The sequence below is a fragment of the Alteromonas sp. KUL106 genome (assembly GCF_009811415.1).
Classification (GTDB): domain Bacteria; phylum Pseudomonadota; class Gammaproteobacteria; order Enterobacterales; family Alteromonadaceae; genus Alteromonas.
The window spans coordinates 57,672-115,342 of the sequence record NZ_BLIG01000006.1 but is presented as its reverse complement, the minus strand read 5'-3'; the positions used below and the strand labels follow the sequence as shown (position 1 = coordinate 115,342).

Below are 57,671 nucleotides of genomic sequence, written 5' to 3'. Positions count from 1 at the left end.
CTTCAAAAATAAAATTCAGAAATGAGTAGTGACAGAGCATCAACCTATTTCTGGCAAAATGAATAGATTCAGCTTTAATGGGGTAGAGCCGTTTTATATCACTAACCTAAAGTGCATGGTATGCTAGCAAGTAGCACAGAGGTAGCACCAACCAAATCAGGTTAGTAATAACTATCGTCGAAGAGTAGGAAAAATGGTGGCCCCACCCTGACTTGAACAGGGGACCTGCCGATTATGAGTCGGATGCTCTAACCAACTGAGCTATAGGGCCATATTGAAGTGCGTTGTTATTGTTTTAGGTATCAATAACAAACGAGCGCAAGTATAAGCAGTTTTAATTACCTTGTCACGCCTAGGTTATAGGTTTGTGATTTGTTTGCTTTATTTTTGTTCACTCTGCGCCTCAAATTAAACAGTGAGTTCACTTTATTGCGAGTAATAATGGTATTCTGCAACAAAGTGCATGGCGTCGTTGTCGATACTCTATATGCGGTCACGCATCAAACGAATTGGCATGCACCACCTTAACCACTAGATTAAGCGGTCTTCTTTACCAATTACCAAACAATCACAGGAAGTATTTAATCAGATGAAAAAGTCTTGTCGCGCGCCTGGTATGTATTCTTTATTTATAGCTGCGCTTGTTATGCTAGCTGGATGCGATGTTATCAACTGGAAAGGAAGGGAGCCTGGTGAAATTCCCTTTAAATTAGTCGGTGTGGATACCGGCGCTTGTCCAATGATCATGAGTATAGGGCAACAGCGCTGGAATGTAGATTATTTTGGTTTTTACCTTAGCAAGCCTGAGCTTCGCATTGACGGGAGGTGGCAGCGGGTCAAGTTTAAGCAAACGCAGTGGCAGACGCCGAATGAAGCCTTGTTAAAGTTTCATAATAAATGCGTCAACCCCGATGATGCTAACAGCAAAATAGTTTTGGATGTGTCTGAGGAACTACTAATGTTGTCAACTAACCTCCGTTTTACTATGGGGCTACCTTTTGATGTCAATCACGCAAATCCATCCACTCAGCCATCGCCATTAAACGATAGTTCGATGGTCTTAAATCAGCGTGACGGCCACATGTTTCTGAAACTCGACGTTTCCAAAAGTGGAGACGCAACACATAAATGGTCTTATCATTTGGGAAGCGCTGGCTGTGACGCAGAAACGGAAAGTACCCCTCCAGAAAGCACGTGTGCATTTACAAATCGCGTGGAGTTCATACTGCCAATGACACAGCTTGATACCGATTTGGACCTAGAAGTTTCTGTGTCTAATATCGTCGCGCAGGTCGAAATCAACGAGGCGCCAAGTTGTGTTTCTGCGTCTTCTGAAATTACTCCATGTGACAAGCTAATCCAGAATTTGGTGCACAGACCATGGATAAAGTGGCAATAGGAATTTATGGTCATTGGATTTACTGGAAAACATGCGAAGGGCGACAAATAGCCGTTTATTGCTGCCTATGAGTAGTTTATACTCCGAAAATACATCTAAAAATGCCTATGTGTTGATTATTAACTTCGTGGTAGTCTTTAGCACTTACAAAATACGTTAATAATAAAAATTCAGGTACAAAGTCGCGGAGACGAAAATGACTGAAAAACCTTTTATTACAAGTGGTCGAAATACCATTATTCATAAAATCAGAAAGCTTGACCTATTGGTGACGAATGGAGACGATAACCCTCCAATTATAGTGACTTATAAAGGCATCAAGCAGTATGAAGGTAAGATTCCAGACAACAAGCGCGAAGCCAAAGCGATGGACATGGAATTGGTAGATGTTACCACTAGCGAAGTCTTCGGCGATGAAAAGACCTTGGTTTTTGTACAAACATTGAATGGCAAAGAATACAAGATAGACTACTCAAAGGTGGGCACGAGTATGTTTATCAAAATTCACCAAGACAGTATTTTTTAATATGAATGTTGCGTCACGCACACGTGTTGTTTGCGTGACAACGGGGGCGGGCTGCCCCCAGTTTATCTTCCCTCAAATAGCTCGTCACTATTCGATATATCCATTCAATTAAGTCCTAGTTTTATATTCTTATAAATATTGAATGAAATTGCGTTCGTACTAAGAACCTGTACAGCCCATTCCCCCCAATATCTCAATCACGCCTTAATGCTTTTCGATCCCATATTGCAGAGAATGTTGCAAAGTGTGTGTTAAGTTCGACTAATAGCTGTTTAGACCGTTAGTTAAACCTTCACTTTTGTGCGCTTGTCGCAACGTCTCAAATAGCGGTACTTTACCGCTTTTATCGCGTGATACGCATAAAGTTTCACTAGGGTAATAATGCGGAGGCAAAAAGAGGTCGTCACCGCGTTACCGAATATTATCAGAGGAACTTGTTATGTTTATGTCACGCCGTGTTACCCAACTTGCTTTACTTGGAATGACTTTGTCATTAGCTGCTACTACAGCCAGCGCTGCTTCTATCCCTAAAGAGCTAGAGAAAGACCTAATTTCGGTTTGCGAAGCAGTGAAAAGTGATAAACGTTTGAAGCTGCGCCGCGCTGTGAAAGCCACCGGTCTTGATATTAAAACCCTGCACGCGGGGCTGGTGTGTAATGGGCAAGATATGCTTTCTTTTGCAGTTACGCATGGTGCTGCTGTCAACGCGCAGCACATTGCTCGCAGAGTCAATGCAAGCCCAGGTGTTTTAACAGCAAAACGTTAATTGATGATAGTTAACCCTGACCATTGGGCTGCGTAAAGCGTAGCCCTTTTTTAGAGGTTTAGTTGCGTTCACTTTTCATTTTATGACGTTTGTGATCGTTGAGAATATAAGCAATCACCACGAGTACTGTTCGCACCGAAAGGGACCGCACATGATCGCACTGGTATTTTTACAATCTCTTTCTCTGCAAAGCGCGCTTTGTGAAATATTGGAAAAACAGGCCGTGTTTAGCCATGTTTATCGCGCAGATTCAGCAGGTCATTGTCTTGCGTTAGCTGAAAAGCATCCGCATTCCATCGGGTTTTACTCGGTTTCACCATCAAGTAGAAATCTGGCATCAAGATATTGGTTAGCCGTAGGCAGTCGCGACGAAGAGGCTTTGTTAGCCTTTTTTCATAATGCGTCGGGCTTCGTGAAAACGCCATTAGAAGAGACACAGGTTTTACGCGCAATTGAGTGCGTAAAAACGAAGTACTATTTTGACAAGCGAGATTTTCAATTCTCTACGCTTATACAGGGCTTATGTAAACAGTATGGTGTATCTGAACTCGCACTGTTGGCAAATTTACGACGGCAACTTTACAAAAATGCACCGCCATGTGTAATTGGGCTCCGCACTGATAACGGGTGGTTGTGCTTAAATCCAGATGATATTAAATGGATTGAAGCTGCGGGTGATTACATGTGTGTTCACACCTTGTCGGAACGCTATATTGTTCGTACCACGCTTTGTGATTTGCTGAAACGATTAGAAGGGCGGTATTTCAAGCGATGTAGTCGGTCTGTAGCCGTTAATGCTAAGCATGTGGCCCATATTGAACAAAAGTTAAGCCAGCAGCAGGTTGTTATGCAAAGTGGAGAAGCGTTTAAAATTACTGACAAATATTATTATCAGCTTTGGCATGAAGAAAGAGGAGAATATGAGTTGCCTTAATTGTCTGCCCGTTGATATACGACCATGGTACTGCTAGCGATTAAATACGCTTCTGGCTAAACTAAAACGCTGAATGCTGCAGGAAAGTCATGATAGGGAGAATGTGTGCAAAATGTGAAAGATGTCTTCATAGGAGCAGCGTCCGTTTTTGCGGCGTATTACCTCGGCCTTCTCATTGTTTCCGCCACATCCCTTTTTATTCCTGGCCCCCTGCTAGGGCTTTTTATTCTGCTAGGCGCCTTATTTTGTTTACCTCAGCTTGAATCTTGTGTGGCACGGGCAGTCACCGTTCCTTTGAAGCATATGTCCTTACTCTTTGTTCCTGCTGTATTAGGCGTAAGCGCATATTGGGGAGATATAAAGAGTAACGCATTGGCGATCATAATTGCTATTGTCATTACTACTTCATTTAGCTTGGGCATCACAGCGTGGTTCTCTCAGCGACTTTTTAATTCTAAAAAGACCAAAGCTATCGCTAATACTAAAAGCAACGGCCATTTAGATGATTGAAGCATTTAACCGCGCAATGAGCCTATCAGGTGTGTTTTGGCTGAGTATTTCTCTAATCAGCTACCTGATAGCACTGTGGGCAAATAAAAAGTGCAAGGGTCATCCGGCGGCACACCCAATAATTGTCACCGCGCTACTTATTTCTCTTGGGCTTTACTTGTCTAATACGCAAGTATCGGAATATCAACGCGCTGCGTCATTACTACATTGGTTACTAGGGCCAATAACGGTTGCGCTCGCATTGCCTATTTATCGTCAATGGCAAAAATTAAGGCACTTCGGGTGGCGTTTGTTTGCAAGTATTCTTTTAGGTGGAGTGCTTGCACCTGTTTCGGCGTGGTTAACGCTTTTTGTATTTGATACGCCCAGCGCTATACAATTTACTATGCTTGCCAAATCGATTACCACGCCCTTAGCGATGGAGTCTAGCGCGCAGATAGGTGGCATTCCTGCGTTAGCTGCGGTCTTTGTTATAGTGACAGGGATCGTGGGCGCCGTAATGGCTTCAGTAACGTTTTCCTTGTTCAATGTTGAAAGCCGCCAAGCACAAGGAATTGCGCTAGGAACCGTAGCGCATGCTGTTGGCACTGCAAAGGCTATCCAAATGGGTGAAGATGTCGCTGCGATGGCAACTTTGGGCCTATGTGTGAACGGCATTTTTACCGCGTTAGCGCTACCTGTCGTGTTTGGCTTATTCATTTAAAAGAAAACAGGTGCAAGTGTCTGAAGCTTTCAATGAATCGAGCAAGGCGCATCTTGCAGGTAAACATGCTCTAGATGTTGTAAAACTGGCTGGCAATATTCTCCAAAAGTGCTATTTCTTAGTGAGGTGTTTCGTATCACTATATGCATTGGGCTAATCGTATAAACATAGCGACGATCATGTCGGACGAACTAAGCGTCAATTCGATACTTTAGTTCAAGGCTATATTGCCGATATAGTGTGAATTGCGACAAAATGCCGGCGTCTGCTGGCTTCAAAAGCTAGGTGGTAAAAGAACTTAATGTTTTCTGTACTGGTTTGTGATGACTCGTTAGTTGCGCGAAAGCAAGTGGCAAAATGCCTTCCTCAAGATTGGGATGTTGCCGTGCATTTTGCGAAGAATGGGGATGAAGCCCTAAAGGCGCTCGCTGATGGGAAGGGCGATCTTTTGTTGCTCGACCTCAATATGCCTGTTCTTGACGGTTATGGCACGCTCGAAGGCATAAGGAAGCAAGGGTTAAAAACAAAAGTAATCGTGGTATCAGGCGATATTCAGCCAGAAGCTCACGAGCGTGTTACATCCCTTGGCGCGTTGGACTTTATTAGAAAGCCAGTCGACCCCAAAACATTAGCAGAAGTTTTAAACAAATATAATATTCTTCACAATGAGCAAGAACCGCAGTTAGAAGTATCTCCCTTAGATCCTGATATAAGAGATTGCTATCAAGAAATTACCAATATAGCCATGGGGCAGGCTGGTGATCATCTCGCTCGCACCATGAATGTATTTGTTGAACTCCCCATTCCCAATGTAAATCTCATTGAGGTTTCAGAGCTCCATATGATGCTCTCAGATATTGAAAGCCATGAGCAGGTGACCGCTGTTTGCCAAGGCTTTTTGGGGCCAGGGGTTAGTGGTGAAGCCTTGTGCATTCTGAGCGATTCGAGTTTTGATGATGTAGCAAAGATACTCAACGTTGAGGGCGAAGTTGATGATCAGCTTCAGCTAGAGCTGTTGATGGATGCCGCAAGCATACTTATTGGAACTTGTTTAACGGGCTTGGCAAACCAAATGGATATTAATTTTAGCCAAGGCCACCCCATCGTGTTGGGACAACACCGGGCTATTACCGAAATTATTGCCATGAACCAAATTAAGTGGAAGCGTACGCTTGCAATAGAATTAAGTTATGGCTTGGAAGGATACAATGTGCAGTGTGATTTAATACTGCTGTTTACTGAAGAATCGATGAAAATGATGAATTCTAAACTTGCCCACTTGTTGGAGGATTTCTGATGAGCCAACATTTAGATGAGTTGCTAGAGTTTCATTGGATGATGGATATGCTTCAGACTGTTGATGTAGGTATCGTCGTTCTGGATAGGGACTTTACTGTTAAGGTGTGGAATGGCTTTATGGAAAGTCACAGCGGCCTTCTACCCAGCGAAGTAAGAGATAAATCCTTATTTTCGTTATTCCCCTCTATTAAGCAAGATTGGTTTGTTAAAAAAGCTAAGCCGGTCTTCGACTTAAAAACGCGCGCTTTCATGACATGGGAGCAACGCCCCTATTTATTCAAGTTTCCAAATTATCGGCCGATTACAGGTAGCGAGTCGTTCATGTATCAAAATCTCACGCTTTCTCCTCTGACCTCCGCGACGGGCAAAGTAGATTATATCAGCATGATGATTTACGACATGACGGATGTAGCGGTCGGTAAGAAGCAGCTCGAGGCATTACAAGTGACAATGTCAGAGGCGCAAGAGGCGAAAAAAAGCTTCTCATAACCGCGGCAAACTGTTCGCTTTAGCGACAAACGGCTAATCAGCGATACAACCTACATCAAGTTTTTACCAGACACTGTGTTTTTCTCATCCTACGGTGCTATGGGAGTATGTATGCAATTTAACGTGTTTTCAGTTTCAGATAAGTGTTTTCGCGCTTTCGGTCGAGGGCTAATTTGTCTCGCGGGAATATTTATTCTGGCTGCTTGCGGCGGTGGCGGTGACGGCGATAATGCTAATGGCGGCAGCGGCAACCTTGTTGTTAACGCTGGTCCAGACGCTACAGTGACCGAGGGCGCTACGTATGCATTAAGCGCGCAAGTTAGCGGCGGTGACGGAACATACACTTATAATTGGACCGCTTCTCCTTCTCTTTCGATTACGCACGACGATACCAGTTCTTCCTCGGCGAGCTTTGTTGCACCTCGAGTAAATAGCGCAACGCAATACACGGTGACTGTTTCTGTGAATGACCAAAGCGGTAATACGGCAAGTGACTTTACCGTAATAACGGTGGCGCCTGTAAATATTCCGCCGCAAGCGAATATTACTACTCCCCATCAAAACGGCCTGCCTGCGGGAACGTTTCCAGGCGGCGTTGAGGTTATCTTAGATGGCACTGAGAGCCGAGATCCAGATGGCACAGATGAGGCGGTAGCAGAATATAGATGGTCTCAAACGGCAGGCGTTAATGTTATTACAGGTGTTGAAACAAATCTTCCAACCCTCACTATCGTGACGCCAATAGCAAACGAAGAGCAGTTGCTCTCTTTCCAGCTTGAGGTGACAGATTCTGAAGGCGCAGTCGATTCCCAAACGGTAACTATCAATGTGCAGTCTGAAACGGATACGCTACCCGTGGTGAGCGCTGGCGTTTCTCAAGGGGTGTTTAGCGGTGAAATAGTCATACTTGAAGGGGAAGCAAGCACGACTATACCAAGCGCTATGCCTCTTACTTATTTGTGGGAAAGAAGTAGCAACGTGACTGCTGGCAACGACGGTACAGCAAATCGTCCTATTGACGACAGCGATGCGCTTTCTACGTTTGCCATAGCACCTGCTGTGACAAGTTCTACAGTGGTTGCCTATACGTTGACGGTAACTGACGCCAATGGAAACAGTGTAGAAGATACAATAAACGTCCAAGTTCGACCCCTTCCAACGCCATTGATTAATGATACCGGTTTTTTACAGCAAGCGACGAACAATGCATTAACACAAGCACAGCAAAATGATTTTCCTGGCCAGGATGGACAAAGAGGCGCTGATGTTATTGAGCAAAATGGCCTTATTGAAAAAGCCGGGCGCGGCAAAGCGGGCTTTGATTTTACTCGCTTAAACGCCAATGGTGATGAGCAGGATGCTGACGCTGATTCTTGGTCATGTGTCCGTGACAATGTGACGGGATTAGTATGGGAAGTGAAGACTGATGACGGTACGTTTCAAGACAAAGATTTTACTTACTCGTGGTTTAGCGAAGAGGTAAATGGCGGGTTCGAAGGTGATGAAGCAGGCGCTAATGGCACATGCTTACTGACGAACTGTAATACATCAGCCTATGTTCAAGCAGTAAATGCTCAAGGATTGTGTGGCTTTTATGATTGGCGCTTACCTACTCACCATGAACTTTTCTCATTAATGCATTTAGGTATCGCTGCTGATGTTGCGATAGATGAAGACTACTTCCCTAATACAGGTGAAGTATCTACGGTACCTTTGTGGTACTGGACATCAGTACCTAGTGCTGATGGTGTAAATAGTGACGATGCACAAAATGCGTGGGCCTTAGACTTCGATTCAGGCGTTGACAACTTTCTCAATAAATCAACAGCTGGCCGGGTGCGTCTAGTCAGGGCAGGGAGATAGTGATGAATACACAAATGAAAGATAAAACGCGTATAAATAAAGTATTGTCGTCGATGCAAACGCTATTGATTGCAACACTGCTAACTTCAACATCAATGGCAACCTTTGCGCAAGAGTGCTTATCTGACGGTCTGGAAACAACGCCTAACGACAACTTTGAGGCAGTCACTACAAGTAGTTTACTGGATACCACTACCGATTTGGTGTGGAGACGCTGTGCAGAAGGGCAGACCTGGAATGGCTCGACGTGCAGTGGAGAAGCGGTGAAGTATACGTGGCAGCAAGCGCTCAAGTTAGCCCATGAAGCCAGTAATGAGGATTTACTTGGGTGGCGATTGCCTAATGTAAAGGAATTAGCAACACTCACAGAGCGAGACTGTGTCCGCCCAGCAATTAATAGCTCCTTGTTCCCCTCCACGCCTCCAGATGATTTTTGGACATCGACGCCATCGGCAGATGATCCTGACCGCGCGTGGGTTGTGGCATTTTTTAACGCGAGTCATTCTATAAAAGAAAAAAACCGATTTATTTATGTACGTTTGGTTCGAACCTTCACCAACGAATAAATTCAGCACATTGTTAACTATCTCAACTTAGTCTTTCGTCTAGTATCTAGGGTCAAGACTTTCTATCAATGAAGCACGCTTTATAATGCGTGCTTTTTGGTTTTAGGCTACACACTTTTTGAGTGTCAAATGACGGCTGTGTTAGTTGTGAAGCCTATATGGTCCTTCAAGGTTGATGTTCTCGACATGTTCAACCTGATTTTTAGCACGTTAGACTCATGATGGCTTTTTATTTCTGAGGAAGCTAGCCACAATGTTGTTATGAAAATGATATCGCGCCTAAAGGCTATTCTATTCACAATTTGTTTATTCGCTGGACACAGCTCATCGGCGCAAGCCGAATATACCTGCAATATCGATTTTGCGTATGGTATTGCTGTCAATGACGAGCAACTTCGCGTTATGGATAAGACCCGTACTGTGGTCCAAATTAACGATCGGAATCAGTTGTTTATAGGCGGGCGTTGGCAAACATTGAATGAACAAGAGCGTCAATGGCTCGAAGAATACGCATCGGGACTGCATTACGTAGTACCGAAAATGATTATTTTGGCGACTGAAGGCGTTGATCTTGCCATTGACACGATTGAACATGTGTATTTGGGGCTGGTTGGCAGTGACCACGATAGCTATGAACGTTTAAACGCTGCTATGAAGCGCGTTCAGAACCGCGTAAAAGATAAATTCAGGCACGCCAGTAATCACTATTTCATCGGCCCCGGATCCCTTGAGAGTGTTGATGAGTTTGTTGACAGTGAAATAGAAGCCCAACTTGAAGAGGCGATTTCAACGTCAGTGGGCGGCATACTTTCAGCCATCAGCGGTATTAATACCGGAAGTGGCGAGGTCAATCAGGAAAAGGTGGCCGAAATTACACGTCAACTCAATAATGTGGGCGAAGGGCTAGATGTGGGCGATAAGGCCACAACCTTGCGTAAAAAGGCAGAGTGGTTTTGTGAAAAGCTTAAACGTTTAGACATAGCAGAAGAAAATCTTCGTGCAAGTGTTCCTGCTTTTAAACCTTACAATATCATAACTCTGCATGAAAAAAGTGATAACTAAATATCGATCAAGTTAGCGTTACTTGACCGGTTGTTTGACGGACGTAATTAAAAGCCTGCGAGAGCAGGCTTTTTTGATTTGGGTTGGAATTATACCAATCCGCATAGATAATTGCCCACTCAGAAGGTGCTGGCAAGTTTCCTAGCGAAGCGTGGGAATGCAGGAATGGCTGTTCCCTTTCAAATTCCCAGAATGAAGCTAGGAAGCTTGCCAGACCTTCCCGAAGGGCGAGTTTAAAATGTCCGTACTCTTTGTTGCGTCACCTTGATGTAGAACCATTATACCTGCGGTAACACGCCGCGATTACGAACATTTAACTCTCGCTGAGTGGGTAATTATCTATGCGGACTGGTATTAGATGAGCTTCTTTAAACGAAACACGACAGTAGTGAGTTAAGGTATCGACGTCCTTTCTCGGTAACTTGCCAGTGGGTGTCTGAAATAGACAGTAGCCCCTTGTCGTGAGCATCAGATAGCGAACGCTTAACATCATCCGTTAACTCAGTTCCTGTGAAGTCACTAAAATCACTTATCGGGCAAGGCTCGACTAAACGGAATCGGTTCATAAAGAATTCAAACGGCAGGTCATCGTTACTGACTAACGTTTGAGTATCTAAATACGGGCGGCTTATTTCCATATAGCCCCTTGGATGCTTCACTTTTACGGTGCGATGAATAGTACCGTTAGGGGCATCAGTAATCTTTCCATGAGCTCCACAGCCAATGCCCAAGTAGTCGCCAAAGCGCCAATAATTGAGATTATGACGGCACTGGTGGCCTGCTTTTGCATAGCCTGAAATCTCGTACTGATGATAGCCTGCACGCTCTAATAAGCTATGGCCTTGTTCCTGTATTTCCCACAGAATATCGTCGTCTGGCAGCTCTGGTGGTTTTGAGTAAAAAGGCGTGTTTGGCTCGATAGTAAGCTGGTACCACGACAGGTGATAGGGATCGAGCTCAATACCTTGCTTCAAATCTGCTATGGCATTCTCTACGCTTTGTTCAGGTAGGCCATGCATGAGATCTAAATTAAACGTGGGTAGCCCAGCACTGTGTGCCTGCTTAACCGCATTTTCAGCTTGGCTCCCATTATGAATACGACCCAGTACTTTTAAATGCTTAGGCTGAAAGCTTTGAATGCCCACCGATATTCGGTTTACGCCTGCCTGATAAAAGCCTGCAAACTTACCTGCCTCAACGGTACCTGGGTTGGCTTCCATGGTTATTTCAGCAGTGTCACTAACGTTAACCCGCTGTTTAACGCCGTTTAAGATGTCTGCCATGGCCTCGCTTGAAAACAAACTTGGCGTGCCACCGCCTATAAAGATTGTCTCAACAGGGCGGTCGCCAATACGTTTGGCATCAATGGCTAAATCGTCCAGCAGGTGCGCCACATATTCTTTCTCGGGTAAATCAGATTTGAGCCCGTGAGAGTTAAAATCACAGTACGGACACTTTTGAACACACCAAGGAATGTGGATATAAAGGCTAAGCGGTGGATTACGCAAAAGTCGCTCTCATATTATCAAGCAAAATCGCTAAGGCGTTGCCGCGATGGCTAATGCGGTTCTTTTCGGCTTTGTCTAATTCTGCAGCAGTGCAGCCGTGAGTTGGCACGTGAAATACGGGGTCGTAACCAAAACCGTCGTTACCAGAACGAGCGGTTAAAATTTCACCTTGCCACTTACCTTGGCTAACTAACGGTACTGGGTCGTCGGCATGACGCATAAATACTAAAGTACAGAAGAAATGCGCTTTGCGCTGCGTCTCGCCGTTAAGGGCGGCTAGTAGCTTGTCGATATTGGTATCGTCTGTTGCATCAGCGCCAGCATAGCGGGCTGAATAAATACCGGGCGCACCGCCAAGGGCATCAACCACTAAGCCTGAGTCGTCAGCAATAGCGGGCAGGCCTGTTACTTGTGCCGCATGACGGGCTTTAATAATGGCATTTTCAACGAACGTCGTACCGGTTTCTGGTACATCAGATACACCTAATTCTTTTTGCGCCACAACATCTACACCGTAATCTGCAAACAAGGATGCAAACTCGCGCACTTTGCCCTGGTTACCTGTGGCTAAAACAATTTTTTCTGGGAATTTCAATGTGCCAGACTCCTCGTTTTTTCTTTGCTCCTGAAATAAACTCGAATACATTCATTGGGTTACTTTAGGTTATTCAGGCCGAAGGTTGGGAGTGGTTTGAGCAAACCCTCTGCCGCAGGAATGCGGCAGCGGAGCGCACATGGATGTGTTTACCGCGTGTTTGCGAAAGCCACTCCCAACCTTCGGCCATCGCATCACTCACCCTCTACGTGCTCGAGTTTTACTTTTTCTTCTTAGGCTTAGCTTTTGCCTTGGCTTTGTCTTTGGCCTTCACTTTTTTCTTTTTGGGGCCAATCTTAGGCGTTTTGTTTTTAGGGCGTAGCTCGTCAATAACGCGAGCCTTGAGTGCCTCGCCCATGTAACGTGCAACTTTGGCCACCATGTCAAAATCGTGGGCCTCTACCAACGATATTGCGGTACCTTTAGCGCCAGCACGACCGGTTCTGCCAATGCGGTGTACATACACGTCGGCTTTGCGCGGCATATCAAAGTTAATTACATGGCTTACGTTTGGTACGTCAATACCACGTGCAGCAACGTCAGTGGCAAGTAAGATAGGTACTTCACCACTTTTGAAACGGGCTAGCGCTGCAATGCGTTTGTCTTGTGGCATTTCGCCCTGCAACCAGCATACTGGAATATCTTTCGAGGCTAAGAAGTCTTTTAGCATTTGTAGGCGTTCGCGGGTTTTCACAAACACAACCGCTGACGTCGTCGTTTCTTGCTTCAAAATATTCACTAGCAGAGCTTGCTTGTGGTTCATGTCGTCAGCTAGGTGATACCACTGATGAATTTTGTTTTTCTCTTTGCGCGAAGGGTTCGCTTCAATTACTTCAGGATTGTTAAGAATGTCATGAGCAAAGGTTTTCACGCCTTTGCCTTCTAATGTGGCAGAGAACAGTAGGTTCTGTTTGCGCCAGCGCGCTTCAGCTGCAATTTGGTTAACTACCGTTGAGAAACCCATATCCAACATGCGGTCAGCTTCATCAAGGATCAAGCACTCAATGTCGCGGCAATCTGCGGCTTCTTTTTCGATGTGCTCAAGCAAACGGCCTGGTGTAGCTACAAGAATATCGAGATTCTTGCTTAACGTTTCTTTATCGGTACCGTAGTTAATGCCGCCGGTTATTACGCCGCAGACAATTTGCGTATGTTTAGTAATGGCAACGGCTTGCTCGTGAACCTGTAACGCGAGCTCACGGGTAGGTGTTAATATTAGAATACGTGTTGCACCGGGTTGTCTGCGCGGATAGTCGAGCAAAAACTGACATGCAGATAACAAAAACGCCGCTGTTTTGCCTGTGCCCGTTGGTGCAGATGCTAAGATATCTCGCCCATCCAACGCATGCGGGATAACGAGTTCTTGTATGCTAGTTGGGGTTTCAAACCCCATATCAGCAACTGCATGACACAGTGCTTCGTCTAATTCGAGTTCTTCGAAAGTCATAGTATAAAAAACGCTCTAAATGAATGGGGCATATTGTAGCATTGCTGCATCAAAACATAGAGAAAAACTGGCGTTAAATTAGCACACCGCAGATAAATGGGTGTTATGACGCCAACGGGGCGGTGCTGTTAGCGATTAGACTCCCTTAGTTTGCGTTAAGCGAGTCAATTGCGGCAAGTTTTGCTTGGTTTAACGCGTCTTTTATTTCGGGGCCTTTAACCCCTGTGGCAATGATGTCTTGTACGTTGACCTGATTGGCAGCTGCCAATGCATCTTGGATGCGCTTCTGTTGAGGCGACCACTTTACGCCCTTGTTGTGAGCATAAGGCGCAAAAGCGCTAAGCAATAATGTGAAACGTTCCTCTCTTCGCCATGCATCACAGCCATTGAATAAGGAGAGTAAGTCGGTGGGCGAGTTCTGCGTGTTTAACAGAAAATCCTTAAACTTGCAGGCAAGAATAACAATCTCACTGAGTTGATTCTGCACTTTGAGACGGCCGCATAGGCGTTTCGCTTCCTCCTCACCAAGATGAGAGAGTAGGGCAGTGAATCGTGTTATCAGTCTAGCGGTTTCTGAATCAGTATTTTTAACGAGGTGTTTACTTGCAGCCTTTTCTAGCTCTACCGCCGTTTTTAGCGTGGCCAAAGCAGTATCTAAATTATCTTCAAGCTCAGCAAACCAGTCATTCAGGCCATGGGCTTGGTTTAAGACAGTGAAAAACACATGCGGTGTTTTTTCCAAAAGGCTACGCTTCGTTTCTTGCCATACGCGCTCTGCGCTTAGCGAGCTTAATTCACCGCTTTCGGCCATGGATTGCATAAGCGCCATGGTTTCATTGGCGATAGTAAACCCTAAATAAGCGTAGCGGGTGGCGAAGCGAGCAACGCGAAATACCCGTAAAGGGTCCTCACTAAAGGCTTCAGATACGTGGCGAAGAAGGCGGTTTTCTAAGTCGTTTTTGCCACCATAGGGATCGATAAGATTTCCACGATTGTCTTGCGCTATGGCGTTAACGGTGAGGTCCCTGCGTAACAAATCTTCTTCTAGCGTGACAGAGCTTGAGGCATCGCACACAAAACCTGTGTAACCTTTTCCTGACTTACGCTCTGTGCGTGCAAGTGCGTATTCTTCTTGTGTCTTGGGGTGTAAAAAAACAGGGAAGTCTTTACCTACTTGAGTAAAACCTTGGTTAAGCATTTCTTTTGGTGTTGCGCCCACCACCACATAGTCGCGTTCTACAACTTTTCTGTTTAATAGTGCGTCACGTACTGCGCCACCAACGAGATATACCTGCATGCTATTCCAATAAGTTTTTAGTCAATTTTTTAGTCAATAATGGTAAGGGCGTATTGGCCTCAGATGTATTAAAACGGTCCACACGTCCTAGCTAGTGAACGCGCAGTATACCAATGTTACAAATAAAAATCGTAGCCACATCGTTATACGCTTTCACTTCAAGGTTGCGTCTGGTAGTTTAATCGCTGTCAAAAATCAAAACAGATAGGCGCTTCAGCAACCATGTATTTGAACTACTTTGGGTTAAACGACAATCCTTTTTCGATTGCGCCCAATCCCGACTATTTGTATATGAGTCCAAGACACAAAGAGGCATTAGCCCATTTGACCTTTGGCCTCAGGGAAAGTGGCGGTTTTGTGATGCTCACAGGCGAAGTGGGCACAGGTAAAACAACCGTTTCACGAAAGCTATTGCAGCAACTGCCCGATAATACCCAAGTAGCCATGATCTTGAACCCAACATTGTCTGCGCTTGAACTACTGGCAACGGTTTGTGACGAACTCGGACTGTCGTACACGCCAGAGAAAGCAAGTCTAAAATATTTTACCGATCTTATTCTGTCAAAGCTGGCAGAGAATCATCAGTCTGGTATTAATACGGTTTTGATGGTCGACGAAGCACAGCATTTGATGCCAGAAGTCTTAGAACAGCTTCGCTTGTTAACCAACCTTGAGACGAATAGAGAAAAACTGTTGAAGGTGGTGTTGATTGGTCAGCCTGAATTGCAGCAGTTGTTAAAGCGAAACGAATTACGCCAACTTGCCCAGCGCATAACCGCTCGTTATCACCTGCTGCCCTTAACGGCACCGGAAGTCAGTGCATACATTGCCCATCGCCTGAGCGTGGCTGAAGGCGACATCAGTATTTTCAGTAAGTCTACGTTACGGGCAGTACATCAAATTACTGGTGGCATTCCCAGAGTGATTAATTTGCTGTGCGATCGGGCATTAACCTTATCTTTTACTAAGCAACATGCGGTTGTGCAAAAGCCTATCTTCTTAGCCGCGGCGGAGCAAATTCTGGGGGAAGATGTTGTCAGTCAGCGGGTGCAAAGCCAGCGAAAATGGTATTTGGCATCAGCATTTGTGCTGGCTATTCTTTTGGGCTACGGGTTAGGGAGTTTGTATGTCTAATATCGTTGCCATTGAACATTTAATGCCTGGCATGGTGATTGTTCAAATCACGAAGCAGAATGGGCCGGTAAAAATTAGAAAGTCCGGTTTAGTGACAAGCGATGCTATGGTGCAGGGCCTGTCTGAAATGGGCGTGCAGGAGGTAGAAATAGACCCTGAGCAAACCGTGGAAATCGCACCTGCTGTCACGCACCACAGAACGCAAACCCAAGCGTTACTTCGCGGAGAGCACGACACGACCGCTAAGTTTGATAAGTCGCTCAACGAACAATTCAATCGAAGTTTATTTTTACCCACGGTCGAAGGGCTACCATCGGCATGGATGCTTTATGCAAAACAGTTCGCTGCATATGCTGTTGTTGTCCTAGGCGGTTTGTGTATTGGCTTTTCTGCTGCGACGACTGAGCGTTGGTGGCCATTATTAGCATCAAAGCACGTTACGTTTACTGATAACACGAGTAAAAATACTGATAAGAGCGACACAATTACACCGGCCACTGACCGCGCTGCGGCACAAGAAGGGGAAAGCGAGAAAGCGTTGTCGGGTAATGCAAGTAATGCCGGTGACGCAGACCGTCTAGCCAGTCAGAATACAGGACAAGAAAATAGCGGGAAAGAAGTGGTGGGCGCACAAACGGAAGGCCTGCAAAACAACAAGTCAGCGAGCGCTAATCAACAATATACCGCGAGCGCGGGCTATGGTGCGGTGAACAACCAAACGAGTAATCAGAACACCGAGGCTCAGGCCACAGGCAATGCCTTAAACAGCGGCAACGGTAAAACCGAACAGACGGCTGAACAACAAGTCACGCCTCAGAATTATGAAGGGAGGGTGCTTAATGAAAGCGCTTCTCAATCAGATGTTTCTGTTTCTCCAGAGCTAATGGCTCGCTTTAACGCGGCTGTTGAAGCTTTGGATACCAAAGCGCAGGATAACGCACAACCAAGAGAAAACACCGTAACAGTAAGAGACGATATTCCTCGTGTCGATCAGCTACCAGTCCGCTTATTGACTAGGCTTCCATCGATGAACTTTAGTGCACATATGTATGCGTCTCGCCCCGCTGATAGGTGGGTGAGGGTCAATGGGCGTCAGCTAGGCGAAGGTGATTGGATTGCCGATAGGGTGCAAATTGTAAATATTGAAGCACAGCGTGTGGTGCTTGCGTTCGAAGATGAACTATTTACTATGGCTGCATTAACAGATTGGTAGCTGCAAATAGCTAACAGCTAAACCATATAAGAAAGGCCCTTAATGCAGGGCCTTTTTTTGTGATATTCGTCTGCCTAAAGCGGCATTTGATTGATAAACACATCTTTAAAAAACTTAGGTAAATTCAAATTGAATTCTTCGGGGCGAACACCCGATACAATCTCGTCGTCGTATAAGCTCAAATCAATGCGCTTAACTTCATTGAAGTGTTGAGATGTAACACTGTAAAACGTCATTACATGAGGGCTTACCGGATCTTTAGGATTTATCTTGCTTACAATACCTAGCTTGCCGCTTTTAAGTCTTACCAACGAGCCAACCGGATGTACACCAATACACTGAATGAATTGTTTGACCAATTCTTGATCTAAATTTTCGGTTGCGGTTAAACGTTTAAGCGCTTGGGTTGGGGTAATACTTTCTTTATGAGAACGGTTAGACGTCATTGCGTCGTAGGCATCGACAATAGCGACAATACGGGCGTATTCAGAAATTTCATCGCCGACTAGGCCTCTTGGGTAGCCGCTTCCATCGATGCGCTCATGATGTTCTTCAATGATCCGTAGCGACAAGTCAGAAATGTCACCACATTGTTCAACTAAGTCAGCACCAATTTGCACGTGCGTCTTCATCACTTCCCAGTCGCTTTGTGAGAACTCACCCTTATTATTGCGGATTTCATCAGGAAGCGATGACATGCCAATATCCATTAACAAGGCACCTAAACTCACTTGTTCTGTGGTCTCTCTATCATAGCCAAGAAATTCACAGAATATACCGCTTAGGACACTACAGTTGATGCTGTGTTCAAGAAGATATTGGTCCGTGTTTTTAATCATCGTTAGACAGCTAAGCGCATCTTTGTTGTCAAAAACACTCTCGATGAGGCTATGCGAAAGCGACTCCATCGGAGACAAATCTTTTACTGCGCCATTTTTCAAAGACTTTAAAAAGCTACTTTGTATTGCAAGCGCGTTGTCATAAAGATCGTTAGCTTCATTGATAGCATCGCGCCCCATTGGTTTAGGCGCAGGTTTAGGCACTTCCGTGTTAGCCGTTTCTTCTGGAACGTTTTCTATTTTTTTGTGCTTGGATTTAGAGAGGTCGACCTCTACCTTTAAAATGCCTTTGGCTTTTAAACTGTCGATGATGGCTTGCGTTTTGACAATGCCTTTAGAGCGCATTTTAAGCGAGCCAGTCTGTTCAAGTACTTGATTGACGTACATTCCCGGCTGCAATTCATCAATAGGCACCTGTTCTAGCATTATCTCTCCTGTGAGGCTTATTACTGCCAAAGCTAACAACTACAATCGGTTTAAATAGTACGTTATTTCGATAAAAAAAGTGAGAGCTTTCCATATCTTCAATGTAAATAATAGTGAATGTGAGCTTTTGTTCCACAGTAAATTGATTTAGCAATCAAAATCTAAAGGTTTAAAACCAAAGAGAGCGCTGATGCAGCGCTCTCTCATTATGTTGCTTTATAAAAAACTGAAATTTGCTTCTATAACCATGCAGGTTGTTTGTCTTCAAACGCCTCTATGGCACTCGTCAATTCCAATGTTTGGCCAATGGCATCTAACCCTTTAATCAAGTTATTTTTGTGATGCTCTGCAATATCAAAGCTAAAGCTAGTTTCGTCAAAGCTTACAGTTTGAGCGGGTAAGTCTACGGTTATGTTAACCGTAGGATTAGCTTTTACCGCAGCAAACAGTGCATCCATTTGCGCGCTAGATAACGCCACTGGTACTAACTGGTTGTTAATGCAGTTTCCGTAAAAAATGTCGGCAAAGCTGGTGGCAATAACCGTTTTAAAACCAAAGTCGGCAAGTGCCCACGGCGCGTGTTCACGGCTTGAACCACAACCAAAGTTTTCGCGAGCCAGTAGGATACTTGCGCCTTTATGTTCAGGCTTATTCAGCGCGAACGCTGGGTTTGGCTCTTTCTCTTCTAAATCCAAATAACGCCAGTCGTGAAACAAATGCTTGCCGTAGCCCGCGCGCGTTACACCCGTAAGAAATTGCTTTGGAATGATTTGGTCAGTATCGACATTGGCCTGATCGAGCGGCGCAGCAATGCCTGTGTGTTGTGTAAAACCTTGTTCAGACATACCTTACTCCTGATAATCTCTAACGTCAGCAAAGCGACCAGTAATCGCTGCAGCGGCGGCCATTGCAGGGCTTACTAAGTGAGTACGCGCTCCGCGGCCTTGACGGCCCTCAAAGTTACGGTTACTGGTAGAAGCACATCTATCGCCTGCTACTAGTTTATCGTCATTCATACCTAGGCACATTGAGCAGCCCGGCAAACGCCACTCAAAGCCAGCATCAATAAAGATTTTATCGAGGCCTTCTTCCTCAGCTTGACGTTTGACCGCACCTGAGCCGGGTACGACGATGGCAGTCACAGAATCAGCGACTTTACCTCGTTTGGCAATTTGCGCAGCTGCGCGCATATCTTCAATACGTCCGTTGGTACATGAGCCGATAAATACGTGGTTAACTGCAACGTCGGCAAGTTTTTCGCCTGGTTTCAAGCCCATATAAGCTAATGCTTTTACTGCACTTTCTTTTTCAATTGGATCGCTGAAATCTTCTGGCGCTGGAACTGGCGTATTCACACCGATAACCTGACCTGGGTTTGTGCCCCATGTAACTTGAGGCGCGATATCTGCGGCTTCAAGTTCAACCACAGTGTCAAAGGTGGCACCTTCTTCGGTATAAAGGGTTTTCCAGTATGCGACAGCATCGTCCCAGTTTTGACCTTTAGGCGCGTATTCGCGGCCTTCAAGATAAGCAAACGTTTTCTCATCTGGTGCAACAAGGCCCGCTTTCGCACCGGCTTCGATGCTCATATTACATACGGTCATGCGCTCTTCCATGCTTAAACCGCGGATAGCTTCTCCAGCGTACTCGATAACGTGACCAGTAGCGCCCGCATGGCCAATTTTACCAATGATGGCAAGAATGATGTCTTTCGCGGTAATACCCACAGGAAGCTTGCCATTGACTTTTATTAGCATGCTCTTTGCGCGACTTTGTTTCAACGTTTGCGTTGCCAGTACGTGCTCAACCTGAGACGTACCAATTCCAAACGCTAACGCACCGAATGCACCATGTGTGGCCGTATGTGAATCACCGCACACTACAGTCATGCCAGGTTGAATAAGCCCCAGTTCAGGGCCCATTACATGAACAATGCCTTGCTTTTGGTGACCCACTGGAAACAATTGAATGCCGTGTTCTTCACAGTTTGTTGCCAACGTTTGTAGCTGTAAAGCGTTATCTGGACCACACGCATCAATGGCCAGCGAGCGTGTTGATATGCTGTGATCCATGGTGCCAACAGTGCGGTCAGGACGACGTACTTTACGGCCTTTCTCATTAAGGCCAGCGAACGCCTGCGGCGACGTCACTTCATGAATGAGGTGGCGATCGATATAAATTAAGCTGTCTTCACCGATTTGGTCAATAATGTGGGCCTGCCACACTTTGTCATATAAGGTCTTGGCCATGGGGTCTTTTTACTCCTGCGCCATTAATTGTTTAACGATTTCATCGCCTACTTGGGATGTGCTTGCCGCTTGGCTACGTTTGTCAGATGGAAGCAATTCGCCTGTAAGTACACCTGCTTCTAATGTTGCTACCACGGCTTTTTCAATTGCGTCAGCAGCATCGTTCAAGTTCATACTAAAACGCAGCATCATGGCGGCTGATAAAACCTGTGCGATCGGATTAGCAACGCCTTGGCCAGCGATATCAGGGGCCGAGCCGCCTGCTGGCTCATAAAGACCAAAGCCTTCTTCGTTCATACTTGCCGACGGCAACAAGCCCATAGAGCCCGTCATCATGGCACACTCATCAGATACGATATCGCCGAACAGGTTTGAACACAGCATAACGTCGAACTGTGCCGGGTTTTTCATGATTTGCATGGTGGCATTGTCGATATAGATGTGATCGAGCTCTACATCTGGATAGTCTTTTGCTACTTCTTCTGCAATTTCACGCCATAAACGGCTGGTTACCAAGACGTTGGCTTTGTCGACTGAGGTAACTTTACCGCGACGCTTTTGCGCTGCCTCGAACGCTGCAATAGCAATGCGGCGAATTTCGCGTTTGCTATAGCGCATAGTGTCGTAAGCGAATTCTTCTTCACCTTCACCTTCACGGCCTTTTGGCTGACCAAAATAAATGCCGCTAGTAAGTTCGCGCACTACTAAAACGTCAACGCCGGACTTGGCAATATCTTCTCGAAGGGGAGACAAGCTTTCAAGGCCAGGATAAATGCGAGCTGGGCGTAAGTTGCTGAACAGATCAAAATGGCTGCGAAGTGTCAGCAGTGCGGCGCGCTCGGGGCGCTGCTCTAGTGGCAAGGTGTCCCACTTTGGGCCGCCGATGCTGCCAAATAAAATCGCGTCGGCTTGTTCGCAACCCAACAAGGTTTTTGAGGGCAGGGCTTCACCTTCAGTATCAATGGCGTAGCCACCTACAGGGTATGCAGTGCGGTTTAGGGTGACGTTAAACTTTTTTTCAACAGCATCTAAAACCTTATTGGCTTCCTGCATAACTTCTGGGCCGATACCGTCTCCGGCTAATACGGCAATTGAATACTGGCTCATTTATACTCCTGCAACGCGTTCTTGTTGATTTTTCTGCTGATCAATTTGATCGGCCAAATAAGTGTTGTTTAATACGAAGATCAGTGCTTTAACACCGGCTTCGACAATGTCGGTAGCGAGGCCAATTCCGTGGAAACGGCGGCCTTTGTAGGTTGCGATAACGCTAACTTGCGCCAAGGCGTCGGCACCTTCACCTTTTGAATCTAGCTTGAAGTCCACAACTTCTAAATCTTCGTGACCTAGTATAGACATAATCGCCTTATAAGCTGCATCTACCGGCCCATTTCCGATGCTTGATTGAGTAATTTCTTCAGTACCCACCTTCATTTTAACGGTAGCACTTGGAATAATTTCTCGTCCTGAATTCGCTTGAAGATAAAGTAGCTGGAAATGAGCTTGATCATGCTTCTGTTTGTCGAAGAACAACAAGGCTTCAAGGTCATAGTCGTATACTTGGCCTTTCTTATCCGCTAACTTCAAGAAGGCGTCATACACCGCTTCTAAATCATAATCTTCTGTTTTATAGCCAAGTTCGGTTAGGCGATGCTTTATTACATGACGACCAGAGCGTGATGTTAGATTAAGGTTGTTTTTGTTAATACCCACGCTTTCTGGGGTCATGATTTCATAGGTATTTTGTGCTTTTAATACACCGTCTTGGTGAATACCTGATGAGTGGCTGAATGCATTTGCGCCCACAATCGCTTTGTTGGCCTGCACAGGCATATTGCAAAGCTGACTGACAAGCTTTGATGTGCGTGAAATTTCCGTAGAATTGATGTTTGTTTCGAAACCCAACATGTTCTTGCGGGTTTGTAATATCATGGCAATTTCTTCTAGTGACGCATTACCGGCACGTTCTCCGATACCGTTAATGGTACACTCGACCTGTCTTGCACCTTGCTCAACCGCCGCTAATGAATTTGCTACGGCTAACCCTAAGTCGTTATGACAATGTACGGAGATTGTCGCTTTGTCTATGTTGGGAACACGGTTAAACAATTGTTGGATAATACCGCCGAACTCAGTCGGTGTGGTATAGCCTACGGTATCGGGGATGTTAACGGTCGTCGCACCAGCACTGATTGCTGCTTCTACCATACGGCATAAATAATCTATGTGGGTGCGACCTGCGTCTTCACATGAAAACTCCACGTCATCTGTATATTGTCTTGCGTGTTTTACCGCTTTGACTGCCATCTCAACAATTTCGTCTTGTGACTTGCGAAGTTTGGCGCCCACGTGAATTTCAGACGTTGCAATAAAGGTGTGAATTCTAAACTGCTCTGCAACGCTCAAAGCTTGTCCGCATGCGTCAATGTCTCCAGGTAATGCGCGAGACAGCCCACAAACAGTGGCGTTTTTAACTTCTTTCGCGATCATTTGTACAGAGCGAAAGTCACCCGGCGACGATACAGGAAAGCCCGCTTCGATAATGTCTACGCCTAACCGTTCGAGCGCCAGCGCGATCTGTAATTTCTCTTTGGCACTTAGGCTTGCAGGTAAGGCCTGCTCACCGTCTCGCAATGTGGTATCAAAGATCTTCACTTGATTTGTCATGACGCTCTCTCAGTTGAATAGTTAAAAAAAAACCCGTGCTCGGCACGGGTTTTTGTAAATTTAAATCGCTGGTCGCAATCTACCCGTGCAGTCTGGCTGCCATAAGGAGTAGAGATAGAAGAAAACGAGTACGCATTTGCTATTGTTTCTTTGCTGACCAAGTTGATAGCGACAATGTACCCATGTGGCATGAAGAGGTCAACCATTGATTACAATAATGACTATATTTTTCGTGTATAAATGCTTTCTTTTGATTATTTAGGATGCTCATCCTAACAGTCTTAGTGTGAGGTCAACGTAGTCAGTAATATCACTCATTCAGAAGGGGGCTTAGTTTGAATGTCTGATGTTGATTAGGATGTTTGTACTAAATTTGACTATAAAGACGGAAGGGAGTTTGTGGCTTTTTATGCGTTTTTATTAGCTTTTTATTCTTGTGGCGACATTGTTACCTACTAAGCAGCGTAAAGTTTTTCCAGTTAATTTGAGTAGATAAGCGCATTTCACGAAGGGACAAAGCGCGTGGAGTACGCTTGGATTTATAGCTCCATGCGTGTCCACTGCATGCAGCGGTCATTATCGCCTTTGAAGGACGCAATAGTATTTTGTTTTGAACTGACAGTGCCGCGCTCGCTTCGAAATCATCGCGTAGTGTCGTTGAGTGAATGCATTCCCCCGAGTTGGCAAACCACCCGTTTTTGTTCAGATGAAGCTGGGTGTTGTCTTGATTTACCATATCAATTGAATCAAGCTCAATGTGTGAGCCTTCCATATTTAAAATCAAAACAGGTACAACTAGGCCATACCTAGCGTTTTTCCTATACCACTGTTCTCGCTTTTCTACATCGTCCAAATGATTAATACCGGGGCACTTTGCAGATTGCTTGGCATACCAACTTCCATTATGGGTATCCGTTTTTAGGGGGGATGGATTATTTGAGCTGCTGTTATTTATCATGTATCGAGCAATAGCTTTCACGTGATAGGGAAGCCCGCCCATTCGACGCTTAAGTAATGAAAGGTTCTTGATGTTACTGTGCGCAAGAGAAATAACCTCCCTTTCATACAAGGCGGTGCATATTTCATTGAACAGCGGATGGCTTCCGCCGAGTTCACCTGCTTCACCGAAAAAGCCAGCTTGAGAATGGGAGAGTTTGTCGCCTACAGCCATTGGGGGTGTCGAATACTTATCTGTCGTTCTTTAACCCTAGCAAGATTAATCGTTTGATGCTACTCAGATCGAAAAGTAGACACAAAAAAGCCGCTTCATAAAGCGGCTTTTCATCATTTTAACAGGCGCTAATTATTGACCTTTGATTTCGCTACGGCCTTTGTAAACTGCAGCGTCACCTAGTGCTTCTTCAATACGAAGTAACTGGTTGTACTTAGCAACGCGGTCTGAACGGCATAGTGAACCCGTCTTGATTTGACCGGCCGCTGTACCTACTGCAAGGTCAGCAATAGTGGCATCTTCAGTCTCACCAGAACGGTGAGAGATAACCGCTGTAAAGCCCGCATCTTTCGCCATCTTAATAGCGTTAAGGGTTTCAGTCAGTGAACCGATTTGGTTGAACTTGATAAGGATTGAGTTACCAATGCCGTTATCAATACCGCGCTTAAGAATCTTAGTGTTAGTTACAAACAAGTCGTCACCAACAAGCTGTACTTTGTCACCGATTTTCTTAGTTAGGCTTGCCCAGCCGTCCCAGTCGCTCTCATCTAGGCCGTCTTCAATAGACACAATTGGGTACTGTGAAGAAAGGTCAGCAAGATAGTCGCCAAACGCTTCTGAATCGAAGCTCTTGTCTTCGCCAGAAAGTACGTATTTACCTTCTTTGTAGAATTCAGACGCCGCGCAGTCTAGTGCAAGGGTAATGTCTTCATTCATTTTATAACCCGCGTTTTCAACGGCTTCTACGATAACCGCTAGTGCTTCAGCGTTAGAGCTTAAGTTAGGGGCGAAACCACCTTCGTCGCCAACTGCCGTGTTAAGACCTTTAGCAGAAAGTACTTTCTTAAGTGCGTGGAAGATTTCTGCACCCATACGTAGTGCTTCTTTAAAGCTCTTCGCGCCAACTGGCTGTACCATGAACTCTTGAATGTCTACGTTGTTGTCAGCGTGCTCACCACCGTTGATGATGTTCATCATAGGTACCGGCATTGAGTATTGACCAGACGTGCCGTTTAGGTCTGCAATGTGCTCGTAAAGTGCTACGCCTTTCTCTGCTGCCGCTGCTTTCGCTACTGCAAGTGAAACCGCTAGAATTGCGTTCGCGCCAAGGGTTTCTTTATTTTCTGTGCCATCAAGGTCAATCATGATGCCGTCAACATCAGCTTGCGCTAGTGCGTCTTTGCCAATAAGTGCTGGCGCGATAGTATCGTTAACTGCTGCAACCGCCTTTGTTACGCCTTTACCTAGATAACGAGACTTGTCGCCGTCGCGCAGTTCTAGTGCTTCGCGGCTACCAGTAGAGGCACCAGAGGGTGCTGCAGCACGGCCCATAACGCCAGACTCTAGATATACATCTGCTTCTACTGTTGGATTACCACGAGAATCTAAGATCTCGCGTCCGATAATGCGACTAATTTTCGCCATGTTTTTTCCTCAACAATTGAATGGGGCGCAACGGGAGAGAGCGCCCCTTTTATTAGAAATTAGTGATTTTCTTTCTGGTATTTTCCTGCCGCAGCAACGAAACCAGTGAATAATGGGTGTCCATCCCGAGGAGTTGATGTGAACTCAGGGTGGAATTGGCCCGCAATGAACCAAGGATGATCAGGGATTTCCACCACTTCTACAAGTCGCTTGTCAGTGGACAAACCACTTACCTTCAACCCTGCCGCTTCAATTTGATCACGCAAGTTGTTGTTTACTTCGTAACGGTGACGGTGACGCTCGTATATTTCAACATCGCCGTACATCTCGTGAACTTTTGTACCTTCGATAAGGTGACATAGCTGGCTGCCAAGGCGCATTGTGCCGCCAAGGTCTGAGTTTTCAGTACGGGTTTCGGTGGTACCCGCTGCGTCTAACCATTCAGTGATAAGGCCAACGACTGGGTAAGGTGTTTCGGGGTCGAACTCAGTACTGTTTGCGTTTTCCATACCAGCAACGTTACGCGCATATTCAATAAGCGCTACCTGCATACCCAAACAAATACCGAGGTAAGGAACCTTGTTTTCACGCGCATAACGTGCGGCGGCAATTTTCCCTTCAATGCCGCGCTCTCCAAAACCGCCAGGTACTAAGATAGCATCTAACTGCTCTAGAATTTGGGTTCCTTTGCTTTCCACATCTTGGGAATCAATGTGGTGGATATTGACCGTTAGACGGTTTTTGAGCCCTGCGTGCTTAAGTGCTTCATTTACCGACTTATAAGCGTCAGGTAGCTCAACATACTTGCCTACCATGCCGATGTTAACTTCAGCGGTAGGGTTCGACTCGGCGTAAAGTACTTGTTCCCACTCAGATAAGTCGGCTTCTTCACACTCAAGACCAAAGCGGTCAACTACAAGCTGATCCATACCTTGTGCTTTAAGTGCAGCAGGAATGCGGTAAATGCTGTCTACGTCTTTCAAAGAAATAACGGCTTTGTCGGCAACGTTTGTGAATAGAGCGATTTTAGAGCGCTCACTGGCCGGCAGTGCACCTACCGAACGACAAACAAGGATGTCTGGTTGAATACCAATAGAGCGAAGCTCTTTTACTGAGTGCTGCGTAGGCTTAGTTTTTACTTCACCTGACGCTGGCATGTAAGGCACCAACGTTAAGTGCATGAACATCGCGCGTTCACGACCTACTTCTGTACCAAGCTGACGAATAGCTTCTAGGAAAGGTTGTGACTCGATGTCACCTACCGTTCCGCCCACTTCAACAATAGCCACATCATGACCTTCAGCACCTTCAATTACACGACGCTTAATTTCATTCGTAATATGAGGAATAACCTGTATGGTTGCGCCAAGGTAATCTCCGCGACGCTCGCGCTTAAGCACTTCTTCATATACACGACCGGTAGTGAAGTTGTTGCGCTTAGTCATGCGGGTGCGAATAAAACGCTCGTAATGACCTAAATCAAGGTCGGTCTCAGCGCCGTCATCGGTAACAAATACTTCACCATGCTGAATAGGGCTCATTGTGCCAGGATCGACGTTGATATAAGGGTCGAGCTTTAACATGGTAACGGTGAGACCGCGAGCTTCCAGAATTGCGGCTAACGATGCTGCAGCAATACCTTTACCTAGCGATGAAACTACACCACCGGTGACGAAAATATAATTTGTCATGCGAAACCTAGAACGTTTGGGTTGTATGATAAATATAGGCTGAGTTTAGAACAAAACCAGCTACACTTTGGACGGGGCGATAGTATACGCAAAATCATGTGGGCAGACAATCAATTTGCCCACATGATGCACAATTTTAAGATTGGCTTAAACGCTTGAGCGTGTAAATAAGGTCAAGAGCTTGACGCGGTGACAACTCATCCGGTGATAAGTTTTCAAGAGCCTCTATCACAGGATGTGGTTTATCAGGGAATAGCATTTCGGCTTGGCCTTGGGATTTAGACGCTAAACGTGTCGACGCACTAGCTTGGTTAGCGTTCCCTAGCGGGCTGTTTGGGGTACTTGGTTTACCGCTAGATTCCCCAATCTCGCCTTCATCGCTGATCATAATATGTGACGATTCTAATACCGCGAGTTTCTGTTGCGCTGCTTTGATGACGGCTTTTGGTACGCCAGCAAGCTGGGCTACCTGTAAACCAAAGCTTTTGCTTGCTGCGCCCTCCGATACGGTGTGCATAAAACGTATGGTATCTTCAAATTCCATTGCATCTAGATGGACGTTAACGACCCCAGTTTGCGTTTCTGGTAGCTCAGTCAGTTCGAAGTAATGTGTAGCAAAAAGCGTATAAGCATTCAGCTGCTTTGCCAAGTAACTCGCACAGGCCCATGCGAGTGACAAGCCGTCGTATGTGCTGGTGCCACGACCAATTTCATCCATTAACACCAATGAATTCTCAGTGGCATTATTGAGAATGTTTGCTGTTTCTGTCATCTCTACCATGAAGGTAGAGCGACCAGATGCCAAATCGTCTGATGCACCAATTCGCGTGAAGATACGATCAAGTTTTCCGATGTGGGCATTTTCCGCAGGGACAAAACTACCAATGCAGGCCAACAAAGCAATAAGGGCAGTTTGACGCATGTAGGTCGACTTACCCCCCATGTTTGGACCGGTAATAATCAGCATGCGACGCTCAGTGTCTAGCTGAAGTGGGTTAGCAATGAAAGGGTCTTTCATTACGTTCTCAACCACAGGGTGGCGACCGGCATCATAAGTCAGCGCACATTCTTGGCTCAAGTGAGGTCGATACCAATCAAGGGACACAGCACGCTCAGCAAAGCAGCACAGCACGTCAAGCTTGGCAAGCGCCGCTGCGGTTTCTATTAAATTGTTTAGGTGTGGTGCAAAGTTGTCGAACAAGGCTTCATAGAGCTGCTTTTCAAGGGCGAGCGCAGCGCCTTGGCTGCTCAATACTTTATCCTCATGCTCTTTAAGTTCTGGTGTTATGTAACGTTCAGTGTTTTTAAGGGTTTGTCTTCGAATATATTCTGCAGGTGCTAAGGCACTGTTCGCTCGGCTAATTTCAATAAAGAACCCGTGAACTCTGTTATAACCCACTTTAAGCGTAGAAATTCCCGTGCGTTCGCGCTCACGTTGCTCCATGGCATCTAAATAGTCGGTGGCACCTTGTGATAGTTTGCGAAGCTCATCAAGCTCGGCGTTGTAGCCTTCGGCAATTACGCCGCCATCCCGTATTACCACGGGCGGATTATCGATAATGGCATTGTTTAGCAGGGCTTGAAGTTCAGGGTAAGTGCCAATAGTTTCGCTGATACTTCTGATTTGCCCTGTATCGAACCGAGCGAGGGCATTTTGTAAGTCAGGCAGTGCATTAAACGCATTTTTTAGGCGAGCAAAGTCGCGAGGGCGCGCAGAGCGAAGGGCTAAGCGGGCCATAATACGTTCAATATCACCAATGTGCTTTAGCCCAGTGCGAATATCTTCAGGGTCATCGTTAATAAAGGTTTCAACAGCATCTAAGCGGCTGTGCAGTTCATGTTGATCGGTCAAAGGCGAGTGAATAACCCGCTGTAGCATACGACTGCCCATGGCCGTAGTGGTGGTATCCATCACGCTAAACAGCGTATTTTCCTGCCCGCCCGACAAATTATGGGTAAGTTCTAGGTTCCTGCGGGTGGCGGCATCAAGCTGCACGCGGCTGTCTTGCTGTTCCGTCTGGATGCGGCGGATGTGCGGCAGAGCCGTGCGCTGGGTATCTTTTACATATTGTAAAACGCAACCCGCCGCGCCTAAACCTTTCGTGATGCCTTGTATACCAAAGCCGTCTAATGTTTTCGTTTCAAACTGAGCGTTTAACTGCTCTGTGGCGGTATCAATGTCGAATTCCCATTCAGGACGGCGTCTAAGACCTTTGCGTTTCTCAACCAGCGTTAAGCTTTCAAACCCTTCTGGGTAAAGCAGTTCAGCTGGGTTAATGCGCTGAATTTCAGCGAGCAAGCTTTCATCGCTGTCGCATTCAAACACAACAAAGCGACCGCTTGTAACATCTAAGGTTGCCAGTCCATAGTGCATACTGTGACCGCAAACAGCAGCGAGAATATTGTCGCGACGTTCTTCTAACAGCGCTTCGTCAGTGACCGTACCGGGTGTAACAATGCGCTGTACTGCCCGGTCTACAGGCCCTTTACTAGTGGCTGGGTCGCCTACCTGTTCGCAAATGGCCACTGACTCGCCCATTTTTACTAAGCGCGATAGGTAGCTTTCAACCGCATGATAAGGCACGCCTGCCATAGGAATAGGCTCACCGCCGGATTTACCCCTTGCCGTTAATGAAATATCCAATAGTTCTGCAGCTTTTTTGGCATCGTCGTAAAACAACTCATAAAAGTCGCCCATGCGATAAAACAGTAGAATATTCGGATGCTGCGCCTTAATAGTCAGGTATTGGCGCATCATAGGAGTATGTGATTCCAAAAAATGCCTCTGCGAATTTGTTGCTGGGTTTAATGCCTGTTGAGGAGAATAAATGATAAACTCACGCCCACTAAGATCAAGCGAAGATCTGACAAAGCACAACAGGTGTATTTAGGTATTTCCAAATGAGCACAACATTTTCAACTGATTCGACAGCAAACGCCACCCCTTTAATACTTGATAGCGCATTATCTGCCCAAGTTCAGGTATTGGGCGACGCACTAAGGGAAAAAGGCTGGACTGTGTCGAGCGCTGAGTCGTGTACAGGTGGTGGAATAGCGTTTGCCTTTACCAGTGTAGCTGGCAGTTCTGATTGGTTTAACCAGTCTTGGGTGACGTACTCTAATGACGCAAAGCAAAGCATACTGGGCGTAACAGAGCAGACGCTAAACGAGTACGGCGCGGTGTCGAAACAAACAGTAAAGGAAATGGCGGATGGCGTGCGCGGCAACAGTGGTGCGCAACTTGTCGTCACGGTCAGTGGTATTGCAGGTCCCGGTGGTGGCAGCGAAGAAAAGCCGGTGGGCACTGTGTGGTTTGGTTTTCTTTGTGGCGAGGCGTCAGAACAAATCAAGCAAGTGTTTAGTGGTAATAGGGATGAAGTGCGCCAGCATGCTATCACCTTCGCCATCACCCACTTGATTAAAATGTTGAGTGAAAATTAAAAACACGGGTTGAAACTGTATGCTTGTACAGTATAGAATGTGATCATTATTTGATACCTTCATGCCCAGAAAGCAAAGTTGGCAATGAAAGCATCGAAAGAAAATTTAACCGCAAATCCTAGAGGATATATACGTGGACGATAACAAATCAAAAGCTTTAACCGCCGCAGTTGGCCAAATTGAAAAGCAATTTGGTAAAGGCGCTATCATGCGTTTAGGCGACAACCAAGCAATGGATATTGAAGCGATTTCTACTGGCTCACTCACCATTGATATCGCTCTAGGAATAGGCGGTCTTCCGTGTGGACGTGTAGTAGAAATTTATGGTCCTGAATCATCAGGTAAAACCACATTAACACTTCAAGTTATCGCTGAAGCTCAGAAGAAAGGTAAAACCTGTGCGTTCGTTGATGCTGAGCATGCGCTCGACCCAGTATACGCAGAGAAGCTTGGCGTTAATATCGATGAATTGTTGGTATCTCAGCCGGACACAGGTGAACAAGCGCTAGAAATTTGCGACATGCTAGTACGCTCAGGTGCGGTAGATGTGGTTATTGTTGACTCGGTTGCTGCACTTACACCTAAAGCTGAAATTGAAGGTGACATGGGAGATTCTCACGTAGGTCTTCAGGCACGTCTAATGTCACAAGCGTTGCGTAAGCTTACTGGTAATATTAAACGCTCGAATACACTGTGCATCTTCATTAACCAGATTCGTATGAAGATTGGTGTAATGTTTGGTAACCCAGAAACTACAACTGGTGGTAACGCACTTAAGTTCTACTCTTCTGTTCGTCTAGACATTCGCCGCATTGGTGCGGTTAAAGAAGGCGATGAGGTAGTTGGTAACGAAACTCGCGTGAAAGTTGTTAAGAACAAAGTTGCACCTCCGTTTAAACAAGCTGAATTTATGATCCGCTACGGCGAAGGTATCAGCAAAGAAGCTGAGCTTATTGACCTTGGTGTTAAGCAAAAGCTAGTTGATAAAGCGGGTGCTTGGTACAGCTACAAGGGCGACCGCATTGGTCAAGGTAAAGCGAACGTCATGAAGTTCTTGAAAGAGAACCCAGAGATAGCTAACGAGATTGAAACAAAGATCCGCCAAGAGCTACTGCTGTCTAAGACAGTGAAAGCAGAAGAGCCGGTATCTCAGCATGAAGACGATGTGCTTCCTGAGTAAATCGAACGCTTAATCGTAGATTGAAAACCCACCGCTAGGTGGGTTTTTTTATGGCTTCGCTGCAGAGTAAATTGAGAAATATTTACTAACACTTAATGTACGGTTGAAACTTGTACAACAAATAAAAACAAGGAATGCTGTAATAAATATCTGCATGTAAAGACTACTAGGATGTGTTGGTTAACGCTGTATATTAAAAAACCACACGCGCAAAAATGAATAAGGCAAAATTGTCAGCGATAGCAAGCCTACAACAATAATGAACAGTATTGACTGTCCACACGTGAGAAGAGGGAAGGGAAATGATTGAAATATCAGGCCTTGCTAAGCGTTTTGAGGTGGAAAACCCAAAAAAGCTTAGTGAACAAGAAAAAAAGGACCCGCGATTAAAAGGGCGCTATTTCCAATCGGTAAGGGATGTGTCGTTTACTTGCGAAAAAGGGCAAGTGCTTGGTTTACTGGGTCCAAACGGAGCTGGAAAAACAACCACACTTCGCATGCTTTCAACCGCGCTTAAACCTGATAGCGGGAAAGTCATTATTGGTGGTGAGGATGTGCTTTCCAACCCCAATATTGCCCGTAAGAAAATTGGCTTTTTATCTAGCTCAACGGGCCTTTATGGCCGTTTAAGTGGCCGGGAAAATATTAGCTACTTCGGTGAGTTACACGGTATTCCGAAAAATGTGATAAACGCGCGTATTGAAGAATTAGCTGACTTACTCGATATGCAAACCTTCCTTGATAGACGGGCCGAAAACTTCTCGTCAGGAATGAAGCAAAAAGTCTCTATTGCCCGCGCTGTTATACACGAGCCTGAACTCGTGGTACTTGATGAACCGACTACCGGCCTTGATATTATGGCAACGAGTACTGTGATGGAATTCATTCAACGCCTTAAAGATAAAGGTACCCCGGTTATTTTCTCTACTCACCATCTTGATGAGGTGCAAACCCTTTGCGACAAGGTGACCGTGATTAACCAAGGTGAAACGGTATTTAACGACTCGCTTGCTGCCTTTAGTGCTTTGTCTGGTAATGACGAAGCTGGCGGGCAAATGCACAAGAGCTTCCTAAAAACACTATCAATGGATCCTGAGGAGATGAGTAATGTGGTTAATCTTTAAAAAGGAATTCAAAGAGCTTTTACGGGATAAGAAAACCATCATATTTATGATTGGTTTACCGCTTTTGTTATTCCCAGCTATTTTCGGTGTTGCGTTCTTTTTCATGAGTTCAGCGGCGGATAAAGCTGAAAATAAAGTACTGAAATACGCGATAGTTGGTGAAGCTTATGCACCTGCAATTGTACAGTCTTTTAACGACGCACCAGACAAGTTCGAATCGGTTGCTATTGGTGATGAGACTGACTATGCCAAACTCATCAAGAATGAAACGTTAGATTTTGTCTTGGTTATTCCCAAAACCTTTGATAGCGACGTTTTGCGTTCAGGTCAGCATAAAATTGAGCTTTATCTAAACGATGCGGGTCTTAATAAGGTGATGGGGCGTGTATCCGACATCATTGATGAATATACCGATGCTTTTCAACAGACCGCTTTTGCGCAGCTTAATCTAGATGAAACTCAGCAAGAGGCTCTGTTAAAGCCAATCAAAATAGAAAAGCAAAATGTCGCCGATGAACGTGAAGTGTGGGGTGAACGCTTAGGCGGTATGCTGCCATACTTTATTTTTATCTTGTGCCTTCAAGGTGCCATGGCCCCAGCGGCTGACTTAGGTGCCGGTGAGAAGGAGCGTGGTACATTAGAAACGCTACTTATATCGCCGATGGACCGTCATAAGCTGGTACTGGGTAAATTCTTTACTATCGCTACTGCGGGCATAATAACTGCGCTTATTACCGTTTCTTCCATGGCCATATGGGGGCTGGTGTTGTCACAAGGCATGGCCGTTGAGTTCGTGGTTAAGATCATGTCGATGATTGGTCTTGTAGACTTCTTGCTGATCTTCTTGATGTTGGTGCCGGTGGTGGCAGTGTTCGCCGCTATTCTGCTGTCACTATCAATTTATGCTCGCTCGTTTAAAGAAGCGCAAAGCTATATGGGGTCACTAATTATGGTGGTTATTTTCCCTGTAATTATCGCCATGATGCCTGGTGTAGAGCTTAAAGGCGGCTGGGTTTGGGTACCGCTGACTAACGTTGCTTTGGCGATGAAAGAGCTGTTCAAAGGTACCATGGACTATTTTGCGCTCTTTGGCATATTTACGTCTACTGCAGTGATTGCAACCGGACTGATTTTCTTCTGTATCCACTGGTTTAACAAAGAAAAGGTGCTGTTTAGATAGGAATAATCCTCATCACGCTACACTTCAAAGTCGATACGCTTGATAATTCCCTCCCAACCGGGAGGGATTTTTCCTTGAAGTACATAAGAATAGGCGAGCAACTCGGCAATCACATAATAAAGCGATTCAGGGATATCTTGCCCCACATCAAGGGTAGCGAGAACTTCGCTTAAATAAGGGTCTTCGTGGATCAATATGCCGGTCTCTTCCGCCATAGCAATGATGGCTTCCGCTAAATCTCCATAGCCTTTCGCCACCACTTTCGGCGTGTTCTTCTTATCGCCCCCGTCATATTTGAGGCCAATAGCGCGCTTTGTTTTTTGTGAATCAGTCATAAATTCCTCATCTACACCCTGGTTTCAAAGATCTGATGAGGGCGTGAGCTTAATGACTCCGGTATGTGTCCCCGTTGGTAACTGGTATTTTCAACAACGAGTCCGAGGGAAGTAAGACGTTTATGTAGATACGGTAGGGTATCGCCAATACGCCTAAGTACTTCATCGTTCGATGCATATAAGTCTAAAGTAATGGTGGTCTTATCAATTTTAGATTTTGCCAACACTTGTCCGCTGTCACCAATGTCTAGCTTCATCGTAATATTCCAAAGAGAACGCTGGCCTGCTTGTGTGTGCTTATTGTTCTGCCCACCTTGCTCTCGTTTAATCAAGAGCTCTGGCGGACTGTGGTGCTGTGAAAGCGATGGCAAAATGTAATAGAAACTATCTTGTCCTTGAATACGGCTTTCCACATTAGCAATTTTGTTTTGCTGGTGGCTACTTAACAGTGTTTTAAGTTGAGAAAGCAGCTGTTGTCGGCTGTCTAGCTGGTGCATGTCTTGGCTAACGCGACTTGGTTGAGCCGTTACCCCCATGTTCGCTAACGTTTTTGACACGATAGAGTCGGGCGCGTCTATTTGCGCTTTTAAGCTAGGCTGACGCTGTATAGCGCGACCTGCTAGCGCCAATTGAACCAAGGCGACCAGCCCTTGAACAAAACTAGAAGGGTTCACGGGCGAGGTTAAGTTTATTGGTGTAGTGACCAGCGCTTGTGTGGATATAAGCTGCTGCAAGCGCTGTGACAATCCTTGTTCATTCATATCGAACGCTAGTTTCTTCGTTCCACTTTTTAAATCGTCGATAGCGCCTAAACTCTCGCCAGCTACGCTCTCATTTGTTTTTGAGCCTGCTGTATTGGCATGACTATCTGAAACCACTGGTGGTGTCTCTGCGCTTTTACCTTGTGTAGCCGCGAGTTGCGCAGCGATGTTGCTCAGTAAGCTATTTGATAAGCCTTTGGCTTGTGTGCTTAACGCCTGTGCGAGAGAGGCAAGGGACACAAGAGAGGGCTTACTCCCACTGTCTTTTCTTGCCATGCCATCAATGTCTGCTGAAACAGCGTCTTTCCCTTCAGTCAACATAGCTTTTGCCGATGCTATCAGTTGTTCATTGGATGGCTTGGGAGGGCCAATAAATTCCCTGCTGGATACCTTGGTTTGAGAAGGCTTCGCGTTGAGTGCATCAAGGCCTTTTAGGTGCTGCAAAATTTTATCAAAATGCTGGGATTCATTTGCCTTAAAAGCTGCGCTGCCGAGAGGTGATTTTTCATTCTCCACAATAGCTACGAGTTGATTTAATGCTTGGTTTGTACTGCCTGTTTGGCTCAGTAATACGCGAGAAAGTGCAGTGATTGCATTGTGAACATCGGTGCCTTTAAGCGATGTGGGAATGTCAGTTTTAACGTTTGATAAAGAAGACGAGGGTAAGCTAGCGCTATTGCCAGCGATTGCTTCGGGCCCTTTCGCTGCCGCCTTTGGTAATTGTGAAAGGTTAAGTTTACTAACCTGCTCCTGCGTCAAAGTTGGAGCTGAAAGGGAAGGAGTCTTACTCTGAGGTACATCAATTTGTAACACTGCGCTTTGTTGTGATGTGCGAATCGAGAGCTTGTTGTCGGTGAGGGTCAACGCAGAAAGCACTTTTAACGCGTTAGTGTCGGCACCAGAAGCTTTTAGCAACGCATTAAGTTGTGGCGGGTTACTCAAGTTATGCTCAACAGCTACGCCGCCTTGCTTAAGTGCGCTGGAAATGAGCTGTTGTTGTAAGTTGGTACTTACATTTTTATGGGTGATGATGGCAACGTTTTGGTTGTAGGTGCCTGGGCCAGCGCCTCTGTTGGACAAACCTTGAGAGATTTGCAGCGCGATTCCACCGTTGCTAGCTCGGCTTAGTCCTATAACGACCTGCTGACCGACCAGCTTTTGAAGCGCTGCTTTAGCCGTGCTATCCAGCTTTTCAGTGTTTATGTCCGTAAGGGGAACAGCCTCGTTTTTAGCCGTGGTGAGCAAGAGTTGCCCAAAGTTTTCACTCTTTGTAGAAATAGAAAGTTGGCCTTTAAGCGTAACGGCGGCGTTATTTGCAGCCAGAGCTTGTGCCACGGCTTTCAGTAATTCAGCTTTATCGGGCGCTGACAATGACACGCCTTGTTGAGACAAGCGTGTAGAAAGCAGCACTGCAGAGTGAGCGCTAATCTGACTTTGAGAAGCATTTTGAACATTTTTTGCTTCTGGGCCTGAGAATTGGCCGGGGGAGGTAGGTAAAAGTGCAAGCTGTGCATTATTAATTGCTTGGTTAGAAAGCTTAGCGCTAACTTCTGCGGGTAAGACAACGTTAAGTACTTGAGCTGCTGACGATACCTTATTTGGTGCAACCGTTATTGATAGCACTCGTTCAGGCAAGCGTTCAACTATGACTTTCGCGGCATTATCTAAGGTGGCAGCCTGCGACAGCGCAGCGTTGGCAATAGCAGGAGAAGTACTTCTGCTCGTCCCTTGAGTAGCGGTATCAACGTTTCCTGGTGACGATAAAGATGTTGGCGAAGTCGAGCCCGTTGACTGATTCAGAGCCGCTGCCAATAGTGATGATAATGGTGTTGTCATAATTGAGATATCGGCACAGTCGCGCTTTTCCTTACTTATTTGAGTATAGCAAATTTGACTATAGCAAAGTGCTTTGAGGCTGTTTCATCATTTATAAGTGCTCATCGATAACGTACAGCGAAACCATTCGTTCTTAAGGCAGATGAACAATTCATCTTTGCGCTGAAAGACAACCCAACCTTGCTCTACGGGCTCTTTGGAAAAATGCCTTTGTCTTTGAAGTAAATCATATTTAATTGGAATTCGCGACTGCGAAAAAGCGTTCATGTGGTAGACTAGCGCCATTTTTTAAAACCTCTTTTTTAGGTTGGAGTAGCCAAGTAGTGTTAGAGGCGTGCGGATTAACGTGCAGCAAACGAGATAGAACCCTTTTTGAGGGGCTTTCACTGGTTGTTAATACTGGTGAGTTGCTGTACTTGCGCGGCCCTAACGGTGCAGGAAAAACCAGCTTACTTCGCATATTAACTGGGCTGAGTGCACCTGATTCGGGCGCCGTTTTATATAACGGTGTAAACATTTCCGAAGACAAGACCGGCTATTATCGCGATCTTTTTTATTTAGGCCATAAGAGTGGTACAAACGGCAGCCTTTCAGCCTTGGATAACTTATCGTTTTGGTTAGCCCAACACAGTATATCGGTACAAGAAAATACGCTGTATGACGTCTTGGCAAAAGTAGGGTTAGTTGGGCTTGAAGATGTGCCTGTTAGGTATTTGTCGGCAGGTCAACAGCGTCGTGTGGCGCTATCAAGACTATGGCTTAAGCCAGCAAAGGTGTGGATATTAGACGAACCGTTTACAGCGCTTGATGTAAAAGGGGTTCACTTACTTGAAACAAGTATGAAAGAGCACGTTAGTCGCGGTGGTCTTATTATTACCACTTCGCATCAACCACTGTCAGAAACCGCAGGGGAACACCGCGTATTTGACCTGGAGTACCGTTTTTAATGTCACTTTACCAAGGTGTTTTTAAACGCGACATGCACATTGCGTTCAAGCAAAAAGCGGAACTGGTGCAGCCACTAATGTTTTTACTCATGGTGGTGACCTTATTCCCCTTAGGCGTCAGCCCGTCTCCCGACACCCTTCAGCGCATTGGGCCAGGGGTAATATGGATTGCGGCAATTTTATCATCGCTCATGGCGATGGAAAGGCTGTTTCGCGATGACTTCCAAGACGGGTCGCTAGAGCAGTACGTGTTATCTGGTATGCCATTATCAGCGGTGAGTGCAGTAAAAGTGGCTGCCCATTGGCTGGTTAGCTTTGTACCATTATTGCTGTTGTCTCCGCTACTAGCCATGTTTTTAAATTTAACGGTCGATATGTATATCGCGCTCGTCTTAACATTGTTGCTGGGAACGCCATTACTTTCTTTAATTGGCGCTATCGCGGTAGGGCTTACCGTTGGATTACAAAAGGGCGGGGTGCTATTGGCATTGCTACTTATCCCTGTCTTTATTCCGTTACTGATATTTGCCACGTCGGCTGTGGATTCTGCCGCACTGCAATTACCTTATCATGCGCAACTTGCTATTATTGCCGCCATGCTTTTATTGGCTGCGGCATTGGCACCGTTTGCCATCGCGTATTCTTTAAAAGTGAGTCAAAACTAATGTGGAAGTGGTTACACCCCTACGCTAAAACAGAGCGCGCATATCAGCTTTGTTCAACTTTACAGCCTTGGTTTTGGGTTGGTGCTTTTGTGTGTTTGAGCGTAGGCACTGTATGGGGCCTGGCCTTTGCGCCTCAAGATTATCAGCAAGGTGATTCATTTAGAATTATCTATATTCATGTGCCTAGCGCCATTTTGTCCATGGGCACTTATGTCGCTATGGCGATTGCAGCCCTGGTGGGTATGGTGTGGCAGTGGCGTACCGCTTATATGAGCATGATTGCTATGGCGCCGATTGGCGCAGTCATGACCTTCATTGCGCTCTTTACCGGTGCCGCCTGGGGGAAACCCATGTGGGGCGCTTGGTGGGTGTGGGATGCACGCCTGACCTCTGAGCTTATTCTGCTTTTCTTGTACATGGGCGTGATTGCGCTTTACGGTGCTTTTGAAGACAAACAGCAGGCGGGTAAAGCCGCAGGCGTAATGGCGCTGGTGGGCGTAGTAAATATTCCTATTATTCACTACTCGGTAGAATGGTGGAACACGTTACATCAAGGCGCGACCATTAGTAAATTCGATAATCCTTCGATTGCGCCTGAAATGCTGTGGCCACTGTTAATTAACTTGCTGGGTTTCGCGTTTTTTATTGGCGCGGTAACGACAGTGCGTTTACGTAATGAGATTGTGCTTAGAGAGATGCATAGACCTTGGGTACAAGTGTTGGCGACAAAACAAGTATCAAAGCAACAGTCTGGTGATGCGATTAACGCCAGTGTAAAAGAGGGCAGTTAAGATGCAGTTTGAGTCCTTTACTGAATTTTTAAATATGGGTGGCTATGCATTTTATGTATGGCTGTCGTTTGGCGTAACTTTTGTAGCAATGGCCATGATTGCCATTCAGAGTTTTATTAAACACCGCAACCTCATGAAGCAGGTGGTAGTGGAACAAGAGCGCAAAGCGCGGATTAAAAAAGCGCGACTGCAACAGCAAGGCAGCATGTAGTGTTAATGCGAAAAGTGAACTTAGTATTCATTTGCGTTTTTATCGTTTATTAGTTTTTTCGAAGTGAGAGTTGCATGAACCCGAGACGAAAGCAGCGACTAGCCGTAGTGGGAATTATCGGTTTTTTAATAGTAAGTGCAATTGGATTGATGCTTTACGCCTTAAACGACAGTATCGACCTTTTTTATACGCCAAGCGAGATCATTGAAGGTAAAAATGGGCAAAAGCCACAGGTGGGACAGCGTCTTCGCATAGGCGGCATGGTAGTGCCTGGTAGTGTAAAACGGGATCAGGAAAGCTTAGCGGTAAGCTTTGACCTTATCGATACCGGTCCAACGGTTACCGTAACATATACGGGTATCCTGCCTGATTTGTTCCGAGAAGGGCAGGGGATCGTGGCAACTGGAGTACTTACTGGAACGAGCAACATTAAGGCACAGGAAGTACTAGCGAAGCATGATGAAGAATACATGCCGCCTGAGCTTGCTGAGAAAATGAAGGGCATTAAGCACGTTAAACCTGAAAATATGCCTGCTTATGAGTCGTCTAACGGCAGCGGAGGCAACTAACTTATGGTGCCAGAGATTGGAAATATTGCGCTAACTCTTGCGCTAGTGCTGTCTATCTTATTGGCGGTTTACCCGTTATGGGGGGCGCACCGTCAGCACGAGGCGTTAATGGCAACTGCCAAACCTTTGGCAATTGGCTTATTTACTTTCACGCTTATTGCATACGTCTGTCTAACCTATGCCTTTGTGACCGACGACTTCAGTGTGGCCTACGTTGCACAGCACTCGAATAGCCGACTGCCTATTTATTATAAAATTACCGCTGTGTGGGGCGGCCACGAAGGCTCATTCCTATTGTGGGTACTGATGCTGTCGGTATGGACTGTAGCTGTGGCTATATTCAGCAAGGGTATTCCTCTTGCTATGGTTGCAAGAGTGCTGTCGGTGTTGGGAATGGTGGGCATCGGTTTTTACTTATTCATGCTGCTTACCTCAAACCCGTTTAACAGCATGCTGCCGTTTTTTCCAGTGGACGGAAGGGATCTTAACCCGCTGCTGCAGGATTTTGGCATGATCATCCACCCGCCGATGCTTTACATGGGTTATGTAGGTTTTGCTGTAGCCTTTGCTTTTGCTATATCGGCATTGATTTCAGGCCAGTTGGATTCGACCTGGGCACGCTGGTCAAGGCCTTGGGTTATCTCTGCCTGGGCGTTTTTGACGGTGGGTATTGCGCTGGGCAGCTGGTGGGCATACTACGAACTTGGCTGGGGCGGCTGGTGGTTCTGGGATCCCGTAGAGAACGCTTCTTTTATGCCTTGGCTGGTAGGCACAGCCCTTATGCACTCCCTAGCTGTGACTGAAAAGCGCAAGGCGTTTAAGTCGTGGACAGTGCTGCTTGCCATCGCTGCATTTAGTTTAAGTTTATTGGGTACCTTTTTAGTTCGCTCAGGCGTTATCGTTTCAGTGCACTCATTTGCAAGCGATCCTACCCGAGGCTTATTTATACTGGGCATATTGATTGTACTTAGTGGCTTTGGCCTACTGCTTTACGCTATGCGTGCTGCTTCACTTAAAAGCCCAGGCCGCTATCAAGCGTTTTCCCGCGAAGTGCTGTTAATGGGCAATAATGTCTTTTTGTGCGCAGCAACACTGGTTGTATTGTTGGGTACACTACTGCCTCTCGTACACAAAGAGTTAGGCCTCGGCAGTATTTCGGTAGGCGCCCCCTTCTTCAACCAAATGTTCACGTTATTGATAGTACCCTTTGTATTGATGCTAGGGCTTGGTCCACTGACACGCTGGAAACAGCAAAAAGCCAGTGAATTACAAAAACAGCTATTGGTCGCTGGAGGGATTGCGCTTAGTGCAGGTGTACTGGTGAACTTTGCCTACGACGAACCAACCTATATGGGAATGCTGGGCATGGTGTTGGTGTTTTGGATCCTCGTGACAACAGTGCAAGAAGTAATGCAGCGTTTAGCGGCTATGCCATCAACTAACACTGATAACGCAACAGTACTAGCTAAGCTTCGCAAGCTTACGCCAAGTCACTGGGGCATGGTGCTTGGCCATGTAGGTTTTGCTATTTGCATTATCGGTATTACGCTGGTTTCAAATTACGAAATGGAGCGCGATGTGCGCATGGACATCGGCGATACCGTTTCTCTAGGCGGCTATGACTTTAATTTTAAAGATGTCGTTAAGGTTCAAGGTCCGAATTTTCAAGCAGACAGAGGCGTGTTTGATATTTATCAAAATGGTGAATTGATTGCGCACTTGGAGCCAGAGAAGCGCTTGTATATCGTGCAGCGTATGCCAATGACAGAAGCGGCTATTCATTCGAATTTAGCAAGAGACTTATTTATCGCCATGGGCGAGCCTTTAGACAATGGTGCATGGGCCATCCGTATTTACATAAAGCCCTTTGTTGTTTGGCTATGGGCGGGCGCAGTGGTTATGGCCATAGGCGGTATCTTCTCTATAAGCGACAAACGTTACCGTATGGCTAAAGTGAAGAAGATAAAACGTGTATTTGGTGGTAGAGGCGAAGACGGCGCAGTGCAATCTCACGGTCAAGTATCAGCTACCTCAAATACGTCAGTGAAAGGAGGCGCATAATGAAAAAAGCACCACTTGTTGCCATTCCATTAGTGTTATTTTCTTTGCTGGTTATTTTCCTGTTTAAAGGGCTTTTTTCTGATCCCAGAGAGCTAGATTCTCAGGTACAAGACAAAACGTTACCCGCATTCTCACTGCCAGACCTAATGCAGCCTGAGGTGACCTATACACCTGAAGATTTAAAGGGCAAGGTCACCATATTAAATGTATGGGGTGTATGGTGTGTGACCTGCGCTGTTGAAATGCCGTATCTTACTCAGCTAAAAAATGAGCAAAACGTCCACATTGTGGGTTTGTATTTTGATCAGGACTTAGACCCAGACTTTGGTACTAAAACACTAAGCCGTGTTCAGCAAGAAGTTACCGATATGCTCAGCCGTTATGGTAATCCCTATGCCTATAACATTTTTGATGTGTATCGGGATACCTCCCTCGACCTTGGGGTAACGGGGGCGCCAGAGCACTTTGTCATCGACGCTGAAGGCATTATTCGCATGCATCACATAGGCGATATAAACGAACGCGTGTGGAACTCGAAAGTTGGCCCGCTTTATAACAAACTGGTGGCAGAAGCGTCTGGTAAAACAGGTTATGACAAAAAGGTAGATGTGGATGCAGTGATGGCCTCAGAGCCTACATTGTCGAACACGCTTAATGAAAAGAATATTCAAAGCACTGCAATTGCACAGGGAGGGGAATAATTATGTTATCAGAAACTTCCTCCCACAGTCTCGCGAGTTTGAAAGCCATTGTCTTAAGCGTTTTAGCACTGCTGTTTGTGCTTAGCGCTTTTTCGGTAAGTGCGGCTGAAGATAAGTTCTCTTTCGATACGCCAGCTCAGCGTGAAAGCTTTTTAAAGCTTACCGCCGAATTACGCTGTCCTATGTGCCAAAACCAGAATATTGCTGATAGCGATGCCATGATTGCTCATGATATGCGTCGAAAAGTGTACGCCCTATTAAAACAAGGTAAAACCGAGCAGGAAGTGATTGATTTTATGAAGTCGCGCTATGGCGATTTTGTGCACTATCAACCGCCAGTTACAGCCGCGACCTTGTGGCTCTGGGCCGGCCCCGTATTATTTATTTTTATAGCCTTAATTGTGATAGTTCGCCGCAAATCGGTAACGCCACCAGAAGATATGGCTGCAAAGTTAGCTAAAGCAGATGAAATGTTGGAGCGAGAAAAAGAATGAGTTGGTCTGAGTTTTATATTATTGTTTCAGGCTTAATCACGCTTGTTCTTTTAATTGTCGCTTTCCCATGGTTGCGAAATAAAAATCACGCCAAGCAAGACAGTTTAAGCAATACGCAAATTGTTAAGCAGCGTCTTACCGAGCTTGACCGAGAAGTACAGGAAGGGCTTATTAGCGAACATGACAAGCGCCAAGCGGTTGATGAATTAAAGTTAGCGTTAGTCGATGAAAGTGCTTTTCAGTCGCATAAGACGGGCAATGCGATATTACCTCTTTTAATGGGTGGTGTTCTGGCCCTTGCGTGTGGGGTGATTGTTTATTGGCAAGTGAATCAAATGGATGGCGTAGTTAGAGCGAGTCAGGCCGTTGAGGCTTTGCCAGAGCTGAGCCAGCAGTTGGCCAGCGGTAACGCTAACCAGTTAACACAACAAGATATTGCCAACCTTGCGCTGGCTATCCGCCAGCGTCTTCGCGTAGAACCTGAAGACGATACAGGCTGGATGTACTTTGGCCGATTGATGCTAAGCATAGGTCAAGAAGTGCAGGCCATTGAAGCTATTGATAAAGCGGTAAGTCTTGCACCGTCTAATTCAGCCAATCGCATTACGCTTGCTCAAGCCTTGATGACGACTGGGGATGTAAGTAACCTGGAACGTGCGCAATCTATCTTACTGGGCTTGCTTAACGATAATCCAGAGAATGACAATCTTGCGCTGATGATGGCAGTGGTCTCTGCTCAACTCGGTGATCTTGAGAATACCCAACGTTTCTATCAGCAAGTCGAAGGTAAACTACCCGCTGACAGCGATATGGCGCAGCGTTTAGTTGCCCGTATAAAAGAGCTTAAAGGGAATACCAATGAAATGACTGCGCTTCAAAATACGCGTGCTGAACCTGGGGATGTGCCAACAGCTCAAAATGATAACAGTGAAGCACAGACAGGTTTTAATGTTACTGTGAATTTATCTGACGACGCCAAAGCAAAAGCGTCTAAAGAGGGCTTTTTAATTGTATTCGCACAAGATGCAAACTCTGACAACAAAATGCCTGCAGCGGTCGTTAAGCTGCCTATAAATGACTTTCCCGTTTCTGTAGCATTAACTACAAAGAACGCTATGATGCCGCAATTTACACTAGCAACACTGACAGATGTTGTGGTTACCGCACGATTATCTAAAGACGGTAATGTGGCTGTTTCACAGGGAGAATGGCAGGGCAGTGTCAATGCTAGCGTTACTGCCGAAGAAATCTCTGAATTAAGCGTAATTATTAATAAGGAATTATAAGTATGGATTTGTCTAAATCACTCGCCATTGGGTTCATTATTGCCGCAAGTGTTCTTGGTGGCTGCGCGAGTAATGACGTGCAAAATCAAGCGCAGGCGCAGTCTCAGGGGACAAGTTCAGCTGTAGTAGATTCATCAGACCCTCGCGACCCGTTTGAACCGGTTAACCGCGAAGTCTGGGATTTTAACTGGAACGTGTTAGATGCCTATATTTTGCGACCTATAACGGTGACCTACGTAACGGTTATGCCTCAGCCAGCGCGCACCGGTATTGTGAATATAACGGATAACCTGCAAGAGCCTGCTAACTTTTTAAACAACCTGTTTCAAGGCAAGGTGGATGACGGCCTGGACAGCTTAGCTCGTTTCTTGATTAACACCACAGTGGGACTCGTTGGCACCTTCGATGTTGCATCAAAAATAGGTATTGAACGGAAACGCGAGCAATTTGGTGAAACCCTTGCCGTATGGGGCTTAGAAACTGGCCCCTTCTTAATGCTGCCTTTTTTAGGTCCAAGTGACCCGCGAAGCTTCACCGGAGATTATGTTGACGGTTTCGCGTTTCCAATGTCTTTGCTTGAAGGTTCAGTAAATTTAGCCCGCATCGGTATTTCTATACTTGAAGCAAGGGCACAGCTTCTTGATCAAGAAGCGCAACTAGAGCAGTCAGTTGATGATTATGCGTTTGTGAAAAATGCATACTTTGAAAACTTAGCGTTCCGCGTTACCGACGGCAAAAGCGGCGACAAAGCAATTGATGATGAGCAGCTAGACGACTTTGCTGATTTTGAAGCTATGCTGGAAGGTAGCGACTTTGAAAGCTATGAAGAGGCATCGGAAGAAGCTGCTGATGAGTCAACCGAGTTAGAAGATATGCCTATTGAAGAGGGTGACTCGGCTGAAGACAAAAAGGCCTCTGAGTTACAAGAAAAAGACGCTAAGTCGAAAAAGGGTAAGAAGCAATAAGTCTTGGAAAACTTAAGGCTGGTATTCCTTTTATTTTCAATACGCCCAGCTGGAGCGTAAACCAAGCCCAGCAGTTCTTGGAACTAAAAAAGCCATGCTTAATAGCATGGCTTATTTGTTCTATAGCTTGGAATTTGTCCAACAGTGAGGTCAACAGGAGCAGCTAGTCTTTTGGATAGCCCATCGGGTTTTGTGACTGCCAGTTCCACGTATCTGCACACATGTCCTCTAGGCCTTTTTCAGCATGCCAATTGAGTTCAGTAGCCGCTTTAGTCGGGTCGGCGTAACAGGCTGCCACATCACCGCTTCTGCGGGGTGCAATTTTGTAAGGCACCGTTTTACCCGAGCCTTTTTCGAAAGCCGTGATCATTTCGATGACTGAATAGCCTTGACCTGTACCTAAGTTGTATTTATCCAAACCCATGTTGAGGTCCAGACGATCGAGCGCTTTTAAATGACCGTTAGCAAGATCGACCACATGAATATAGTCACGAACGCCAGTACCATCAACGGTATCGTAGTCGTCACCGAATACGCTAAGCTGCTCCAGTTTACCGGTCGCTACCTGAGAGATATAAGGCATTAGGTTGTTCGGAATACCGTTAGGATCTTCGCCGATTTGACCAGACTCATGGGCGCCAACAGGGTTGAAGTAGCGAAGTAATACAATGTTCCACTCGTTGTCCGAAACGTAGAGATCGCTAAGCATATGCTCAACCATCAGCTTCGACATACCGTAAGGATTAGTCGGTTGCCCTGTTGCCATATCTTCGCGTAGTGGTAGCGAGGCTGGATCGCCGTAAACCGTAGCAGATGAGCTAAACACGATATTCTTTACGTTGTGCTTCTGCATCGCTTTGCATAGCGTAAGCGTGCCGTACACGTTGTTTTCATAGTAAGAAAGTGGCTTTTGCACAGATTCGCCAACGGCCTTCAAGCCAGCAAAATGAATAACGGCATAAATGTTATGCTCGCTGAATATGTCATCTAACACGGCAGTATCGCGAATGTCACCCTGCACAAAAGTAACGGTTTTGCCTGTTAACGCTTCTACGCGACGCAGTGATTCAGCACTTGCGTTAACAAGGTTATCGAGTACAACTACCCCGTAGTTCTGTTCAAGTAACTGTAGAACGGTGTGGCTACCTATATAGCCAGCGCCACCAGTGACTAAGATGGTCTTCATGCATTCTCCTTGCTAGACGGTTGCGCGATATATTTAGCGCAAATGGAATATTGAATAGGTTTAATAACCAATGGATAAACTAAAAATACCACAAAAGCCCACAGTAACGAGGTCCAATTTGACGCGGTTTGCAGAATAAATGCGAAGACGGGAATAATGACGAGTAGCTTTAAAACATTCAACAGGGTCTTCTCTGGCACAGAAAGCCGCTTTGCTGCCTGATCGAGCAATTTAACACGCTCTGTCAATGGAAGACCTTGTAAGGCAGGAATGTCTCTTGTAGAAAAATAAAATTTCATAGGTTTACTCAACGCCCTTAATACGAAACCCTTAATAAAAAAACCGCCGGAACATTACGTTGCGGCGGTTATTGTAGGGTAATTGGTCAGCACTTAAAACATACTGACAAGAAATTACGCCTTTTCTTCGATGCCTGCCTTTTCCCAGAAGCGAGATTTAAAACTCATCAAGCCAATCACAATAGCAATGGCAATACTGAATAGAGCAATTTGTAGGTATAGATCAGGCATTTGCTCTACGTTTTCAGGGTCGAAGTTACCTGAAAGTAAGCCAGCAATAATGTTACCGATAGAGTAGGTAAGAACAAATACCCCCATCATTTGTCCGGCAAAACGCTTAGGCGACAGTTTGCTAACTGCGCTTAACGCAACCGGGCTTAGGCAAAGCTCACCAACCGTGTGCAAGAAGTAAGTGGTAACGAGCCACATAGGTGCCACTTTAAGGCCTTGTGCGGCGTATTGCGACGCCATAAACATTACCAAGAAACCCGATGCCATGATAACGATACCCACGGCACACTTGATGGTGTAAGACGGGTCAATCATTCGCTTAGCAAGGTTTATCCAAAGTGCAGCAAAGAACGGTGACAAGATGATGATAAATAGCGAGTTTGAAAGCTGGAACCATACCGTTGGGATTGCGTCCATTCCAAACCATGACGTAAGCAGCGAGCCACTTTCTAGTACGCGGTCGGTGTAGTTTTGAGCGAATAGGTTTAGTGAAGAGCCTGCTTGCTCAAAACCAGACCAGAAGCACGCTGATGCAACACACACTAAGAACAGTGCCCACATGCGCTTCTTCTCGTTATCGCTTAGGTGTCCTTTGAAATAGATAAAACCAAAGTAAAGGAAGAAGATGGCGGTAAATACCACGGCAACTTGTTGAGCAAGCGCGACGGGTTCGATAACAATGGTGCCTAAGTGTGCGAGAACGATCACAACGACAGCGAGTGCGATGACGGCGTATACACCCATCCATGCACGCTGCTTAGCGGCACCTTCATAAGGGTTGGCGGGTGCAACAGACTCAGCTGATAGTGAACGATTGCTAAAATAATATTGAATTAGACCAATCGCCATACCGATGGCTGCAGCGCCAAACGCATAGTGCCAGCCCCAGTTTTCCTGCAAATAACCAGTAACAAGATAGGCGATAAGAGAACCGATGTTAATGCCCATGTAATAGAGAGCATAACCGCTGTCGCGGCGGCCGTCGTCATCACCATACTGTTGACCAACCATGGCAGAGATATTGGGCTTAAGTAAGCCAGTACCTGAAGCAACCAGTATAAGGCCGACGAAAAAGAGATTCTGTAAGTCTATGGCAAGTACTACGTGACCGGCAAAGATAATGATACCGCCGTACCATACGGCTTTCTTACCGCCAATTAAACGGTCAGCTAACCAGCCACCGGGTAGACCTAAAAAGTATACCGCACCCGTGTAAAGACCGTAGATAGCGCCAGCCGTTGCAACGGTAAAACCCAAACCTTGAGTTTGTAAGCTTGCTGTCATGAAAAGAACAAGTAGCGCGCGCATACCGTAATAACTCATGCGCTCCCACATTTCTGTAAAGAATAGCGTTCTCAGGCCCCCTGGATGGCCAAAAAAGCTAGTATCGTTAGATGGTTTCATAATTTTATTTTAATTCCATATTGCTTATGGTTGTTATTGTAGAGCACTTATAGATTTGGCTCTTTGATAGTCGTCCGTAATGCGGATAGCTTCTTATACTAGAGCTTGCTTAAAGACACAAGATTTGGGCGATAAACTTCATTAAAGCGGTGTCAATCGGCTAAGTCTTAGACTGCTTAGCCGATTGAACTCGTAATGAACTTGCGATATGCGGCGCTACAGTTCGCGGATAGTAGCAACAATAATTCTCACAATACCGTAGATAAGCAGCAGCGAGACGCCGAATAAAACAAGGTTATACACCACTGTAGGATAGGCATTGTCATCTGGAAGAGTAGGCGATTCCACTGTCACTAAATGTTGAAGTTTTTGATAGGCTTCAACTCTGGCGTTTTCAAGCGTAATCAACGACGAAGAATACGCTTGAATGGCCAATTGCAATTGGACTTGAAGGTTACTATATCTCGCCATAAGTTCGCTGACAGATAACGCTTCACTTTCCCCTTCGGCAGTGCTTATACGCTCTTTTTGTTTCTCAACTTCTTTTTGAAGTGCAGCAATGTCTCGCTTAATATTGATAATTTCTGGAGCAGCATCTGACATCATGGTCGACATTGTGCTTAACTCGGCCTTCTTTTGGGCAAGCGTCGCCTGAAGAGAAAACGCAATTTGCTGAAAAGCTGCCCCCTCAGCCGAAGGGTCTAGAACATTGTACTTAGATTGAAAGCTTAAAATTTCGGTTTTTGCTTGTTGAAGCTTTTGCTCAACAATTTCGTGTTCACCTTTTGCGAAGGTAAGCTTCGACTTCGCTAAGTCATTGTTGATGTTATTGATGAACTCTTCCGCTTTGTCCACGATAGCCTGGTTTATTATTTTCGCGTACTCAGCATCGAACGCTCTGGTACGCAAACTAATAACTGTAGACGCAGAGTCCACGCTTACTTCGATATGATCGAGATAAAATTGATAAAAATCTTCCTGTTTATGAGACGATGAAAGGCCGCTGAATAAATCGGCTTTGTCCGACATGTAGTGATCGCGAAGTCCTATGGTTTCATCTAGATACTTAATCATATCTGCTGATTGAATGTAGGCTTCTACTAACTGACTCTCAGTACCACCTGAGCCCCCTGAAACGCCTGCTGCCATAAGAAGCGATGATGGATCGAAGCTGCTGCCGCCATCGCTCGATTTAACGATTAACTGACTTTTACTTTCATATTGCGGTGCCGCCCATACAACGAGATACAAGGCATACAAAACCCAAGGTAGAACGAGGATAATTGTTTTATGCTTGCTGAGAAGGGCATTGAGCTGTGTAAGAGATTTTTCCACTGTGATTTGAACCTATTTAAGTGATTTCTTATTGTCTGCATCCTGCGTGTAAACGTCGATGCCTTCTTCGAGATCGTGATAATACTTGAGTTTGCCGTCGTCAATGATGACAGCAGATGTACAAAATTCCCGGATTTGGTCAAGCTCATGGCTAACCATGATCACGCCCGCCTCCTCACTTTTTTCTTTAAGTGATAAACGCGCCTTTTTTCTAAATAACGGGTCGCCCACGGATGTTGCTTCGTCGATAAGATAGATATCAAAGTTGATATTCATACAGCAAGCAAACACCAATTTTGCGCGCATTCCTGAAGAATATGTGCGCACGGGAAGGTCAAAACGTTTACCTAACTCAGCAAATTCTTGAACTTTTTCTTCGTATTCTGGGAGTGACTTGACGTTATTGATTCTTCCTACAAAACGCGTATTTTCGCGTCCGGTCATCTGCGGATGTACCCCTGTTTGAAGTGCTACAGGCCAAGACATGGATTTGTTAGTTAAAACACGCCCTCTATCAGGGTATTCACTTTTTGCAAGCATCCTAAAAAGGGTGGATTTACCCGCACCGTTTTTACCTAAAATCGCGACGTTGTTTTCCGTAGGAAAATCAAAATTCAAATTCTTGAAGATATATTGCGGCCCCATTTTGCTGGGGTAGCTCTTGGTTAAATTCTCTATTTTTATCATCGAGATAGCACCTTCTTCCAGGTGATGTGGTACATCGAGAGGCTTAAGAATAGGAATACGATCGTTATTTCAATAACAAAATTTAACGATACCCCTTTAGTGCCATAAGATTCAAAACACGCGTAACGAGCGAGTTCATTAAAGTGGACTAAGGGGTTCCATGTTAAGTAAGGCCAGTATTCTTCGGGTAAATCTTGCAAGCTGAAAAATACGCACGAAATAAACATTAATGGGCGAGTGAGCATTGATTTGATTTTATCGACTTCAGGCACAAATGCCGCGGCGATGGCGAATATCATCCCGATAGAAATGGAAAATACCCACAACAGAAGAAACAAAAATATCAACAATAGAGGGTCATTTACCGTAAATGTTTCGCCCATTAAATACAACGCGAGACTTAGCAAAGCGACGACGACAACCTTTACAGAAAACTCAAGAAAGCCGGCTGTAAGTATTGCGGAAATAGGTTGTACTTGCCTAAACGCATATAGGGGCTTATTTCTGCGGACAGAGGTGGAGACAGATTGTAGGCAGGTAGTAAGAGACTGAAGACCCACCATACCAATCATCATAAACAAAAAGAGGGGAATGGAATGAATGTCATCACCACTTATCAGCCCTCGTAAATACGATAGTGCAAATATAAACGCAAAAGGCTCTAGAAATGCCCATCCCAAGCCAAACTTATCGTTAAATTTACTTTGAAGCTCTCGCATGAAAAGCGCGAAAATCACGCCTCTCCATGCGTAAAGCTGGTCTTTAAATGTTACCATGCTTAATTAGTAGCTGCGTTAGTGGCAACAGCAATTTGAAATACAATCTGGGTAATGTCCTTAACTGCTTGTAGAAGCTTCGTGTCGATCGCTGGTAGTACAATAATCTGATCACCGGGCTCTAGCTTATTGTCGTTACTAGATAGAAACGAATCGTTAAGGCTAGTAAAGGTAACGTTACCGTTTTTACGAACAATCAAGATACGATCATCTTCAGCACGCTCGGTAAAGCCTCCGGCCCATGCGACGTAATCTTCTGTTGTTGCATCAGGATTGAATACCACAGACTGTGGAAGCAGCACTTCACCGCCCACATGAACAAGGTCCGTCACTTCAGGAATGACAATAGTATCGTTAGGCTCTAGGAGAATATTTGCAATCTCACCATTTTCTGAAACAACGACTCTGCCTTGAGGCTCAACTTGGCGAGCACGAGCAATAAAATCAGCAACAAGCTGCGCTTCTTGTGCACGAATTGCGCCTTCTCCCGTTGAACTAATCGGAGCGGTATACATGCTTCGCTCAAGGCGTCGTAACCCCTCTTCAATGATCTCTTTTTGCTTCATTGCCACACTTTCTCTCAAAATATAAATATTCTGCGTGTCTGAAAGGGTGGTGTCAGCTTCAATATGATCGAGCACGTCTATCAGTCTTGCCCCTTTATCAACCATTATCTGTGAGGCGCCAGCGAAGGCACCCGCTACATTAATGCGATAAATCTGTGGCTCGTGGTCGGCAATGTATTCCACCGTATCGCCAGCGCTTAGCTCAAGTGAGGCGAATTCCTCAACACTTAAATACCGTGCGAACTGCTTATTATTGCGAATACCTGAAACAGAGGCATGAGAGGCAAATTCTCCGGGACGCGCGAAATAGTTGACTACATCGCCGTTGAGTTCTTCATTTAAAAACTCAAAAGTGAAGCTATTGCGTGCGCCAGTTTCAACAACAATAGTGTTGCCAATAGGGTGCACTAAAATGGTATCTCCATCTTTGAACGAAATTTCAGGTAACTTTCCGTTTCTGAAAAATGCATATAAGTCCGCTGAAGCGACAACTTTTCCGTTTCTTACGATATCTATCTGTCTAAAACTACCGCGCTGAAAATCAATGCCTCCGGCACGCTTCAAATAATACAATACGCTGTCTGAAGCAAGGCCTGCATACTGACCAGGTCTTAAAACAGGTCCTGAAACGTAAAGAGAAACAGGTGTTGACGTGAGTAAGTTTACATAAACATTGACATCGTTTGTGTAGACTTGTCTGATTTTTGCCGTGACGGTCTGATTTACGCTACCCGCCGGCGTGTTAGCTATGCGGACAGGGCCGATATTTGGAATGAATATATTTCCTTGATTATCAACCGTCACCACATCAGAAAAATTAACGGCACCCCAAAGCCAAATAGAAATTTTATCTCCAGGCGCGATCAGGTAATTATCGTTCAACCCTGAACTGCGTTCAGACTCGAAACCACCTATGAACAAATTGGCAGCAAACGGAGGGTTTTCCATCGGTGCTTGTGCCGGAAAAACGGTATCAATCGTTGGTTCACCCGGAAGTGTGACGCCATTTCTTGGTTGGGTTGAAAACTGGCCCATGGCATTAGATGCGCTGGTCGCTCCGGGTAGGGTTCTTTGGGCCGAAATGCTTAGCGGCGAGACTGATTGTGCCGATGGTCCATTTTGGGTTTGCTGGGCTCTTTCTCTAAGTTGCTGTAATTGCTCTACACTTTGTGCAAATGAACTACCTATCGATAGACTGCAAATACATGCAGTAAAAGCGACGAAAGAAAATCTTTTCATTAATGTATTGATGTCCATGAACTTCATTAACTTATTCACCTTGCGCATTAGCAGAAGCAACCAGCGGGGCAATGACTCTCCACTGTCCATCGCGTTGGCATGTTGTTACTTTTTTCTGAGCGGTAGAAGCGCTGGTTTCACCTTCCTGTAAAGAAAAGCGAATACAATTATTGCCTGTTGCCGAAACGTAATGTTTAACCGCTGTATATTCACGCCCGTCAAAGCGTATTGAAAACGATTCTTTTGTATCAAAATATATATTGGCTTTTGGAATATTTATTGCAAGCTCTTTGTCTGGTGCCAGTGAGTAGGCGAGCGAAGAATGCACCAAGGGTATGTCAGCTTTGGTGACCGTGGGCGTGTTTGTACACCCGGCACCGCTCACTACTATTGCGAACGGCAAAATAAAACGTGTGAATTGTTTGAACATTAGCTTTCATATCCATATAGCAATTTCGCGCTAGAATAACATAAGTTTTAAAAAAAGCATGTTTGCTGTCTCAAATGCTGCATCGTTTACAGCATCGAAACGCACTTATTGGTTAGGGAAAGTAGAAGTGAGAACATAATCCCTCGAGGAGGTGTTGAAGCTGAACATTTGGATAAGGTAGCAAATATCGATGCCAAAATGTGTTTTCGTGGCACACACAATGCATCTTGGGATTTTGAATCTTAAAAAAAGGGATTTGTAAGGTTATTTTTTATGATTATGGTGGTTACACAAACAAATGTTTTATATCATTACAGGTGTTCCAATCTACATACTAATAAAAACGCCCTCGTCGCACTGGAAGAAATGGAAGTTGTCGTAAAATGGAAGCAAGGTTTAAGTTTTTAATGAAGTTTTTAAATGCACTTACCTGTAGGAAAACAAACTATGTTTTTTGGGTCAGTGACGAGAGGTCGTGTCTTTTATGCTAACGTACTTGCAGTTCGTTCCACTGTTCACTGCATTTTTTGTTGCGCTCATTCTTTTAGTGGTGATGACGCCATTGGCACATCAATTCGGCTTAGTCGACCAACCTTCCGCACGTAAACGTCATGCAGGTATCGTCCCCCTTACTGGAGGTGTCGCGATCTTTATGGCCGTGTTGGTTGCGAGCGTTGCCACCGATGTTTGGATGAAAAATAACCCACTGTTTTTCACTGCTTCCGCGTTTATTGTTTTACTCGGTATGTTAGACGACCGCTTTGATCTGAGTGCAAAAGGCCGTCTTATGTGTCAGTTTGGCGTCGCCGCTATCATGGCCTGGAGTGCACAAAACTATATAACATCATTAGGTAATATTTTTGGTACGGGAGACGTACTACTCGGACTTGGTGGCTACTTCTTCACCATTGTATGTGTCGTTGGCGTTATCAACGCGTTTAACATGATAGACGGCATTGATGGCCTAGCGGGGGGCATGAGTTTAGTCATTCTGCTTACGGTCTCTGGCTTTCTGATTTTTACGGGTAATGGCGCGTCTATTATGGAGCCATTGATCATTGTTGCCGCTATTGTTCCATTCCTTGCTTTTAACCTCAGTTGGAAAGGTTTCAGGGGGAATAAGATATTCATGGGCGATGCGGGGAGCATGTTTGTTGGACTAACAATTGTTTGGTTGCTCGTGGACCATACTCAGGGAGAAACGGCAGCGTTTAGACCCATAACGGCTGTATGGTTGGTGGGACTACCCCTGATGGACATGGCTGCAATAATGTATCGGCGGGCGCGTAAGGGGCAATCTATGCTTAGACCTGACCGCCAACATCTCCATAATATATTTATGCGCGCTGGGCTAAGCAGCAGAAAATCACTGGTCGCCATCTTACTTTTAGGGGCCTGTTACTGCCTTATCGGTATTCTCGGTGAAGTTTATCAAGTACCAGAAGCGATAATGTTTTGGAGCTTTATAGGTTTGTTGGTTATCTATAGTCTTATTATCCAGCATATCTGGAGCGTACTTCGTTTTGTTAAGCGCCTAAAATCTTAGATACGTAAAACCGTAGCCGTCTGGATAAAATCTCTGTAACATATTGTCAATTAAAAGCGCATTTTCTGGCGCTTTTATTTTATTCGTTACATATTTCGCTGGTAAAAATACTTGATAAATCAATTCACTATTCTGCATAACAAAAATAAAAAACAGCACATTGAGTCGATTGTGGCCATGGCGGTGTATCAAGCTGATAACGCAAAATGGATTAGTGAAGCGGTAGATAGCATTTTAACGCAAACGTATACCGATTTTTTGTTTGTCATCGTTGTGGATGGGCCCGTTCCGCAACTTATTACCGATGCGCTAAGTAAAGCGGCAGAGAGCGACGAGCGAGTCGTTATTGCGCAAAATAGCCACAATATTGGTCTTGCGAGCAGCATGAACTCTGTTATCGACTTTGCCATGCAGTTTAACCCTTCTTTCTTAGTCAGAATGGATGCCGATGATATTTCCGAAGATCATCGCTTGCTACGCCAAATTACTTATCTTAAAAAACACAGTAATATAGCTATTTTAGGGTCAGCGCTTACCGAAATTAATGAAAGTGGTGATAAAGTAGGAGCACGGGTAATGCCCGCTTCCCACAGACAGATAGTGCGCATTTTACCGCGTCGCTGTTCGCTTAATCATCCTACTGTAGTTATCCGCTTTAACGTCTTTACAGACGGTCATCGCTATGATGGAGAGCTGCGTAATACTCAAGACTATTTTCTTTGGATAACGCTGGCGTCAAAGGGTTACATATTCAGAAATTTAAAAGATAGACTGCTCAAATTCAGGCGAGTCAATAATTTTTATAAGCGTCGTGGTTTAAGTAAATCACTCAACGAGTTTAAAGCCCGCTTGTACGCGATTACCAAGCTTCGGCAGTTTTCGCCCTACAATTTTTTGTATGCCTGCGGCGTACTGTCATTGCGCCTGATGCCGGGTAAAGTGGTCAAACTGGCCTACAAACTAGACAGGCACTTATTAGAAAGGTTTGGTAAACATTGAGCACCGGTGTTGTCATCGTATTGTTTAACCCAGATGTTGAACACATCACTGGGCTCGTCGATGCTTTCTCTGGGGCAGAGTGGAATGTAGTGCTGGTTGATAACTCTTCCATGCGCACGGAAGGCCTTGCTAGTACTCATGTAAAGTACTTTCATTTTGCAGATAATATTGGAATCGCACAGGCTCAAAACGTTGGTCTGAAAGCCCTTTTTGAAAACGGGGTCGAGCATGCCTTTTTACTCGATCAGGATAGCTTGTTTTCTCCTAGCATTGCTCGAGAATTGTTAGCACAGTTCCAGGAACTCGAAAAATCCTGTCCAATTGCAGCAATAGGCCCCTCTATTCATTGCCAGTTTTCCGGTTGTGTTGAACAAGGCGTATTGCAGAAAGGCAAGCAAGTTTCTGATTCACTGAAAGAAGTTAAGCAAATAATAGCGTCAGGTATGCTTGTTTCTCATCATGCTTTTAAAAGAGTGGGGGAAAAAGAGAGTGCACTTTTTATCGATGGTGTGGACCATGAATGGTGCTGGCGAGCAAGAGCGAAGGGGATGAAAATCTACCAATCTCTTAGTGCCTGTATGCCTCATCGACAAGGTGACGACCGAATAAGGGTATGTGGTGTTACTTTTAAGCAAGGAGCACCTGTT

Annotated in this window: 54 protein-coding genes and 1 tRNA gene (2 of these 55 cut by a window edge); 31 read left to right on the top strand and 24 right to left on the bottom strand. The window is 45.4% G+C overall.

Annotation, left to right across the window (positions count from 1 at the left end; all coding sequences use genetic code 11):
* Positions 1-29, top strand: the 3' end of a protein-coding gene (locus GVO63_RS02720) for an AAA family ATPase (protein WP_159578024.1). Its footprint begins 1,351 nt before the window's first position; 29 of the gene's 1,380 nt are visible here — the last part of the coding sequence; its start codon lies beyond the left edge, outside the window; the stop codon is at positions 27-29.
* A 165-nt stretch (positions 30-194) separates the two neighbouring features.
* Here GVO63_RS02720 and GVO63_RS02715 read toward each other — a convergent pair.
* Positions 195-271 (bottom strand) — tRNA-Ile (locus tag GVO63_RS02715).
* 318 nt (positions 272-589) lie between these two features.
* Between GVO63_RS02715 and GVO63_RS02710 the strand changes: the two genes are divergently transcribed.
* From GVO63_RS02710 to GVO63_RS02660, 11 genes are all read left to right on the top strand, one after another.
* Complete coding sequence (locus GVO63_RS02710) at positions 590-1,399, top strand: MbnP family protein (protein ID WP_159578023.1); 810 nt, start codon at positions 590-592, stop codon at positions 1,397-1,399.
* Positions 1,400-1,595: 196 nt separating this feature from the next.
* On the top strand, positions 1,596-1,925 hold the full coding sequence (locus GVO63_RS02705) for a hypothetical protein (RefSeq protein ID WP_159578022.1): 330 nt from the start codon (positions 1,596-1,598) through the stop codon (positions 1,923-1,925).
* A gap of 439 nt (positions 1,926-2,364) precedes the next feature.
* Positions 2,365-2,691 carry a DUF3718 domain-containing protein gene (locus tag GVO63_RS02700; RefSeq protein ID WP_159578021.1) on the top strand — a complete coding sequence of 109 codons (327 nt, stop codon included), beginning with the start codon at positions 2,365-2,367 and terminating at the stop codon, positions 2,689-2,691.
* Between the two features lie 151 nt (positions 2,692-2,842).
* On the top strand, positions 2,843-3,625 hold the full coding sequence (locus tag GVO63_RS02695) for a LytTR family DNA-binding domain-containing protein (RefSeq protein ID WP_159578020.1): 783 nt from the start codon (positions 2,843-2,845) through the stop codon (positions 3,623-3,625).
* A 105-nt stretch (positions 3,626-3,730) separates the two neighbouring features.
* Positions 3,731-4,135 carry a CidA/LrgA family protein gene (locus GVO63_RS02690; RefSeq protein ID WP_159578019.1) on the top strand — a complete coding sequence of 135 codons (405 nt, stop codon included), beginning with the start codon at positions 3,731-3,733 and terminating at the stop codon, positions 4,133-4,135.
* A complete protein-coding gene (locus GVO63_RS02685) occupies positions 4,128-4,838 on the top strand; it encodes an LrgB family protein (RefSeq protein ID WP_159578018.1) in 711 nt (236 codons plus the stop codon). Before GVO63_RS02690 ends, GVO63_RS02685 begins: the two co-directional genes overlap by 8 nt.
* A gap of 301 nt (positions 4,839-5,139) precedes the next feature.
* Complete coding sequence (locus tag GVO63_RS02680; protein WP_159494273.1) at positions 5,140-6,135, top strand: response regulator; 996 nt, start codon at positions 5,140-5,142, stop codon at positions 6,133-6,135.
* Positions 6,135-6,626, top strand: coding sequence for a PAS domain-containing protein (locus GVO63_RS02675; RefSeq protein WP_159494272.1), 492 nt, complete (start codon positions 6,135-6,137; stop codon positions 6,624-6,626). Before GVO63_RS02680 ends, GVO63_RS02675 begins: the two co-directional genes overlap by 1 nt.
* 111 nt (positions 6,627-6,737) lie before the next feature.
* Positions 6,738-8,489, top strand: a complete 1,752-nt coding sequence (locus tag GVO63_RS02670) for a DUF1566 domain-containing protein (RefSeq protein WP_159578017.1) — start codon at positions 6,738-6,740, stop codon at positions 8,487-8,489.
* Between the two features lie 2 nt (positions 8,490-8,491).
* On the top strand, positions 8,492-9,055 hold the full coding sequence (locus GVO63_RS02665; RefSeq protein WP_159578016.1) for a DUF1566 domain-containing protein: 564 nt from the start codon (positions 8,492-8,494) through the stop codon (positions 9,053-9,055).
* Positions 9,056-9,322: 267 nt separating this feature from the next.
* A complete protein-coding gene (locus GVO63_RS02660; RefSeq protein ID WP_159494269.1) occupies positions 9,323-10,117 on the top strand; it encodes a DUF2884 family protein in 795 nt (264 codons plus the stop codon).
* Positions 10,118-10,485: 368 nt separating this feature from the next.
* Here GVO63_RS02660 and hemW read toward each other — a convergent pair whose 3' ends face one another.
* The 4 genes from hemW to GVO63_RS02640 form a co-directional block, all read right to left on the bottom strand.
* The gene (hemW, locus tag GVO63_RS02655) at positions 10,486-11,625 is read right to left on the bottom strand and encodes a radical SAM family heme chaperone HemW (protein WP_159578015.1); all 1,140 of its coding nucleotides are present in this window, start codon (positions 11,623-11,625) and stop codon (positions 10,486-10,488) included.
* Entirely contained in the window at positions 11,618-12,220 is a 603-nt protein-coding gene (locus GVO63_RS02650) for an XTP/dITP diphosphatase (protein ID WP_159578014.1), read from the bottom strand. The genes hemW and GVO63_RS02650 overlap by 8 nt, the downstream gene beginning before the upstream one ends.
* Positions 12,221-12,440: 220 nt before the next feature.
* The gene (gene srmB, locus GVO63_RS02645) at positions 12,441-13,667 is read right to left on the bottom strand and encodes an ATP-dependent RNA helicase SrmB (RefSeq protein ID WP_159494266.1); all 1,227 of its coding nucleotides are present in this window, start codon (positions 13,665-13,667) and stop codon (positions 12,441-12,443) included.
* A 145-nt stretch (positions 13,668-13,812) separates the two neighbouring features.
* Positions 13,813-14,964: a CCA tRNA nucleotidyltransferase gene (locus GVO63_RS02640; protein WP_159578013.1), complete on the bottom strand. Its 1,152-nt coding sequence runs from the start codon at positions 14,962-14,964 to the stop codon at positions 13,813-13,815.
* 222 nt (positions 14,965-15,186) lie between these two features.
* Here GVO63_RS02640 and GVO63_RS02635 point away from each other — a divergent pair, with 222 nt between their 5' ends.
* The gene (locus GVO63_RS02635; RefSeq protein WP_159494264.1) at positions 15,187-16,098 is read left to right on the top strand and encodes an ExeA family protein; all 912 of its coding nucleotides are present in this window, start codon (positions 15,187-15,189) and stop codon (positions 16,096-16,098) included.
* Positions 16,091-17,311, top strand: a complete 1,221-nt coding sequence (locus GVO63_RS02630) for a general secretion pathway protein GspB (RefSeq protein ID WP_159578012.1) — start codon at positions 16,091-16,093, stop codon at positions 17,309-17,311. Before GVO63_RS02635 ends, GVO63_RS02630 begins: the two co-directional genes overlap by 8 nt.
* Positions 17,312-17,385: 74 nt before the next feature.
* On the opposite strand, the gene GVO63_RS02625 is transcribed toward GVO63_RS02630, so the two are convergent.
* From GVO63_RS02625 to mutS, 9 genes are all read right to left on the bottom strand, one after another.
* A complete protein-coding gene (locus GVO63_RS02625) occupies positions 17,386-18,576 on the bottom strand; it encodes an HD-GYP domain-containing protein (RefSeq protein ID WP_159494262.1) in 1,191 nt (396 codons plus the stop codon).
* A 239-nt stretch (positions 18,577-18,815) separates the two neighbouring features.
* Positions 18,816-19,421 (bottom strand): 3-isopropylmalate dehydratase small subunit, encoded by a 606-nt coding sequence (leuD, locus tag GVO63_RS02620; protein WP_159578011.1) that lies wholly within the window; start codon positions 19,419-19,421, stop codon positions 18,816-18,818.
* Between the two features lie 3 nt (positions 19,422-19,424).
* Positions 19,425-20,825: a 3-isopropylmalate dehydratase large subunit gene (gene leuC, locus GVO63_RS02615; RefSeq protein ID WP_159494260.1), complete on the bottom strand. Its 1,401-nt coding sequence runs from the start codon at positions 20,823-20,825 to the stop codon at positions 19,425-19,427.
* A 9-nt stretch (positions 20,826-20,834) separates the two neighbouring features.
* The gene (leuB, locus tag GVO63_RS02610) at positions 20,835-21,932 is read right to left on the bottom strand and encodes a 3-isopropylmalate dehydrogenase (RefSeq protein WP_159578010.1); all 1,098 of its coding nucleotides are present in this window, start codon (positions 21,930-21,932) and stop codon (positions 20,835-20,837) included.
* Positions 21,933-23,492: a 2-isopropylmalate synthase gene (gene leuA, locus GVO63_RS02605; RefSeq protein ID WP_159494258.1), complete on the bottom strand. Its 1,560-nt coding sequence runs from the start codon at positions 23,490-23,492 to the stop codon at positions 21,933-21,935.
* A gap of 448 nt (positions 23,493-23,940) precedes the next feature.
* Entirely contained in the window at positions 23,941-24,663 is a 723-nt protein-coding gene (locus GVO63_RS02600; protein ID WP_159494257.1) for a hypothetical protein, read from the bottom strand.
* Positions 24,664-24,795: 132 nt separating this feature from the next.
* Complete coding sequence (eno, locus tag GVO63_RS02595) at positions 24,796-26,088, bottom strand: phosphopyruvate hydratase (protein ID WP_159578009.1); 1,293 nt, start codon at positions 26,086-26,088, stop codon at positions 24,796-24,798.
* 59 nt (positions 26,089-26,147) lie between these two features.
* Positions 26,148-27,779 carry a CTP synthase gene (locus GVO63_RS02590; protein WP_159494255.1) on the bottom strand — a complete coding sequence of 544 codons (1,632 nt, stop codon included), beginning with the start codon at positions 27,777-27,779 and terminating at the stop codon, positions 26,148-26,150.
* Positions 27,780-27,915: 136 nt separating this feature from the next.
* Positions 27,916-30,537 carry a DNA mismatch repair protein MutS gene (gene mutS, locus GVO63_RS02585; RefSeq protein ID WP_159578053.1) on the bottom strand — a complete coding sequence of 874 codons (2,622 nt, stop codon included), beginning with the start codon at positions 30,535-30,537 and terminating at the stop codon, positions 27,916-27,918.
* Positions 30,538-30,680: 143 nt separating this feature from the next.
* Here mutS and GVO63_RS02580 point away from each other — a divergent pair, with 143 nt between their 5' ends.
* The 4 genes from GVO63_RS02580 (at position 30,681) to GVO63_RS02565 (ending at position 34,704) form a co-directional block, all read left to right on the top strand.
* Positions 30,681-31,220 carry a CinA family protein gene (locus tag GVO63_RS02580; protein WP_159578008.1) on the top strand — a complete coding sequence of 180 codons (540 nt, stop codon included), beginning with the start codon at positions 30,681-30,683 and terminating at the stop codon, positions 31,218-31,220.
* 133 nt (positions 31,221-31,353) lie between these two features.
* The gene (recA, locus tag GVO63_RS02575; RefSeq protein WP_159578007.1) at positions 31,354-32,400 is read left to right on the top strand and encodes a recombinase RecA; all 1,047 of its coding nucleotides are present in this window, start codon (positions 31,354-31,356) and stop codon (positions 32,398-32,400) included.
* A 302-nt stretch (positions 32,401-32,702) separates the two neighbouring features.
* Positions 32,703-33,524, top strand: coding sequence for an ATP-binding cassette domain-containing protein (locus GVO63_RS02570; protein WP_159578006.1), 822 nt, complete (start codon positions 32,703-32,705; stop codon positions 33,522-33,524).
* Entirely contained in the window at positions 33,508-34,704 is a 1,197-nt protein-coding gene (locus tag GVO63_RS02565; protein ID WP_159494251.1) for an ABC transporter permease, read from the top strand. Before GVO63_RS02570 ends, GVO63_RS02565 begins: the two co-directional genes overlap by 17 nt.
* 17 nt (positions 34,705-34,721) lie before the next feature.
* Here GVO63_RS02565 and GVO63_RS02560 read toward each other — a convergent pair whose 3' ends face one another.
* Both GVO63_RS02560 and GVO63_RS02555 read right to left on the bottom strand, forming a co-directional pair.
* Positions 34,722-35,039 carry an EscU/YscU/HrcU family type III secretion system export apparatus switch protein gene (locus tag GVO63_RS02560; protein ID WP_159494250.1) on the bottom strand — a complete coding sequence of 106 codons (318 nt, stop codon included), beginning with the start codon at positions 35,037-35,039 and terminating at the stop codon, positions 34,722-34,724.
* 11 nt (positions 35,040-35,050) lie between these two features.
* A complete protein-coding gene (locus GVO63_RS02555) occupies positions 35,051-37,636 on the bottom strand; it encodes a flagellar hook-length control protein FliK (RefSeq protein ID WP_201281867.1) in 2,586 nt (861 codons plus the stop codon).
* Positions 37,637-37,959: 323 nt separating this feature from the next.
* On the opposite strand from GVO63_RS02555, the gene ccmA reads away from it, so the two are divergent.
* The 10 genes from ccmA to GVO63_RS02505 all read left to right on the top strand — a co-directional run bounded on the left by ccmA (position 37,960) and on the right by GVO63_RS02505 (position 46,326).
* Positions 37,960-38,583, top strand: a complete 624-nt coding sequence (gene ccmA / locus GVO63_RS02550) for a cytochrome c biogenesis heme-transporting ATPase CcmA (RefSeq protein ID WP_159578051.1) — start codon at positions 37,960-37,962, stop codon at positions 38,581-38,583.
* On the top strand, positions 38,583-39,248 hold the full coding sequence (gene ccmB / locus GVO63_RS02545) for a heme exporter protein CcmB (protein WP_159578005.1): 666 nt from the start codon (positions 38,583-38,585) through the stop codon (positions 39,246-39,248). The genes ccmA and ccmB overlap by 1 nt, the downstream gene beginning before the upstream one ends.
* Positions 39,248-40,039: a heme ABC transporter permease gene (locus GVO63_RS02540; RefSeq protein ID WP_159578004.1), complete on the top strand. Its 792-nt coding sequence runs from the start codon at positions 39,248-39,250 to the stop codon at positions 40,037-40,039. The genes ccmB and GVO63_RS02540 overlap by 1 nt, the downstream gene beginning before the upstream one ends.
* Position 40,040: 1 nt before the next feature.
* Positions 40,041-40,250 (top strand): heme exporter protein CcmD, encoded by a 210-nt coding sequence (ccmD, locus tag GVO63_RS02535; RefSeq protein ID WP_159578003.1) that lies wholly within the window; start codon positions 40,041-40,043, stop codon positions 40,248-40,250.
* A gap of 74 nt (positions 40,251-40,324) precedes the next feature.
* Complete coding sequence (gene ccmE / locus GVO63_RS02530; RefSeq protein ID WP_159494246.1) at positions 40,325-40,819, top strand: cytochrome c maturation protein CcmE; 495 nt, start codon at positions 40,325-40,327, stop codon at positions 40,817-40,819.
* A gap of 3 nt (positions 40,820-40,822) precedes the next feature.
* On the top strand, positions 40,823-42,880 hold the full coding sequence (locus GVO63_RS02525; RefSeq protein ID WP_159578002.1) for a heme lyase CcmF/NrfE family subunit: 2,058 nt from the start codon (positions 40,823-40,825) through the stop codon (positions 42,878-42,880).
* Complete coding sequence (locus tag GVO63_RS02520) at positions 42,880-43,581, top strand: redoxin family protein (RefSeq protein WP_159578001.1); 702 nt, start codon at positions 42,880-42,882, stop codon at positions 43,579-43,581. The genes GVO63_RS02525 and GVO63_RS02520 overlap by 1 nt, the downstream gene beginning before the upstream one ends.
* Before the next feature lie 2 nt (positions 43,582-43,583).
* Positions 43,584-44,075, top strand: coding sequence for a cytochrome c-type biogenesis protein (locus GVO63_RS02515; protein ID WP_159578000.1), 492 nt, complete (start codon positions 43,584-43,586; stop codon positions 44,073-44,075).
* Entirely contained in the window at positions 44,072-45,361 is a 1,290-nt protein-coding gene (ccmI, locus tag GVO63_RS02510; RefSeq protein WP_159577999.1) for a c-type cytochrome biogenesis protein CcmI, read from the top strand. Before GVO63_RS02515 ends, ccmI begins: the two co-directional genes overlap by 4 nt.
* A gap of 2 nt (positions 45,362-45,363) precedes the next feature.
* Positions 45,364-46,326 (top strand): VacJ family lipoprotein, encoded by a 963-nt coding sequence (locus tag GVO63_RS02505; protein ID WP_159577998.1) that lies wholly within the window; start codon positions 45,364-45,366, stop codon positions 46,324-46,326.
* A gap of 163 nt (positions 46,327-46,489) precedes the next feature.
* Here GVO63_RS02505 and galE read toward each other — a convergent pair whose 3' ends face one another.
* From galE to GVO63_RS02465, 8 genes are all read right to left on the bottom strand, one after another.
* Positions 46,490-47,512 carry a UDP-glucose 4-epimerase GalE gene (gene galE / locus GVO63_RS02500; protein WP_159494240.1) on the bottom strand — a complete coding sequence of 341 codons (1,023 nt, stop codon included), beginning with the start codon at positions 47,510-47,512 and terminating at the stop codon, positions 46,490-46,492.
* Positions 47,509-47,811 (bottom strand): DUF6170 family protein, encoded by a 303-nt coding sequence (locus GVO63_RS02495; RefSeq protein WP_159494239.1) that lies wholly within the window; start codon positions 47,809-47,811, stop codon positions 47,509-47,511. The genes galE and GVO63_RS02495 overlap by 4 nt, the downstream gene beginning before the upstream one ends.
* 114 nt (positions 47,812-47,925) lie before the next feature.
* Positions 47,926-49,446: a peptide MFS transporter gene (locus GVO63_RS02490; protein WP_159494238.1), complete on the bottom strand. Its 1,521-nt coding sequence runs from the start codon at positions 49,444-49,446 to the stop codon at positions 47,926-47,928.
* Between the two features lie 216 nt (positions 49,447-49,662).
* The gene (locus GVO63_RS02485; RefSeq protein WP_159577997.1) at positions 49,663-50,781 is read right to left on the bottom strand and encodes a capsule biosynthesis protein; all 1,119 of its coding nucleotides are present in this window, start codon (positions 50,779-50,781) and stop codon (positions 49,663-49,665) included.
* A 12-nt stretch (positions 50,782-50,793) separates the two neighbouring features.
* The gene (locus GVO63_RS02480) at positions 50,794-51,468 is read right to left on the bottom strand and encodes an ABC transporter ATP-binding protein (protein WP_159494236.1); all 675 of its coding nucleotides are present in this window, start codon (positions 51,466-51,468) and stop codon (positions 50,794-50,796) included.
* Positions 51,465-52,244, bottom strand: a complete 780-nt coding sequence (locus GVO63_RS02475) for an ABC transporter permease (protein ID WP_159494235.1) — start codon at positions 52,242-52,244, stop codon at positions 51,465-51,467. The genes GVO63_RS02480 and GVO63_RS02475 overlap by 4 nt, the downstream gene beginning before the upstream one ends.
* Positions 52,245-52,246: 2 nt before the next feature.
* Positions 52,247-54,049 (bottom strand): polysaccharide biosynthesis/export family protein, encoded by a 1,803-nt coding sequence (locus GVO63_RS02470; RefSeq protein WP_308469287.1) that lies wholly within the window; start codon positions 54,047-54,049, stop codon positions 52,247-52,249.
* Between the two features lie 31 nt (positions 54,050-54,080).
* Positions 54,081-54,479: a hypothetical protein gene (locus GVO63_RS02465; RefSeq protein ID WP_159577996.1), complete on the bottom strand. Its 399-nt coding sequence runs from the start codon at positions 54,477-54,479 to the stop codon at positions 54,081-54,083.
* 484 nt (positions 54,480-54,963) lie between these two features.
* On the opposite strand from GVO63_RS02465, the gene wecA reads away from it, so the two are divergent.
* The 3 genes from wecA to GVO63_RS02450 form a co-directional block, all read left to right on the top strand.
* On the top strand, positions 54,964-56,025 hold the full coding sequence (gene wecA / locus GVO63_RS02460; RefSeq protein ID WP_159494232.1) for a UDP-N-acetylglucosamine--undecaprenyl-phosphate N-acetylglucosaminephosphotransferase: 1,062 nt from the start codon (positions 54,964-54,966) through the stop codon (positions 56,023-56,025).
* Positions 56,026-56,136: 111 nt separating this feature from the next.
* Complete coding sequence (locus GVO63_RS02455; protein WP_159577995.1) at positions 56,137-57,024, top strand: glycosyltransferase; 888 nt, start codon at positions 56,137-56,139, stop codon at positions 57,022-57,024.
* A protein-coding gene (locus tag GVO63_RS02450; RefSeq protein ID WP_159577994.1) for a glycosyltransferase family 2 protein crosses the window boundary here: on the top strand, positions 57,021-57,671 show its 5' portion. It continues 231 nt past the right edge of the window; 651 of the gene's 882 nt are visible here — the first part of the coding sequence; it begins with the start codon at positions 57,021-57,023; its stop codon lies off the right edge, out of view. The genes GVO63_RS02455 and GVO63_RS02450 overlap by 4 nt, the downstream gene beginning before the upstream one ends.

Excerpts from the sequence above, each read along its gene's own strand:
- GVO63_RS02705 (WP_159578022.1), top strand. The coding sequence starts at position 1,596 with ATGACTGAAAAACCTTTTATTACAAGTGGTCGAAATACCATTATTCAT.
- GVO63_RS02495 (WP_159494239.1), bottom strand. The coding sequence starts at position 47,811 with ATGAAATTTTATTTTTCTACAAGAGACATTCCTGCCTTACAAGGTCTT.
- GVO63_RS02640 (WP_159578013.1), bottom strand. The coding sequence starts at position 14,964 with ATGCAGGTATATCTCGTTGGTGGCGCAGTACGTGACGCACTATTAAAC.
- GVO63_RS02505 (WP_159577998.1), top strand. The coding sequence starts at position 45,364 with ATGGATTTGTCTAAATCACTCGCCATTGGGTTCATTATTGCCGCAAGT.
- eno (WP_159578009.1), bottom strand. The coding sequence starts at position 26,088 with ATGGCGAAAATTAGTCGCATTATCGGACGCGAGATCTTAGATTCTCGT.
- GVO63_RS02525 (WP_159578002.1), top strand. The coding sequence starts at position 40,823 with ATGGTGCCAGAGATTGGAAATATTGCGCTAACTCTTGCGCTAGTGCTG.
- GVO63_RS02480 (WP_159494236.1), bottom strand. The coding sequence starts at position 51,468 with ATGATAAAAATAGAGAATTTAACCAAGAGCTACCCCAGCAAAATGGGG.
- GVO63_RS02680 (WP_159494273.1), top strand. The coding sequence starts at position 5,140 with ATGTTTTCTGTACTGGTTTGTGATGACTCGTTAGTTGCGCGAAAGCAA.
- mutS (WP_159578053.1), bottom strand. The coding sequence starts at position 30,537 with ATGATGCGCCAATACCTGACTATTAAGGCGCAGCATCCGAATATTCTA.
- ccmI (WP_159577999.1), top strand. The coding sequence starts at position 44,072 with ATGAGTTGGTCTGAGTTTTATATTATTGTTTCAGGCTTAATCACGCTT.
- GVO63_RS02635 (WP_159494264.1), top strand. The coding sequence starts at position 15,187 with ATGTATTTGAACTACTTTGGGTTAAACGACAATCCTTTTTCGATTGCG.
- GVO63_RS02695 (WP_159578020.1), top strand. The coding sequence starts at position 2,843 with ATGATCGCACTGGTATTTTTACAATCTCTTTCTCTGCAAAGCGCGCTT.
- GVO63_RS02685 (WP_159578018.1), top strand. The coding sequence starts at position 4,128 with ATGATTGAAGCATTTAACCGCGCAATGAGCCTATCAGGTGTGTTTTGG.
- GVO63_RS02580 (WP_159578008.1), top strand. The coding sequence starts at position 30,681 with ATGAGCACAACATTTTCAACTGATTCGACAGCAAACGCCACCCCTTTA.
- GVO63_RS02710 (WP_159578023.1), top strand. The coding sequence starts at position 590 with ATGAAAAAGTCTTGTCGCGCGCCTGGTATGTATTCTTTATTTATAGCT.
- leuC (WP_159494260.1), bottom strand. The coding sequence starts at position 20,825 with ATGGCCAAGACCTTATATGACAAAGTGTGGCAGGCCCACATTATTGAC.
- GVO63_RS02520 (WP_159578001.1), top strand. The coding sequence starts at position 42,880 with ATGAAAAAAGCACCACTTGTTGCCATTCCATTAGTGTTATTTTCTTTG.
- GVO63_RS02465 (WP_159577996.1), bottom strand. The coding sequence starts at position 54,479 with ATGTTCAAACAATTCACACGTTTTATTTTGCCGTTCGCAATAGTAGTG.
- GVO63_RS02570 (WP_159578006.1), top strand. The coding sequence starts at position 32,703 with ATGATTGAAATATCAGGCCTTGCTAAGCGTTTTGAGGTGGAAAACCCA.
- GVO63_RS02475 (WP_159494235.1), bottom strand. The coding sequence starts at position 52,244 with ATGGTAACATTTAAAGACCAGCTTTACGCATGGAGAGGCGTGATTTTC.
- GVO63_RS02700 (WP_159578021.1), top strand. The coding sequence starts at position 2,365 with ATGTTTATGTCACGCCGTGTTACCCAACTTGCTTTACTTGGAATGACT.
- ccmB (WP_159578005.1), top strand. The coding sequence starts at position 38,583 with ATGTCACTTTACCAAGGTGTTTTTAAACGCGACATGCACATTGCGTTC.
- GVO63_RS02555 (WP_201281867.1), bottom strand. The coding sequence starts at position 37,636 with ATGACAACACCATTATCATCACTATTGGCAGCGGCTCTGAATCAGTCA.
- GVO63_RS02630 (WP_159578012.1), top strand. The coding sequence starts at position 16,091 with ATGTCTAATATCGTTGCCATTGAACATTTAATGCCTGGCATGGTGATT.
- srmB (WP_159494266.1), bottom strand. The coding sequence starts at position 13,667 with ATGACTTTCGAAGAACTCGAATTAGACGAAGCACTGTGTCATGCAGTT.
- GVO63_RS02590 (WP_159494255.1), bottom strand. The coding sequence starts at position 27,779 with ATGACAAATTATATTTTCGTCACCGGTGGTGTAGTTTCATCGCTAGGT.
- GVO63_RS02600 (WP_159494257.1), bottom strand. The coding sequence starts at position 24,663 with ATGGCTGTAGGCGACAAACTCTCCCATTCTCAAGCTGGCTTTTTCGGT.
- wecA (WP_159494232.1), top strand. The coding sequence starts at position 54,964 with ATGCTAACGTACTTGCAGTTCGTTCCACTGTTCACTGCATTTTTTGTT.
- ccmD (WP_159578003.1), top strand. The coding sequence starts at position 40,041 with ATGCAGTTTGAGTCCTTTACTGAATTTTTAAATATGGGTGGCTATGCA.
- GVO63_RS02660 (WP_159494269.1), top strand. The coding sequence starts at position 9,323 with ATGATATCGCGCCTAAAGGCTATTCTATTCACAATTTGTTTATTCGCT.
- leuB (WP_159578010.1), bottom strand. The coding sequence starts at position 21,932 with ATGAGCCAGTATTCAATTGCCGTATTAGCCGGAGACGGTATCGGCCCA.
- GVO63_RS02540 (WP_159578004.1), top strand. The coding sequence starts at position 39,248 with ATGTGGAAGTGGTTACACCCCTACGCTAAAACAGAGCGCGCATATCAG.
- GVO63_RS02515 (WP_159578000.1), top strand. The coding sequence starts at position 43,584 with ATGTTATCAGAAACTTCCTCCCACAGTCTCGCGAGTTTGAAAGCCATT.
- GVO63_RS02675 (WP_159494272.1), top strand. The coding sequence starts at position 6,135 with ATGAGCCAACATTTAGATGAGTTGCTAGAGTTTCATTGGATGATGGAT.
- leuA (WP_159494258.1), bottom strand. The coding sequence starts at position 23,492 with ATGACAAATCAAGTGAAGATCTTTGATACCACATTGCGAGACGGTGAG.
- leuD (WP_159578011.1), bottom strand. The coding sequence starts at position 19,421 with ATGTCTGAACAAGGTTTTACACAACACACAGGCATTGCTGCGCCGCTC.
- ccmE (WP_159494246.1), top strand. The coding sequence starts at position 40,325 with ATGAACCCGAGACGAAAGCAGCGACTAGCCGTAGTGGGAATTATCGGT.
- GVO63_RS02490 (WP_159494238.1), bottom strand. The coding sequence starts at position 49,446 with ATGAAACCATCTAACGATACTAGCTTTTTTGGCCATCCAGGGGGCCTG.
- GVO63_RS02560 (WP_159494250.1), bottom strand. The coding sequence starts at position 35,039 with ATGACTGATTCACAAAAAACAAAGCGCGCTATTGGCCTCAAATATGAC.
- GVO63_RS02665 (WP_159578016.1), top strand. The coding sequence starts at position 8,492 with ATGAATACACAAATGAAAGATAAAACGCGTATAAATAAAGTATTGTCG.
- GVO63_RS02625 (WP_159494262.1), bottom strand. The coding sequence starts at position 18,576 with ATGCTAGAACAGGTGCCTATTGATGAATTGCAGCCGGGAATGTACGTC.
- GVO63_RS02565 (WP_159494251.1), top strand. The coding sequence starts at position 33,508 with ATGTGGTTAATCTTTAAAAAGGAATTCAAAGAGCTTTTACGGGATAAG.
- GVO63_RS02670 (WP_159578017.1), top strand. The coding sequence starts at position 6,738 with ATGCAATTTAACGTGTTTTCAGTTTCAGATAAGTGTTTTCGCGCTTTC.
- galE (WP_159494240.1), bottom strand. The coding sequence starts at position 47,512 with ATGAAGACCATCTTAGTCACTGGTGGCGCTGGCTATATAGGTAGCCAC.
- GVO63_RS02470 (WP_308469287.1), bottom strand. The coding sequence starts at position 54,049 with ATGAAAAGATTTTCTTTCGTCGCTTTTACTGCATGTATTTGCAGTCTA.